The 57,671-nt window shown below is 72.6% G+C and carries 47 protein-coding genes (2 of these 47 only partly in view); 28 read left to right on the top strand and 19 right to left on the bottom strand.

Translation table 11 applies throughout. From position 1 onward, the window contains the following. A protein-coding gene (locus AB0C17_RS23740; RefSeq protein ID WP_357480535.1) for an ABC transporter permease crosses the window boundary here: on the top strand, positions 1-435 show its final stretch. The gene continues 1,698 nt to the left of window position 1, outside the view; only the last 435 of its 2,133 coding nucleotides appear in the window; the start codon falls outside the window, past its left edge; its stop codon occupies positions 433-435. A 91-nt stretch (positions 436-526) separates the two neighbouring features. Next, on the top strand, positions 527-931 hold the full coding sequence (locus tag AB0C17_RS23735) for an Asp23/Gls24 family envelope stress response protein (protein WP_357480532.1): 405 nt from the start codon (positions 527-529) through the stop codon (positions 929-931). Between the two features lie 15 nt (positions 932-946). Here AB0C17_RS23735 and AB0C17_RS23730 read toward each other — a convergent pair whose 3' ends face one another. Next, positions 947-1,363, bottom strand: coding sequence for a winged helix-turn-helix domain-containing protein (locus AB0C17_RS23730; RefSeq protein ID WP_357480529.1), 417 nt, complete (start codon positions 1,361-1,363; stop codon positions 947-949). A 263-nt stretch (positions 1,364-1,626) separates the two neighbouring features. Between AB0C17_RS23730 and AB0C17_RS23725 the strand changes: the two genes are divergently transcribed. The 4 genes from AB0C17_RS23725 to AB0C17_RS23710 all read left to right on the top strand — a co-directional run bounded on the left by AB0C17_RS23725 (position 1,627) and on the right by AB0C17_RS23710 (position 4,724). Continuing rightward, complete coding sequence (locus AB0C17_RS23725; RefSeq protein WP_357480560.1) at positions 1,627-1,953, top strand: DivIVA domain-containing protein; 327 nt, start codon at positions 1,627-1,629, stop codon at positions 1,951-1,953. After that, a complete protein-coding gene (locus AB0C17_RS23720) occupies positions 1,950-2,207 on the top strand; it encodes a hypothetical protein (RefSeq protein WP_030503872.1) in 258 nt (85 codons plus the stop codon). Before AB0C17_RS23725 ends, AB0C17_RS23720 begins: the two co-directional genes overlap by 4 nt. A 116-nt stretch (positions 2,208-2,323) precedes the next feature. Beyond that, on the top strand, positions 2,324-3,076 hold the full coding sequence (locus tag AB0C17_RS23715; protein ID WP_357480525.1) for a FadR/GntR family transcriptional regulator: 753 nt from the start codon (positions 2,324-2,326) through the stop codon (positions 3,074-3,076). A gap of 193 nt (positions 3,077-3,269) precedes the next feature. Next, positions 3,270-4,724: a P1 family peptidase gene (locus AB0C17_RS23710; RefSeq protein ID WP_357389340.1), complete on the top strand. Its 1,455-nt coding sequence runs from the start codon at positions 3,270-3,272 to the stop codon at positions 4,722-4,724. Between the two features lie 912 nt (positions 4,725-5,636). Here AB0C17_RS23710 and AB0C17_RS23705 read toward each other — a convergent pair. Then, positions 5,637-7,157 carry an ABC transporter substrate-binding protein gene (locus AB0C17_RS23705; RefSeq protein ID WP_357389341.1) on the bottom strand — a complete coding sequence of 507 codons (1,521 nt, stop codon included), beginning with the start codon at positions 7,155-7,157 and terminating at the stop codon, positions 5,637-5,639. A gap of 405 nt (positions 7,158-7,562) precedes the next feature. Next, positions 7,563-8,651 (bottom strand): 3-isopropylmalate dehydrogenase, encoded by a 1,089-nt coding sequence (locus tag AB0C17_RS23700; protein WP_357389343.1) that lies wholly within the window; start codon positions 8,649-8,651, stop codon positions 7,563-7,565. 185 nt (positions 8,652-8,836) lie between these two features. On the opposite strand from AB0C17_RS23700, the gene AB0C17_RS23695 reads away from it, so the two are divergent. From AB0C17_RS23695 to AB0C17_RS23660, 8 genes are read left to right on the top strand one after another with little or no spacing between them, the layout of a single operon-like run. Beyond that, positions 8,837-10,363 carry a PLP-dependent aminotransferase family protein gene (locus tag AB0C17_RS23695; protein WP_357389345.1) on the top strand — a complete coding sequence of 509 codons (1,527 nt, stop codon included), beginning with the start codon at positions 8,837-8,839 and terminating at the stop codon, positions 10,361-10,363. A gap of 11 nt (positions 10,364-10,374) precedes the next feature. Then, positions 10,375-11,619: a M20 family metallopeptidase gene (locus tag AB0C17_RS23690; RefSeq protein WP_357389347.1), complete on the top strand. Its 1,245-nt coding sequence runs from the start codon at positions 10,375-10,377 to the stop codon at positions 11,617-11,619. Continuing rightward, entirely contained in the window at positions 11,616-13,058 is a 1,443-nt protein-coding gene (locus AB0C17_RS23685; RefSeq protein WP_357389349.1) for an aldehyde dehydrogenase family protein, read from the top strand. The genes AB0C17_RS23690 and AB0C17_RS23685 overlap by 4 nt, the downstream gene beginning before the upstream one ends. Before the next feature lie 22 nt (positions 13,059-13,080). Next, complete coding sequence (locus AB0C17_RS23680; protein WP_357389351.1) at positions 13,081-14,025, top strand: ABC transporter permease; 945 nt, start codon at positions 13,081-13,083, stop codon at positions 14,023-14,025. Continuing rightward, the gene (locus AB0C17_RS23675) at positions 14,022-14,906 is read left to right on the top strand and encodes an ABC transporter permease (protein WP_357480522.1); all 885 of its coding nucleotides are present in this window, start codon (positions 14,022-14,024) and stop codon (positions 14,904-14,906) included. Before AB0C17_RS23680 ends, AB0C17_RS23675 begins: the two co-directional genes overlap by 4 nt. A 5-nt stretch (positions 14,907-14,911) precedes the next feature. After that, on the top strand, positions 14,912-15,898 hold the full coding sequence (locus AB0C17_RS23670) for an ABC transporter ATP-binding protein (protein WP_357389355.1): 987 nt from the start codon (positions 14,912-14,914) through the stop codon (positions 15,896-15,898). Then, a complete protein-coding gene (locus AB0C17_RS23665) occupies positions 15,895-16,719 on the top strand; it encodes an ATP-binding cassette domain-containing protein (RefSeq protein ID WP_357389357.1) in 825 nt (274 codons plus the stop codon). Before AB0C17_RS23670 ends, AB0C17_RS23665 begins: the two co-directional genes overlap by 4 nt. Continuing rightward, the gene (locus tag AB0C17_RS23660) at positions 16,716-17,471 is read left to right on the top strand and encodes an SDR family oxidoreductase (RefSeq protein WP_357389359.1); all 756 of its coding nucleotides are present in this window, start codon (positions 16,716-16,718) and stop codon (positions 17,469-17,471) included. The genes AB0C17_RS23665 and AB0C17_RS23660 overlap by 4 nt, the downstream gene beginning before the upstream one ends. A gap of 76 nt (positions 17,472-17,547) precedes the next feature. Here the strand turns inward: AB0C17_RS23660 and AB0C17_RS23655 are convergent, their stop codons facing one another. The 5 genes from AB0C17_RS23655 to AB0C17_RS23635 form a co-directional block, all read right to left on the bottom strand. Then, complete coding sequence (locus tag AB0C17_RS23655; RefSeq protein WP_357480519.1) at positions 17,548-18,831, bottom strand: dihydrolipoamide acetyltransferase family protein; 1,284 nt, start codon at positions 18,829-18,831, stop codon at positions 17,548-17,550. Between the two features lie 14 nt (positions 18,832-18,845). After that, complete coding sequence (locus AB0C17_RS23650; RefSeq protein WP_357473596.1) at positions 18,846-19,814, bottom strand: alpha-ketoacid dehydrogenase subunit beta; 969 nt, start codon at positions 19,812-19,814, stop codon at positions 18,846-18,848. A 27-nt stretch (positions 19,815-19,841) separates the two neighbouring features. Then, on the bottom strand, positions 19,842-20,972 hold the full coding sequence (locus AB0C17_RS23645) for a thiamine pyrophosphate-dependent enzyme (RefSeq protein ID WP_357480516.1): 1,131 nt from the start codon (positions 20,970-20,972) through the stop codon (positions 19,842-19,844). A gap of 114 nt (positions 20,973-21,086) precedes the next feature. After that, on the bottom strand, positions 21,087-22,418 hold the full coding sequence (locus AB0C17_RS23640; protein WP_357473590.1) for an aspartate aminotransferase family protein: 1,332 nt from the start codon (positions 22,416-22,418) through the stop codon (positions 21,087-21,089). Positions 22,419-22,439: 21 nt separating this feature from the next. After that, a complete protein-coding gene (locus tag AB0C17_RS23635; protein WP_357480558.1) occupies positions 22,440-23,930 on the bottom strand; it encodes a CoA-acylating methylmalonate-semialdehyde dehydrogenase in 1,491 nt (496 codons plus the stop codon). 149 nt (positions 23,931-24,079) lie between these two features. On the opposite strand from AB0C17_RS23635, the gene AB0C17_RS23630 reads away from it, so the two are divergent. Continuing rightward, complete coding sequence (locus tag AB0C17_RS23630; protein WP_357390816.1) at positions 24,080-25,723, top strand: PucR family transcriptional regulator ligand-binding domain-containing protein; 1,644 nt, start codon at positions 24,080-24,082, stop codon at positions 25,721-25,723. 4 nt (positions 25,724-25,727) lie between these two features. On the opposite strand, the gene AB0C17_RS23625 is transcribed toward AB0C17_RS23630, so the two are convergent. Beyond that, positions 25,728-26,108, bottom strand: coding sequence for a hypothetical protein (locus AB0C17_RS23625; RefSeq protein WP_357390814.1), 381 nt, complete (start codon positions 26,106-26,108; stop codon positions 25,728-25,730). Between the two features lie 317 nt (positions 26,109-26,425). On the opposite strand from AB0C17_RS23625, the gene AB0C17_RS23620 reads away from it, so the two are divergent. From AB0C17_RS23620 to AB0C17_RS23610, 3 genes are all read left to right on the top strand, one after another. After that, positions 26,426-28,114 carry a methylmalonyl-CoA mutase family protein gene (locus AB0C17_RS23620; RefSeq protein ID WP_357390812.1) on the top strand — a complete coding sequence of 563 codons (1,689 nt, stop codon included), beginning with the start codon at positions 26,426-26,428 and terminating at the stop codon, positions 28,112-28,114. A gap of 179 nt (positions 28,115-28,293) precedes the next feature. Beyond that, entirely contained in the window at positions 28,294-29,211 is a 918-nt protein-coding gene (locus AB0C17_RS23615) for a tetratricopeptide repeat protein (protein ID WP_357480513.1), read from the top strand. Positions 29,212-29,269: 58 nt separating this feature from the next. Next, positions 29,270-30,505, top strand: a complete 1,236-nt coding sequence (locus AB0C17_RS23610) for an arginase family protein (RefSeq protein ID WP_357480511.1) — start codon at positions 29,270-29,272, stop codon at positions 30,503-30,505. Positions 30,506-30,592: 87 nt separating this feature from the next. Here the strand turns inward: AB0C17_RS23610 and AB0C17_RS23605 are convergent, their stop codons facing one another. Both AB0C17_RS23605 and AB0C17_RS23600 read right to left on the bottom strand, forming a co-directional pair. After that, positions 30,593-30,976, bottom strand: coding sequence for a hypothetical protein (locus AB0C17_RS23605; protein ID WP_357480508.1), 384 nt, complete (start codon positions 30,974-30,976; stop codon positions 30,593-30,595). A gap of 105 nt (positions 30,977-31,081) precedes the next feature. Continuing rightward, positions 31,082-33,046, bottom strand: a complete 1,965-nt coding sequence (locus tag AB0C17_RS23600; protein ID WP_357473582.1) for a penicillin-binding transpeptidase domain-containing protein — start codon at positions 33,044-33,046, stop codon at positions 31,082-31,084. A gap of 288 nt (positions 33,047-33,334) precedes the next feature. Here AB0C17_RS23600 and AB0C17_RS23595 point away from each other — a divergent pair, with 288 nt between their 5' ends. Beyond that, a complete protein-coding gene (locus AB0C17_RS23595) occupies positions 33,335-38,401 on the top strand; it encodes an NAD-glutamate dehydrogenase (RefSeq protein WP_357480505.1) in 5,067 nt (1,688 codons plus the stop codon). 65 nt (positions 38,402-38,466) lie between these two features. On the opposite strand, the gene AB0C17_RS23590 is transcribed toward AB0C17_RS23595, so the two are convergent. Both AB0C17_RS23590 and AB0C17_RS23585 read right to left on the bottom strand, forming a co-directional pair. Next, the gene (locus AB0C17_RS23590) at positions 38,467-39,267 is read right to left on the bottom strand and encodes a class F sortase (protein WP_357473576.1); all 801 of its coding nucleotides are present in this window, start codon (positions 39,265-39,267) and stop codon (positions 38,467-38,469) included. Between the two features lie 79 nt (positions 39,268-39,346). After that, on the bottom strand, positions 39,347-40,558 hold the full coding sequence (locus AB0C17_RS23585) for a hypothetical protein (RefSeq protein WP_357480502.1): 1,212 nt from the start codon (positions 40,556-40,558) through the stop codon (positions 39,347-39,349). A 564-nt stretch (positions 40,559-41,122) separates the two neighbouring features. On the opposite strand from AB0C17_RS23585, the gene AB0C17_RS23580 reads away from it, so the two are divergent. Continuing rightward, positions 41,123-42,931 (top strand): glycoside hydrolase family 6 protein, encoded by a 1,809-nt coding sequence (locus AB0C17_RS23580; RefSeq protein WP_357480500.1) that lies wholly within the window; start codon positions 41,123-41,125, stop codon positions 42,929-42,931. A gap of 107 nt (positions 42,932-43,038) precedes the next feature. On the opposite strand, the gene AB0C17_RS23575 is transcribed toward AB0C17_RS23580, so the two are convergent. The 5 genes from AB0C17_RS23575 to AB0C17_RS23555 form a co-directional block, all read right to left on the bottom strand. Further along, positions 43,039-43,422 carry a hypothetical protein gene (locus tag AB0C17_RS23575; protein WP_357386148.1) on the bottom strand — a complete coding sequence of 128 codons (384 nt, stop codon included), beginning with the start codon at positions 43,420-43,422 and terminating at the stop codon, positions 43,039-43,041. A gap of 76 nt (positions 43,423-43,498) precedes the next feature. Further along, the gene (locus AB0C17_RS23570) at positions 43,499-43,822 is read right to left on the bottom strand and encodes a hypothetical protein (protein WP_357386150.1); all 324 of its coding nucleotides are present in this window, start codon (positions 43,820-43,822) and stop codon (positions 43,499-43,501) included. Between the two features lie 16 nt (positions 43,823-43,838). Continuing rightward, positions 43,839-45,497: a sodium:solute symporter family protein gene (locus AB0C17_RS23565; protein ID WP_357386152.1), complete on the bottom strand. Its 1,659-nt coding sequence runs from the start codon at positions 45,495-45,497 to the stop codon at positions 43,839-43,841. Between the two features lie 127 nt (positions 45,498-45,624). Continuing rightward, positions 45,625-46,746: a hypothetical protein gene (locus AB0C17_RS23560; protein ID WP_357480497.1), complete on the bottom strand. Its 1,122-nt coding sequence runs from the start codon at positions 46,744-46,746 to the stop codon at positions 45,625-45,627. 12 nt (positions 46,747-46,758) lie between these two features. Continuing rightward, the gene (locus AB0C17_RS23555) at positions 46,759-47,364 is read right to left on the bottom strand and encodes a hypothetical protein (protein WP_357480495.1); all 606 of its coding nucleotides are present in this window, start codon (positions 47,362-47,364) and stop codon (positions 46,759-46,761) included. Positions 47,365-47,669: 305 nt separating this feature from the next. Between AB0C17_RS23555 and AB0C17_RS23550 the strand changes: the two genes are divergently transcribed. The 7 genes from AB0C17_RS23550 to AB0C17_RS23520 all read left to right on the top strand — a co-directional run bounded on the left by AB0C17_RS23550 (position 47,670) and on the right by AB0C17_RS23520 (position 56,169). Next, positions 47,670-50,018 (top strand): nitrate- and nitrite sensing domain-containing protein, encoded by a 2,349-nt coding sequence (locus AB0C17_RS23550; protein ID WP_357473560.1) that lies wholly within the window; start codon positions 47,670-47,672, stop codon positions 50,016-50,018. Further along, positions 50,018-50,440, top strand: a complete 423-nt coding sequence (locus AB0C17_RS23545; RefSeq protein ID WP_354871081.1) for a roadblock/LC7 domain-containing protein — start codon at positions 50,018-50,020, stop codon at positions 50,438-50,440. Before AB0C17_RS23550 ends, AB0C17_RS23545 begins: the two co-directional genes overlap by 1 nt. Continuing rightward, on the top strand, positions 50,430-50,819 hold the full coding sequence (locus tag AB0C17_RS23540; RefSeq protein ID WP_357386162.1) for a DUF742 domain-containing protein: 390 nt from the start codon (positions 50,430-50,432) through the stop codon (positions 50,817-50,819). The genes AB0C17_RS23545 and AB0C17_RS23540 overlap by 11 nt, the downstream gene beginning before the upstream one ends. Further along, entirely contained in the window at positions 50,800-51,402 is a 603-nt protein-coding gene (locus AB0C17_RS23535) for an ATP/GTP-binding protein (RefSeq protein ID WP_357386164.1), read from the top strand. Before AB0C17_RS23540 ends, AB0C17_RS23535 begins: the two co-directional genes overlap by 20 nt. A 105-nt stretch (positions 51,403-51,507) precedes the next feature. Further along, the gene (locus AB0C17_RS23530; RefSeq protein ID WP_357473557.1) at positions 51,508-52,542 is read left to right on the top strand and encodes a lactonase family protein; all 1,035 of its coding nucleotides are present in this window, start codon (positions 51,508-51,510) and stop codon (positions 52,540-52,542) included. A 177-nt stretch (positions 52,543-52,719) separates the two neighbouring features. Beyond that, on the top strand, positions 52,720-54,474 hold the full coding sequence (locus AB0C17_RS23525; RefSeq protein ID WP_357386168.1) for a VWA domain-containing protein: 1,755 nt from the start codon (positions 52,720-52,722) through the stop codon (positions 54,472-54,474). A gap of 213 nt (positions 54,475-54,687) precedes the next feature. Next, on the top strand, positions 54,688-56,169 hold the full coding sequence (locus AB0C17_RS23520; protein WP_357473555.1) for a sugar transferase: 1,482 nt from the start codon (positions 54,688-54,690) through the stop codon (positions 56,167-56,169). 9 nt (positions 56,170-56,178) lie between these two features. Here AB0C17_RS23520 and AB0C17_RS23515 read toward each other — a convergent pair whose 3' ends face one another. Then, the gene (locus AB0C17_RS23515; RefSeq protein ID WP_357480492.1) at positions 56,179-57,309 is read right to left on the bottom strand and encodes a PP2C family protein-serine/threonine phosphatase; all 1,131 of its coding nucleotides are present in this window, start codon (positions 57,307-57,309) and stop codon (positions 56,179-56,181) included. A gap of 95 nt (positions 57,310-57,404) precedes the next feature. Between AB0C17_RS23515 and AB0C17_RS23510 the strand changes: the two genes are divergently transcribed. Next, positions 57,405-57,671, top strand: partial view of a MarR family transcriptional regulator gene (locus AB0C17_RS23510; protein ID WP_357480490.1) — the 5' portion only. It continues 249 nt past the right edge of the window; only the first 267 of its 516 coding nucleotides appear in the window; the start codon lies at positions 57,405-57,407; its stop codon lies off the right edge, out of view.

Genomic DNA, 57,671 nt, shown 5'->3' with positions numbered 1-57,671 from the left:
CTGGAGATGATCGGTTTCGGTGCCCTCACCATCTTCGCCGTGTCGTCGGTGACCGGCGTGTTCACCCGTACCTTCGGCCTCGCCGCGATCGTCCCGATGATGGTGGTGCTGATGATGGCGGGCGTGCCCGCCTCCGGCGGCGGCCTGTCGATCTACATGGTGCCGGAGTTCTTCCGGACGCTCCAGGGCGTCCTGCCGTTGCCCGCAGCCGTGGACACGGCCCGGTCCCTCGCCTACTTCGACGGTATCGGCGTCGGGCGGAACCTCGCCGTCGTGGCGATCTGGGCTGCGGTCGGCCTGCTGCTCAACCTCGGCGTCGACTGGTGGCTCCGGCGCCGGGAGCGGGCGGCCGGCGGAAATCGGCCGCAGCCGGCGCCGGACACCTCCGGCGGGCTGGACGGGATCGGCGAGCTGGAGCCGGCCGGGGCGCGCTGACCCGGGCTCCGTCCACTGCGGAGCGCCCGCGCCTAGTACGCTCGCACCGCCCCACGCCGTCGGCGCGGGGCGGTGCGACGGGTGGGAGAGCATGGCTGACGAGGCGACCCAGGAACTGTCGATCACGCCGGACGCGGTGGCGGGCGGGACCACGCACGTCTCCGACGAGGTGGTGGAGAAGATCGCGGTGGCCGCCACCCGCGGGGTGCCCGGGGTGGCCGAGCTGGGCGGTGACGTGGCCCGGTTCTTCAACGCGGTGCTCGACCGGGTCGGGCTCGACCAGGTCGGCGACGCCCGGCGGGGCTGCACGGCCCACGTCACCAACGGCGCGGCCGTGATCAACCTGGTTCTCGTGATCGAGGCCGGCCACCCGGTCCCGCAGGTGACCGACGAGGTGCGGATCGCTGTCGCGTCCGCCGTCGAGGCGTACGGGCTGCGGGTCGACGAGATCAACATCAAGGTCGACGACGTGTCGATGGGCACGCCCACCGCCTGACGCGCGCCGCCCGGCTCAGTCGTGCGCCGGGCGGGTCAGCTCGACCTCGTCACCCGGCAGCAACTCCACGTCGCCCTCCGGGCCGTGGATCTCGAGCACCGGCACACCCTCGTCCAGCAGCATGTTCCGGCGCTCGGCGCCGGTAGGCATCCGCGCGACGACTCTCGCACCCGCGGCCAGCTCCACCTGCCTGCGCTGCGGCGTCTCCCGGACCCGCGTGCCGAGCGGACGGCTGGTGGTGACGAGCCCTTCCGATCGCAGCAGCGAAATCGCCATCCGGACCGCGTCCCGGCCGATCTGGTGCTCCTGGCTGAGCCGCGACTCGCTGCCGACGCTCGCTCCGGGCGGCAGCGAGCCCGATTCGATCTGCTCCCGGATCAGGTCGGCGAGCTGAACGTAGACCGGCGTGTGCGAGCGCGGATCGATGGTCATGACGTAAGCCTTGTGCCCCGGTAGATCTGATCCATCAAGGCTTTATGGCAATGATGGATTGTAGCCATGTTGGATCCTTGCTACTGTCGGACCGTGTTCGTGCGGTAACCGGCGGACATGACTCCTTCGAGTGCTCAATCTCGACTGCCCCGGTGCCGTACCGCGAAGTGACGCTGCGGTGGCGGGGCGGGCGGGTCCGCCCGCGCGCGGCGGGCGGGTGGCCCCGCCCTTCCAGTCCCTTCGACCACGAGAGGCAGGCGTTCGTGCGGTGGAACCTCCGGTGGCCCGGTCGGCGCGCGCGAGCCGGTCGCGGTACCACCCAGCCGGGCTGCTACCGGGCGGCCAACTACACGCCGTTGCGCCCCTGGCAGGTGCAGGAACGGCGGTTCCGGACGACTCGGCTGGGCCGGCGCGGGCTCGACCCGGCCGAGGTGCACGAGTTCCTCGACCGGGTGGCGCTCGACCTGGCCGACGTCTACCGGGCGCTCGGCGTCAGCCGGGAGGAGACCGCGCGGGTCCGGGACGCGCTGCGGCGCTGGCAGTCCGAGCAGGCGCAGAAGCGGATGAACGCGGGAGCGTACCGTCGATGAGTCCCCGCGAGCGGTTCGTCATCCACCTGCCGGTCGTCGCCGGTGACCTGGCCGGCGCCGTACGCCTGGCCCGGGTCGTCGCCCGCTGGTCGGGCGTGCTCGCCCAGGCCGACCCGGGCGAGACCACCGTCTCGGCCGAGGACGAGCAGGGTGTACGCCATCGGGTCTTCTGCGATCTGCGGATGGGCGACGGCCGGCGCTGCCTGCTGCGGGCCGACCACGACGGCCCGTGCGCCCGCCGGCTGCTCCGGTGACCCGCCGCCCGGCCTGCGCACTCGTCGTGGCGGGCGGGGGCTGACCACCGGGCGGGTCGATGCACCGTACCGTTGTTCCCAGCGGCGCGAGGCCGCCGTGCGTCGGGAGGTTCGCCATGCCGAAGGCTGTCTCGTTCGCTCCAGTGCGGACCGTGCGGGCGTACGAGGGGATCGTCCGGCAGGTCGAGGAGCGGATCGCCGCCGGGGATCTGCAGCCGGGCGACCGGCTGCCGAGCGAGCGTGAGCTGACGACGCAGTTCGACGTCAGCAGGTCCACGGTGCGTGAGGCGCTGCGTGTGCTGGAGAGCAGCGGCCTGGTCCGCTCACGCCCCGGGGACCCCCTGGGGCCGCAGGTGATCGCCTCGACCGCCTCGGCGATGCGCAAGCTGTTCGCCCGGGTCGTGGCCAGCCGGCGGCTCGGCGTGGCGGAGCTGCTCCAGTTCCGCATGATCATCGAGTCGGCGGCCGGTTCGGTGGCGGCCCGGCTGGCCTCACCGTCCGAGTTGGACGAACTGGAGCAGGCGCTGACCGGCATGCGGGACGCGGTGGCCGACGGCTACGAGGCGTTCAGCGCGGCGGACGTCCGCTTCCACGAGCACGTCGCGCGGCTGTCGGGGAACGAGTTGCTCGTGCTCTGCCTCGACGCGGTCCGGAGCATGGTGCTGGACCTCATCTCGACCAAGCTGGCGCAGGCGCCGGACCCGCAGGCCCTGATGGAGCGCACCCTGGCCCACCATCGCCGGGTCGTCGACGCGATGCGGGCGGGCGAGGCGGACGAGGTGGCCCGGCTGACCCGCCAGGAGCTGCACCACTACTACGCCGAGTACGTGCCGGAGGAGCGGCGTTCGATGGTGGACGTATTGCTCTGATACCGCCTGATGTGGCCTGACCTGGGATTACCCGAGTAGGCCATTAGCTGGGCCAGGTCTTCCCCTTAACTGGTCTGACCAGTAGCCTCCCCCACATCGCTCGTCGTGCACCACGGGGGACCACCAGTTGACCAATGCATCGACCGCCCCGAATCGGGGTGGCGGTCGCACCGCTTCGCATAGGAGAAGCTGCATGAAGTCGTCCAGATTCGCTGCGATCGCCGCGGCAGCCCTGGTCGTCCCGGGACTCGCGCTCGTCGCGTCGCCCGCGTCGGCCAACCCCGCCGCCGGCGCCCCGGGCGCCCACAACGCCATCACCGACGTTCCCGGCATCCAGGTCGGCCAGGTGCAGTCCGACACCGCTCCGTACCTGACCGGCACCTCGGTCGTCTACATGCCGCAGATGTCGGTGGCCAGTGTGGACCAGCGCGGTGGCGCCCCCGCCACCAAGGAGACCGACCTGCTCAGCCCGCTCAACTCGAACCCGGGCGTCAACGCGATCCAGCTCGGCGGCAGCAGCATGTACGGGCTGTCGGCCACCAACGGCATCATCCGCTGGCTGGAGGACCGGGGCGAGGGCGTACGCGTCGGCGCCGGCGGCGTGGCCCCGATCGTGCCGGCCGCGGACATCTTCGACCTCGGCCGCGGCGGTGACCCGAAGGCGCGCACCTCCGCCGAGTGGGGTTACCTCGCGGCGCAGGCCACCTCGGACGGTCCGGTCCGCCAGGGCGGCGTCGGTGGCGGCACCGGTGCCCGCGGTGGCGGCCTGCGTGGCGGCGTCGGAACCGCCAGTGTCCACCTCGGCGACGGCATCTACGTCGGCGCGATGGTGATCGTCAACCCGGCCGGCTCCCCGGTCGACCCGGCGGACTGCACCCTGTACGGCGTCAAGTTCGGCATCGGCAACGAGTTCGCCGGGTACAAGGCGCCCAAGAAGCAGGAGTGCAACCCGCCGAGCACCGCCGCCCAGCAGCCGGCCAACACCACGATCGCCGTGGTCGCCACAAACGCTCCGCTGGAGAAGGCCGCCGCGCAGCGCATGTCCGGCAACGCGCACGACGGCATGGCCCGCGCGATCAGCCCGATCCACACCCTGGGCGACGGTGACACCGTCTTCGCCGTCTCCACCGGCAAGGGCGAGGCGCTGCAGATCAACGACCCGGCCGACACCCGTCAGCTGAACGCCATCTTCAACGCCGGTGCCAGCACGCTGGCCCGCGCCATCGCCAAGGCCGTCCTCTCGTCCGAGAGCATCGGCAACACCACCAGCTACTGTGACCGCTACCCCTCGGCCTGCAAGGGCATGAAGCAGCTCAAGCAGTGGCGTACGCAGGGCAACGCCCCCGACGTGACGCCGGAGACCTTCGCTCAGGCCACCCAGGCGCTGCAGCAGACGCCGGTCCCCGCGCCGGCCGCTGCCGACAACGGCAAGGACAAGCCCAAGCCGAAGCCGAAGGCCGCTCCGGCGGGCAACACCACGGAGCAGGAGTCGCAGAACGGCATGGTTCTCGCCTCCGGCAACACCGGTGGCCCCACGCTCTCCACGGGTGTGACCACGGGCCTGCTGGCCGCGGGCATCCTCGGCGTCGGCCTGCTGGGCATGCACCTGCGGGGTCGCCGACGGGCAACCACCGCCCGGCTGAGCTGACACACGCTGTCCCACCCGGCGCCGCGACTGTAGGCGCCTGACGATCGAGGCGGGCTTCGTCCACACGGACGGGGCCCGCCTCGCGTCGTTCCCGGCGCGCCCGCCCGACGGAGACGTCGTCCCCGATTGCGGGTGCGCCTCGTCGACCTTGGAGTTGTGGCACCTCACATACCTCGCTCACGGGGCACTCCGGGCGTCACAACTCCATGATCGACGACGGTGGGGCGCGCTCGGGCGCATAGGGAGCGGCGGCGGGAGTGGGTGCGGGACACCTCGGCCGGCAGGTGGCAGCGCTTCGAGGCCGACGGGCATCGGGACCGCGTCCACCGTTCAGCCGCGGCTTCCCCGCCTGGCGGCGAGTCCCCGGCCCCGTCCTGAGCCGAGGCGGCCGTGTCTGTCCGCGATCTCGGGCGGGCCTCGCGCCGACAGCGGGCTCGCCCGTACGACGGGCTCTGTGCACAGTCATTGGTGCGCGTCGCCTCATTCCAGGCGTGCCTGCCCGACCGCGAATCGCGGGCCTTACTGATTCCGCAGGACGCATCTGCGCGCGATCTCGGGCGAGCTTCGTCGACCTTGGAGTTGTGGCACCTCGTATATCTCGCTTACGGGACACTCCAGGCGCCACAACTCCATGATCGACGGACGCGCGTCAGAGCACGGGTGCGCCGGGGCGTGGGTCACCGGACGAAGTCGTCGATCTTGCACTTTGTGCCCCGGCAAAAGGGGTGAACCTCGCGCGCCGAGGGCCGAAACTGCAAGATCGCCGAGGGCGGAGGGCGGAGGGCGGAGGGCGGAGGGCGGAGGGCGGAGGGCGGAGGGCGGAGGGCGGAGGGCGGGGCGGGTGGGGTGGGAATGCGAGAAGGACCTGGTGGGCTGGGGAGCCCTACCAGGTCCTTCTGTGGGTGGAGCAGGTTACTTCTTCGACACCTTGGTGACGTCGAACGACTGGGTCACCGCGTCCTTCGGGTAACCCTCGACGCCGTCCCGGATCACCGCGAGGTTCGGCAGCAGGAACAGCCAGTCGCTGGCGGCCTCCTGCGAGATGACCTTCGCGGCCTCGGCGAACTTCTTGTCCCGGGTCGCCGCGTCCAGGGCCGTGTCGGCCTCCTGCATGAGCTGGGTGACGGCCGGGTTCTTGTAGCGGTGGTAGTAGCCCGGCTCGCCGTAGCGGACCAGGTCACGCGGCTCGACGTGGGCGATGATCGACAGGTCGTAGTTGGCCTTGCCGAACACCTTGTCGAGCCACTGCGGCATCTCGACGTTGTTCTGGGTCACCTTGATGCCGACCTCGTTCAGCTGCGAGGCGACGAACTGCGCCGACGCGCGGGCGTAACCCGGCGGCGGGACGTCCATGGTCAGGGTGAGCCCGTTCGCGTGGCCGGCCTCGGCCAGCAGCTGCTTGGCCTTGGCGGGGTCGTGCGGGAAGTCGCCGGTGCGGTCCTCGTACCACGGGTCGCTCGGCGGCACCATGCTGCCGATCTTCGTGCCGTACCCGGACCAGACGGTCTTGATGAGCGCGTCGTGGTCGATCGCGTGGCGGATGGCCTGGCGGACGCGGGCGTCGGCCAGCGGGCCCTTGCCGTTGTTCATGGCCAGGACGACCTCACCTGTCGTCTTGCCCTCGACCACCTCGAACTGCTTGTTGCCCTTGAACACCTCGAGCAGCTGCGGCGCCTGGATGTTCGCCACGATGTCGAGCTGACCGGAGAGCATCGCGTTGTTCAGCGCGTTGGCGTCGGTGATGTAGCGGAAGACGGCGGAGGCGACCTTCGCCTTCTCGCCCCAGTAGCCGTCGTGGCGGGCCAGCGTGATGCTGTCGCCGCGGTTCCACTTGTCGAACTTGAACGGGCCGGTGCCGTTCGGCTTCGTGCCGAGGTCGGTGGCGTTCTCCTTGAGCACCACGCCGACGCGGCCGGCGACGTCGAACAGCCAGCTCTGGCTCGGGCGGGACAGCGTGACGTCCACGGTGGTGGCGTCCGGCGCCTCGACGGTCTTCACGACGGTCATCTGCGACTTGAACGGGTTCGTCGAGCCTTCCGCGGTCACCCGCTTGAAGCTCCACACCACGTCCTGCGCGGTGAGCTTCTGACCGTCGTGGAAGGTGACGTTGTCGCGGAGCTTGAACGAGTACTTGGTGCCGTCGTCGGACACCTTCCACTCGCTGGCCAGCAGCGGCTCCACCTCACCGGTGTCCGCGTTCTGGCGCACCAGGCCCTCGTACACGTTGTAGAGCAGGACCTGCGGGATCGCGGCGCCGGCCTCGGCGGTCAGGTCGAGGCTCACCGGCTCCAGGTAGGCGCCGAGGGTGACGGTGCCGTTGCCGGAGCCGCCCCCGGTGGTGGTCTCCGAGTCGTCGCCATCGCTACTGCACGCGGTCAGAGCCAGCGCCGTGGCGAGCAGCACGGCGGGCAGCGTTATCTTCAGCCGATTCATTCGTGTGTCCCATCGCGAAGAACGCCAAGGGCGCTCGTAGCCTGTGAGCCGGGACACTAGGAGCGTGGTACCCGATGCGAAAGGGCCAGTTCAGCGGGGTGGGCAGGTACCAATCGCCGCCCGGGGAGCCAGCGGTGGCCCGGTTTCGGGCGGCCGGGCGGCAACGCGCGCGGGAACACGCGGTGACACCGCCACGAACGGCTCTCAGCAGGTGAGATGCGGTTTTCGGCGGGCACGCCAGGTCCGTCCGTGAGGTCCCCGAACGTTGCCCGCGACGTCGTACGGGAGGTGGCCGTTCGGCGCTGCCCACGTCCCCGTACGCCCGACCCCGTCCAGCCGGGGTGCCAGGCGAAAAAGGTGGCGGCGGGGTCCACCCCGCCGCCACCTCGATCAGCCGATGACGCGCTACGCCGGCAGCGCCTCCGCCTGGTACGCGCCCTCGGCGATGGCGGCGGCGACGGCGTCGCCGAAGTCCTCGGTCGACATGCCCATCTCCGGCCCGCGCATGGCGCCCAGGCGCGGCAGGACCGCCTTCACGCCGTCCTCCAGGCTGCGCGCGGCGTCCGGGTGGCCCAGGTGCTCCAGCATGAGCGCGGCGCTGAGGATCGAGCCGGCGGGATTGGCCCAGCCCCGGCCGGCGATGTCCGGCGCGGAGCCGTGCACCGGCTCGAACATGCTCGGCGCCGACCCGGTCGGGTTGAGGTTGCCGCTGGCCGCCAGGCCGAGACCGCCCTGCACGGCCGCGCCCAGGTCGGTGATGATGTCGCCGAACAGGTTGTCGGTGACCACCACGTCGAACCGCTCCGGCTGGGTGACCAGGTAGAGGCACATCGCGTCGACGTGCACGTAGTCCACCTCGATGTCCGGGTACTCCGCGGCGACCTCCTCGAAGGTCCGCTGCCACAGGTCGCCGGCGTACGTCAGGATGTTCGCCTTGTGCACCAGCGTGACGTGCTTCCGGCGGCCCAGGGCCTGCCGGAAACCGTGCCGGATGAGGCGTTCGACACCCTTGCGGGTGTTCACCGACTCCTGGGTGGCGATCTCGTCCGGCCCGCCCCGGTGGATGAAGCCGCCGGCGCCGACGTAGGCGCCCTCGGTGTTCTCCCGCAGGATCACCAGGTCGCACTGCTCGGGACGCAGCCCGCCGATGGGCGAGGGCACGCCTGGCAGCAGCTTCACCGGCCGCAGGTTGACGTACTGGTCGAATGCGGTCCGCAGGTGGATGACCAGGCCGCGTTCGAGCACGCCGGGTGGCACCGACGGGTCGCCGACGGCGCCGAAGAGAATGGCGTCCGCCTTGGCCAGTTCCTGTTCCACGTCCGGCGGCACGACCTGGCCGGTTATCCGCCAGTAGTCCGCGCCGAGTTCGTAGTCTTCCCACACCAGGTCGAGCCCGAACCGTCGGGCGGCGGCGTCACACGCCTTGACCGCCTGCGCGGTGACCTCCGGTCCGATGCCGTCGCCGGGCACCAGCGCGATTCGCTGGGCGCTCATTAGTCCACCCCTGTCCGCGTGCAGGAGACCGTCACCTGCCATCGCCCGGCCAAGCGTGGCGGGAACGGGCCCTCCGCAACAGGTCCAGGTCTCCGGCTAGGCTAGTACCAGCGGGACGCGGATGGCGTGTGCGAGGCGTGCGACGACGGGACTGGGCGAGACCCCCGCGGGAGTGGGAGGTCGAGGTGGCGGACTTCCTGCTGCCGGTCAACCCGCAGAGCACGGTTCCGCTCTACGAGCAGATCATCACCGGGCTCGAGGACGCGATCCTCGCCGGGCAGTACGACGACGGCCCGCTGCCGAGCACGCGCCGCCTGGCCGAGTCGCTCGGCGTCTCCCGGAACACGGTGCTGACCGCGTACGACCGGCTCATGGAGCAGGGCCTCATCGTGACGGTCCCGCGGCGCGGTCTCTACGTCTCCTCCGACGCGGTGGTGCGGATGCGGGCCGCGCGGCGGACCGCCCGCTCGCCGATGCGGCCGATCGACTGGGAGTCGCGGCTGCCGGAACCGCCCCCCACGCCTGTGCACCGGGATCCGGCCTGGGCGCGGGCGCCGTTCCCGTTCGTGGTCGGCCAGCCCGACCCCAGCATGTTCCCGATCGGCGCGTGGGAACGGGCGCAGCGTGAGGCGCTGCGGCAGGACGGGCTGTCCCGGGTCATCGGGGACGCCGGCCAGGCCGACGACCCGGAGCTGGTGCGTCAGCTCTGCGAGCACGTGCTGCCCGCGCGCGGCATCTCCGCGCACCCCGACCAGGTGATGATCACGCTGGGTTCGACGCACGCGCTGCACCTGCTGGCGAGCGTCCTGGTCCGGCCGGGCAGCGTGGTGCTGGTCGAGGACCCGGGCTACCCCGACGCGCGGACGATCATGCAGATGGCCGGCGCCGACGTGGTGCCCGGCCGGGTCGACGAGGACGGCCTGGTCGTCGAGGACCTGCCGGCCGACCTGCACGGCGCCCAGCTGGTGTACGTCACGCCGAGCCACCAGTATCCGACCGGCGCGACCATGTCGGCGTCCCGGCGGGAGGAGCTGCTGCGCCGGGCCGGCGCGGCGGACGCGGTGGTGATCGAGGACGACTACGACCCGGAGATGACGTTCCGGGGGATGCCCGCGGTGGCGGTGCGGGCGCTGGACGACGAGGACCGCGTCGTCTACCTCGGCAGCTTCAGCAAGCTGCTGGCGCCCGGGCTGCGGCTCGGCTACGTGGTGGCGTCCCCGGCGCTGGTGGACGCCATGCGGGCCCGCTCCCGCTACGTGCTGCGGCACCCGCCCGGCCCGATGCAACGGGCCCTCGCGCAGATGATCGCCAGCCGGGACCTGGCCCGTCACGTACGCCGCGTCCGCGCGCACTACCAGGGGCTGTACGAGGAGATGGTGCGGGCGGTCGAGCGGCACGTGCGCTGGGGCCCGCAGCCGGTGCCGCGTGGCGGGCTGGCCCGGTGGCTGACCGGCCCGCCCGGGCTGGACGCCGGGGAACTCGCCCGCGAGCTGCGCCGGCAGGGTGTCCTGCTCGACCCCGGGGCGCCGTACTGGGCCGCCCGGCCCGCGCCGCGTCACCACCTGCGGCTGGGGTACCAGGTGATGCCGCTGGACCGCATCGACGAGGGGGTGCGGCGGGTCGCCGCGGCCGTAGAAGACCAGGTCCGGCCAGGGCTGGTACCCCCGCCGGCCCGGAAACTGGACGTTCCCCTTCGGGGTCGGAGTTCGTAACCTCCGACGCCATGACGTCGGACACCCATGCCTCACTCCGCGCCGGCCATCTCGTCGACGAGCAAGCCGTCGTGTCGCTCACCCAGGACCTGGTCCGCATCCCCTCGACCTGGGACGCGGAGCGCGGGCGCAGTGAGCAGCCCGTGGCGGAACTCGTCGCGGAGGTCATGCGGGGCTTCGGGTGGCGGCCGGAGGTCACCGAGGTCGTTCCCGGGCGCCCCAACGTCGTCGCGGTGGTGGACGGTGGTCTGCCCGGCCCGACGCTGATGTTCGAGGGGCACACCGACGTCGTCACCGAGGGCTCTGTCGAGGAATGGACGGTCGACCCGTTCGGCGGCGACATCGTCGACGGGCGGCTGTACGGTCGCGGCTCCGCCGACATGAAGGCCGGTGTCGCCGCGATGATCCACGCGACCCGGGCCGTCGAGCTGGCCGGGCCGTTCCCGGGCCGGATCGTGGTGGCGGCCCTGGTGGACGAGGAGGGCCAGATGCTCGGCGCGAAGCACTTCACCACGACCGCGCTGGCCCGCGAGGTGGACGCCGCGATCATCTGTGAGCCGGAGGCGGAGGAGATCTGCGCGGTCGCCAAGGGCGCGGTCCGGCTGCTCGTCACCTGTACCGGCAAGATGGCGCACGGCGCGATGCCGCAGCACGGCCGCAACCCCGTGCCCGCGGTCGCCGAGCTGGTCGCCGCGCTCGGCCGGTTCCAGCAGGAGCTGCAGGCGGACCCGGGTGAGCACGAGCACCTCGGCCCGACGTACCTGACCCCCACGGTCCTGGACGCCGGTTCCGCCGACCAGCTCAACGTCATCCCCGGCCGCGCCGTGCTCGGCGTGGACTGCCGGACCGTACCCGGTGTCGACCACGCCGCCCTGGCCGCGCGGGTCCGCTCCGACGCCGACGCCATCGGCGCCCGGCACGGCGTCACCTTCGCCGTCGAGGTCGTCGACGACAGGCCGTGCGCGGTCACCCCGGAGGACCACCCGATCTCGCTTGCCGTGGCCGGCGCGCACCGCGCCGTCACCGGCGCCGAGCCGGTCTTCGGCGGCGTGCCCGGCGCGACCGACGGCACCATCCTGTGGCGTGACAGCGGCATCCCGAACGTGGTGTACGGCCCGGGCCCGAAGTGGATCGCCCACCAGCCCGACGAGTACGTCGAGGTCGACGACATCGTCCGCAAGACGAAGGTGTACGCCGACGCGGCGCTCGCCTTCCTCACCGGCACCACCGGCGCCCGGGCGGGAGCGGCGTCGTGACCGCGCGGGAGCTGCTGACCGCGCTGCCCGCCGGGCTGCCGATCGGCGCGGACTGGACCACCACCGCGCAGACCGCCCCGGTGCGGTTCCCGTACGACGGCAGCACTGTGATCCAGGCGCCCTGGGGTGACCCCACCGACGCGGAGAAGGCGGTCGAGGCGGCGCTCGGGGTCGCCGCGGAGATGGCCGCCCTGCCCGGCCACCGGCGGCGCGCGATCCTGACGACAGTCGCCGCCGAGGTGCGCGCCCGCGCCGACGACCTCGCCGAGCTGCTGGTCCTGGAGACCGGCAAGCCGCTTGTCGACTGCCGGGTCGAGGTGGCCCGCACGCTCGTCACGCTGGAGACGGCCGCCGAGGAGGTCGGGCACCTGACCGGCGAGACGGTGGCGCTGGACATGCAGCCGTCCGGCGAGGGCATGCTCGGCTTCTGGGTACGCCGCCCGGTCGGTGTCGTCGTCGGCATCACCGGGTTCAACTACCCGCTGCTGCTGGCCGCCCACAAGGTCGCCCCGTCGGTGGCGGCGGGCTGTCCGGTGATCGTCAAGCCGGCGCCGAACACGCCGCTGGCCACCCTGGTGCTCGTCGACCTGTTCCGCCGGGCCGGCTGCCCGGCCGCCGGGGTCCAGCTCGTCACCGGTGGCGTCGAGGTCGGCAAGCTCCTGACCACGCACCCCGGCGTCGCCGCCGTGTCGTTCACCGGCTCGGCGCACGTCGGCCACCAGATCGCCCGCGCCGCGGCCCCGCGCAAGGTGCTGCTGGAACTCGGGTCCAACGCGGCGCTCGTCGTCGGCCGCGACGCCGACCTCGACCGGGCCGCCGAGGCCGTCGTACGCGGCGGGTTCTACGCCTCCGGCCAGGCGTGCATCAGCGTGCAGCGGGTGATCGTCGAGGAGCCGGTCCGCGAGGCGCTGCTGGAACGCCTCCGGCCGCTGCTGGCCACTGTCACCACCGGCGACCCCCGGTCCGCCGACACCCGGGTGTCCGCGCTGGTGGACGAGGCGTCCACCGAGCGGGTCCACTCGTGGGTGGACCGCGCGGTCGCCGCCGGGGCGCGCTGCCTGTCCGGCGGTACGGCGCAGGGCCGGGTGCTGCAACCGACAGTGCTCGTCGACGTCCCCGAGGACGCCGAGTGCTGGGCGGAGGAGATCTTCGGCCCGGTGGTCTGCGTCCGGTCGGTGCCGGACATGGACGCGGCGGTCGAGCTGGTCAACAGGTCGCGTTACGGGCTCCAGGCCGCTGTCTTCACCCGTGACCTGGCGGTCGCCCTCGACGTCGTGCGCCGCCTCGACGTGGGCGGGGTGCTGGTGAACGAGGTGCCCGGCTTCCGCGCCGACAACATGCCGTACGGCGGCGTCAAGGACTCCGGCATCGGCCGGGAGGGACCGCGCTTCGCCATGGAGGAGCTGACCGTGACCAAGATGGTGATGATCAGGCCATGACTCGGAGTGGGAGCACACACGCATGGTGATCTACTTCGTCCGGCGGCTGGCCATCCTCGCGGTCTCGCTGTTCGCCGCGTCCGTCCTCGTCTTCACGATGCTGGCGCTGCTGCCGGGCGACCAGGCGCAGGCGATGCTCGGCGTGAACGCCACGCCGGAGGCGCTGGAGGCGCTGCGGGAGCAGTTCGGGACGAACCGGCCGTTCACCGAGCGGTACCTCGACTGGGCCGGCGGCCTGATCCGCGGTGACTTCGGCGTCTCGCCGCTCAGCGGCGTGTCGGTGGGCTCGGAGATCGCCGACAAGCTCGGCGTCACCGTGCCGCTCATCCTCGCCGGGATGACGCTGGCGCTGCTCATCGCAGTGCCGCTGGGCATCCTGGCGGCGGTGAAGAGCCGCACCGCCATCGGTACGGCGTTGTCGGCGTTCAGCCAGGTCGGCATCGCGGTCCCCTCGTTCTGGCTGGGCATCCTGCTCATCACCGTGTTCGCGGTGAAACTCCAGTGGCTGCCGGCCGGCGGGTTCACCGGCTGGGACGACGTCGGCGACGCCGTCCAGGCCCTGCTGATGCCGGCCCTGGCCCTCGGCGTGGCCCAGGGCGCGATCCTGATGCGCTACGTCCGCTCCGCGGTGGTCGAGGTCATGCAGGAGGACTTCATCCAGACCGCGCGGGCCAAGGGACTCAGCCGCTCGCAGGCGCTGACCCGGCACGCGCTGCGCAACGCCGCCATCCCGGTCATCACCGTCCTCGGCCTGCAACTCGCGACGCTGCTCATCGGCACCGTCGTGATCGAGAACGTCTTCGGCCTGCCCGGCCTCGGCCGGATGCTGTTGCAGGACGTCGGCAACCGCGACCTGCTGAAGGTGCAGGGCACGGTCATGGTGCTCACGGCGGCGGTGCTTCTGATCAACTTCCTGGTCGACGTGGTGTACCACGCGGTCGACCCCAGGCTGAGGAGCAAGGCATGACATCAGTCGCCGACGCCCCACCGGACGCCACCGCCGACGTCGTCGCGCCCGGCCCCGTCAAGCCGCGCCGCCGCTGGAACCTCACGCTGGTGATCGGCGCCGCCCTGGTGGGCCTGGTCGTCCTCACCGCGCTTGTGTCGTTCGTCTGGACGCCGTACGACCCGACCCGGGTCGACCCGGCCAACACCCTGCTGGCCCCGGGCGGCGACTACTGGCTCGGCACCGACCACTTCGGGCGGGACATCGTCAGCCAGCTGCTCGTCGGCGCGCGGACCACCCTGTTCGTCGGTGTCGTCGCCGTCGCGATCGCCGCGGCGATCGGCGTACCGCTGGGTCTGCTCGCCGCCGGCGGTGGGCGCTGGCTCAGCGAACCGGTGATGCGGGGGCTGGACATCGTCTTCGCCTTCCCGGCCATCCTGCTGGCGATCATCCTGGCGGCCGGCTTCGGCGCCTCCACGCTCACCGGCATGATCGCCATCGGCGTCGCCAACGTCCCGGTGTTCGGCCGCCTCACCCGGGCCGGCGCGATGCAGGTGCTGCAGAGCGACTTCGTGCTGGCGGCGCGCAGCTACGGCCGCCGGGGCGTGGTGCTCATGGTGCGGTACGTGCTGCCGAACATCGCGGCCCTGCTCATCGTGCAGGCGTCGGTGTCGTTCGCGCACGCGGTGCTCGCCGAGGCGGCGCTGTCCTACCTCGGGTACGGCACCCCGCCGCCGACCCCCACCTGGGGCCGGATGCTCCAGGAGGCGCAGAACTACTTCGTCGTACAGCCGATGCTCGCGGTCTGGCCCGGTCTGGCCATCGCCCTGTCGGTGCTCGGTTTCAACCTCATGGGCGACGGGCTGCGCGACGCCCTCGACCCGCGGCTGAGAGGACGGTGACCGGGATGAGCGGGCTCGTGGTGGAGGACCTCGTCGTCAGTGTCCACGACATCCAGGCCGTCAAGGGTGTCTCGTTCGAGATCGGGCGGGGCCGCCGGATGGGGCTCATCGGCGAGTCCGGCTGCGGCAAGTCGCTGACCGCGCTCGCGCTGATGGGCCTGCTGCCGCACGGCGTGACGGCGTCCGGACGGGTGCTGCTGAACGGCCGTAACCTGCTCGACCTGTCCGACAAGCAGATGTGCGCGGTCCGTGGCAACGACATCGCCATGGTGTTCCAGGAGCCGATGACGGCGCTGAACCCGCTGATGCGGGTCGGCAACCAGGTCGCCGAGTCGCTGCGGCTGCACAAGGGGATGAGCCGCGGGGCGGCCGCCGCCCGCGCCGTCGAGCTGCTCGACCGGGTCCAGCTGCCCGAACCGGACCGCACCGCGCGCAAGTACCCGCACCAGCTCTCCGGCGGTCAGCGCCAGCGCGTCGTCCTGGCGATCGCGCTGGCCTGCGACCCCGCCGTGCTGATCGCTGACGAGCCCACCACCGCGCTGGACGTCACCGTGCAGGCGGAGATGCTGCGGCTGATGGACACGCTGGTGCGCGAGGAGGGCGCGTCGCTGCTGCTCATCACGCACGACCTGCCCGTCGTCGCCAGCATCTGCCAGGAACTGCTCGTCATGTACGGCGGCTCGATCGTCGAGCACGGCGACGTTGCCACCGTGTTCGACTCGCCCCGGCACCCGTACACGGCGGGCCTGCGGGCGTCGACGGTGCTGGAGAGCACCGACGGCAGCGGCCGGCTGTCGACCATCCCGGGCCGGGTTCCGTCGCTCGGGTCGTTCCCCACCGGGTGCGTGTACCGCAACCGCTGCCCGCGCGCCGACGACGTCTGCCGGACCGTGCCGCTGCTGACCGCGCCGCCCGGCAGCACCCAGCGGGCGGCCTGCCACCACCCGATCGAGAGCGACCAGCCCCTAGGAAGCGGGAAGGCCAGCGCATGACCACCACCCCGTTGCTGGAAGCCGTCGACGTGGTACGCGAGTACCGCGCCCCGCGGCGGTCGCTGCGTACGCCGGGACAGCCGATCCGCGCGCTCGACGGCGTGAGCGTGCAGGTCCACGAGGGCGAGGCGTTCGGCATCGTGGGGGAGAGCGGCTCCGGCAAGTCCACCCTGTCGCGCATCCTCATGGCCCTCGACCAGCCGACCTCCGGCGCCGCGTTCTACCAGGGGCAGCGGATCAGCGGCCTGCCGGAGCGGCGGCTCGGGTTCCTGCGCCGCGACGTGCAGATGGTGTTGCAGGACCCGATGTCGTCGCTGAACCCGCGCATGCGCGTCGCGGACATCGTCGCGGAGCCGATGCGCGCGTTGCGCCTGCCCGGTGACCACCGGGCCCGCGTGGCCGAGCTGATGCACTCGGTGGGCCTGCCCGAGGAGGCGGTGACCCGCTACCCGCACCAGTTCTCCGGCGGCCAGCGCCAGCGCATCGCGATCGCCCGCGCCCTCGCGGCCGGGCCGAAGGTCATCGTGGGTGACGAGCCGGTCAGCGCGCTCGACGTGTCGGTGCGCGCGCAGATCCTCAACCTGCTCACCGACCTGGCCGAGCAGTTCAAGCTGACCCTGATCCTGGTCTCCCACGACCTGTCCGTCGTCCGGTACCTGTGCGACCGGATCGCGGTGATGAACCAGGGCCGGATCGTCGAGACGGGTGACACCGAATCGATCTACTCCGACCCTCAGCACCCCTACACCCAGAGGCTGCTGTCCGCGGTGCCCACCCTGAGCGGCGACCTCCTGGACCGATTCAACAGGAGCAGCACATGAGGTTGGTTGACCGCGTCGCCGTCGTCACCGGAGGCGCCAGCGGCATCGGACTGGCCACAGTCGGCCGGCTCGTCGAGGAGGGCGCGCGCGTCGTCATCGCCGACCTCGACGGCGACCGCGCCGCGAAGGCGGCCGCCGAGTTCGGCTCCGCCGTGACCGGCGTGGCCTGCGACGTCACCCGCGCCGAGGACTGCCGCGCCGCCGTGGAGACCGCCGTCGAGCGGTTCGGCCGGCTCGACCTCATGCACGCCAACGCCGGTACGCCGTTCACCGGCCCGGTCGACGAGGTCGACCAGGCGACGCTGGACCGCGTCATCGACGTCAACCTCAAGGGGGCGTTCTGGACCGCGCAGGCCGCCGTGCCCGCGCTGATCGCCGCCGGTGGCGGCGCGATCGTGTTCACCGCGTCCCTCCAGGCCGTCATCGCCCGTCCCCGGTACGCGCCGTACACCGCAGCCAAGCACGGCGTCATCGGCCTGATGAAGGCACTGGCGCTGGAACTCGCGCCGCATGGCATCCGGGTCAACGCGATCGCCCCGGCGGCGACCGAGACGCCGATGCTCTCGGCGTTCCTCGGGGGCATGGGCGACGTGCCGGACAGCGCCCGGGAGAACTTCCGCGCGTCGATCCCGCTGGGCCGCATGGCGACGCCGCGCGACTCCGCCGACGCGGTGGTGTTCCTCGCCAGCGACGAGGCGCGGATGGTCACCGGCCACACGCTCGTCCTCGACGGCGGCACCACGGCCGGCTGACGCGTACGCGGCCGCTCGTACGACGACGGCGCGTGGACGGACCCGGGTCCGTCCACGCGCCGTTCGTCTGCCGTCCTCAGCGCAGGGCCAGGCCCCACAGCGGATCCTCCAGGAACCGCCCGACGTGGGCGAGCACCCGGCTGCCCAGTTCCCCGTCCACCAGCCGGTGGTCGAACGACAGCGACAACTGCGCGGTCCAGCGGGGGACGACCTGCTCGTCGACCACCCACGGCATCCGGCGCAGCGCACCGAGGCAGAGGATGGCCGCCTCACCGGGGTTGAGGATCGGGGTGCCGGCGTCCACCCCGAACACACCGATGTTGGTGATGGTGACGGTGCCGCCGGCCAGGTCGGCGGGACGGGTGCGGCCCTCCCGCGCCGTGGCCGCCAGCTCGTTCAGGGCGACCGCGAGGTCCCGTACCGGAAGGTTCTGCGCGGCCTTGATGTTCGGCACCAGCAGGCCGCGCGGCGTCGCGGCGGCGATACCCAGGTTGACGTCGGCGAACCGGACGATCTCCTGGTTCTCCTCGTCCCACCGGGCGTTGACGTCCGGGTGCCGGCGGATCGCGTCCAGCAGGGCCAGGGACGCCACGAGCAGCGGGCTGACCTTCACCCCCTGGAACGCCGGGTCCTGCTTCAGCCGGTCCACGAACTCCACGGTGCCGGTCATGTCGACGGTGAGGAACTCGGTGACGTGCGGCGCGGTGAACGCGCTGGCGACCATGGCGGCGGCGGTCGCCTTGCGGACCCCGCGCACGGGCAGGCGCTCGTCCCGGCGGTGTTCGGCCGCCGGTGCCGGGCCGGTGGTGTGGTCGAGCAGGTCCTGGCGGGTGATCCGGCCGTCGGGGCCGCTGCCGCGCACGTCCGCCAGCTCCACACCGAGGTCCCTGGCGAGCTTGCGCAGCGGCGGCTTGGTGAGCACCGGCGGCCGGGACGTGTGCGCCGGGCGGGAGGTGTCGGCCGGCCGGACGGACGGGGTGCGACGTGGCCGGCGCGTCCGGGCCTGCGCGGACACCCCGTAGCCCACGAGCACCGCGGTGCGCTCCGCGGCCGGCTCGTCGGCGGACGTTTCGTCGGCGGGCGGCGCGGCGGCGGGCTCGTCGGCGGCCGGGCCGTCGCCCGCCACCCGGATCGCGATGATCGGCGAGCCGACCTCGACTGTCTGCCCCTCCTCGGCGAAAAGGCGGTCCACCACACCGGCGTACGGGCTGGGCAGCTCGACCACCGCCTTGGCGGTCTCGATGTCCACGATGACGTCGTTGAGGCGTACCGGGTCGCCCGGCGCGACCCGCCAGGTGACGATCTCGGCCTCGGTGAGCCCTTCGCCGACGTCGGGCAGGCGGAACTGCTGAACGGTCACTGCTCCTTCTCCCTTCACGCGGCCAGGACGCGGTCGACGGCGTCGAGGATCCGGTCCAGGTCGGGCAGGTACTCCTCCTCGACCTTCGCGGGCGGGTACGGCAGGTTGAAGCCGCCGACCCGCTCGACCGGCGCCTCCAGCGAGTAGAAGCACCGGCTGGTCACCTGCGCGACGACCTCGGCACCGAACCCGGCGAACGTGGGGGCCTCGTGGACCACCACCGCCCGGCCGGTACGGCGGACCGACTCCTCGATGGTCGCCACGTCCAGCGGGGAGATGGACCGCAGGTCGATCACCTCGATGTCGCGGCCCTCCGGTGCGGCCGCCTCGGCGGCGGCGACGCAGGTGGCGACGGTGCCCCCGTACGTCAGCAGCGTCACGTCGGTGCCCGGCCGCACGGTCCGGGCGCGGTCCAGCGGCAGCGGCGGCCCGGCGGTTGTCACCTCGCCCTTGACCCAGTAGCGGCGCTTCGGTTCGTAGAAGATGACCGGGTCGTCACCGGCGAGGGCCTGGCGGATCATCCAGTGCGCGTCGTCCGGGCTGGCGCAGTAGACGACCCGCAGCCCGGCGGTGTGCGCGAAGTACGCCTCGTTCGACTCGCTGTGGTGCTCCACCGCGCCGATGCCGCCGCCGACCGGGATCCGCACCACCACCGGCAGGGCGGTACGGCCGCCGGTGCGGGCGCGCATCTTGGCGAGCTGGGAGACGATCTGGTTGAACGCCGGGTAGACGAAGCCGTCGAACTGGATCTCGCAGACCGGGCGGTACCCGCGCAGCGCCAAACCGATGGCGGTGCCGATGATCCCGGACTCGGCGAGCGTGGTGTCCACCACCCGGGCTTCACCGAAGTCCTTCTGGAGGCCGTCGGTGACCCGGAAGACGCCGCCGAGCCGGCCGACGTCCTCGCCCATCAGGAGGACCTTGTCGTCGTCCTCCATGGCGCGGCGCAGGCCTGAGTTCAGTGCCTGAGAGAGGGTGAGCATGAAACGTGTTCTCCGATCGGGCGGGCGTCAGTCGAGGAAGGAGGCGCGGTAGGCGACGAACGCGTCGCGCTCCTCCCGCAGCAGCTGGGGCACGTCAGCCAGCACCGTGGCGAAGGCGTCCGCGAGGTCCGGCGCCGCCAGCGCCAGGCACTCCCGGCGGGTACGGTCGGCGATCTCGTCCGCCTCGGCCTGGACCTCGCCGAGGAACGCCTCGTCGCTCCAGCCCTCGGCGCGCATCAGCGCCTCGACCCGGGCCAGCGGATCCCGCGCCCGCCAGGTCTCCAGCTCGTCGTCGGTGCGGTACCGGGTCGGGTCGTCCGACGTGCTGTGCCCGCCCATCCGGTACGTGGTGGCCTCGACGATCGCGGGGCCGTTGCCGGACCGGGCGTGCTCGGTGACCGCGGACGTCACCGCGTACACCGCCAGCACGTCGTTGCCGTCGACCCACTCGCCGCGCAGGCCGAACCCGGCGCCGCGCCGGTGGATCGGCGTACGGGTCTGCGACGACGTGGGAGTGGAGATGGCCCACTGGTTGTTCTGGCAGAAGAACACCATCGGGGCGTCGTTGACGGCGGCGATGTTCATCGCCTCGCTCGCGTCGCCCTCGCTCGCGGCGCCGTCACCGAAGTACGTCACGACCACCGTGTCGCTGCCGTCGCGCTGCACGCCGAGCGCGTACCCGGTGGCGTGCAGCAGCTGAGCGGCCAGGACCAGCGTGTAGATGTGGAACGAGTACGGCTCCGGATCCCAGCCGCTGTGCGCGACACCGCGCCACTGGCGCAGCAGGTCGGCCGGGCCGATGCCGCGCCACAGCGCCGCGGCGTGCTCCCGGTAGCTCGGGAAGACGTAGTCGTCGGCGCGTACCGCCGCGACGGAGCCGACCTGGGCGGCCTCCTGGCCGCGGCACTGCAACCACAGGCCCAGCTCGCCCTGTCGCTGCAACGCGAACGCCTCGTCGTCGAGGCGGCGCGCGAGCCGCATCCCCCGGTACAGGTCACGGGTGAGCCGGCCGAGGGCGTCGTGGTCGGCGTCCACGTCCGGGTGCAGGCGCCCGTCCGGGGTGACGAGCTGGGTCCAGCCCTCGGACGTACGCGGAAGGCCGGTGGTGCCGGCGAAGGGGTTGGTGACCGGTGGGTCGGCGAGATCTACGGTAGTCATTCGTCACCTTCTGGGTGCGGGGTCTCCGCGTCACCGGGGTCGCCGGCCGTCTCGCGGATCTCGGATACGGGACCGCCCGCCGGGGTGGACCCGGCGGGCGGTGTGGGCGTTGCCTCAGACCGTGTGGCGGTCGGCGAGTGTCAGCGCCTCGTCGAGGATCGCCAGGCCCGCCTTGGCCTCCGTCTCCGACACGGTGCACGGCGGCACCACGTGGATCCGGTTGAAGTTCGCGAACGCGACCAGGCCGCCCCGCTTGCACGCGGCCAGCACCTCGTTCATCTCCGGCGACGACGACCCGTACGGCGCCAGCGGCTCCTTCGTCTCGCGGTCGCGCACCAGTTCCAGCGCCCAGAACACGCCGAGCCCGCGTACGTCACCGACGCTCGGGTGCCGGTCGGCGAGGTCGCGCAGCCCCGGGCCCAGCACGTCGGCGCCGATCGTGGCGGCGTTCTCGACGATCCGCTCGTCCCGCATCACGTTGATGGTCGCGACGGCGGCGGCGGTGGCCAGCGGGTGACCGGAGTAGGTCAGGCCGCCCGGGTAGGCGCGGTCGGCGAACGTCTCGGCGACGTGCTCGGCGATCACCACACCGCCGAGCGGGACGTAACCGGAGTTCACGCCCTTGGCGAAGGTGATCAGGTCGGGCGTCACGCCGTAGTGGTCCAGCGCGAACCAGGCGCCGGTACGCCCGAAGCCCGCCATCACCTCGTCGGCGATGTAGAGGATGCCGTGCCTGTCGCACAGTTCCCGTACGCCCGCGAGGAAGCCCGGCGGCGGCGGCATGATGCCGGCCGTGCCCGGCACCGTCTCCAGCACGATCGCGGCGATGGTGGACGGGCCCTCCATCTCCACGACGCGTTCGAGGTGGCGCAGCGCGAGCGTGCACTCCTCCTCCTCGGTGGTGGCGCCGAACTCCGACCGGTACCGGAACGGGCCGAAGAAGTGCACCACCCCGGCGGTGCCGTTGTCGCTGGGCCAGCGGCGCGGGTCGCCGGTGAGGTTCACCGCGGTCTGGGTGCCGCCGTGGTAGCTGCGGTACTGCGACAGCACCTTCGGCCGGCCGGTGTGCAGCCGGGCCATCCGGACGGCGTGTTCGATCGCGTCCGCGCCGCCGTTTGTGAAGAAGACCTTGTCCAGGCCGGCCGGGGTCAGCTCGGTGATCAGCCGGGCCGCCTCGCCGCGGACGTCGTTGGCGTAGGACGGCGCGATCGTGCACAGGCGGGCCGCCTGCTCCTGGATCGCCGCGACCACCACCGGGTGCTGGTGGCCGATGTTGGTGTTGACGAGCTGCGACGAGAAGTCCAGGTAGCGGTTCCCGTCACCGTCCCAGAAGTACGACCCCTCGGCGCGCTCGACCACCATCGGGTCGAGCTGCGACTGGGCGGACCAGGAGTGGAAGACGTGCGCGCGGTCCAGCTCGTAGGTGCGGCGTGCGCTGGTGCTCATCGGCGTTCTCTCTTCCGCTGCTCAGACGTTCTCGGGAAAGCCGAGGTTGATGCCGCCGTGGCTGGGGTCGAGCCACCGGGAGGTGACGACCTTGCCGCGGGTGAAGAAGTGCACGCCCTCGGCGCCGTGGGCGTGCGAGTCGCCGAAGAGGCTGTCCTTCCAGCCGCCGAAGGAGTAGTAGGCCATCGGCACCGGGATCGGCACGTTGACGCCGACCATGCCGACCTCGACCTCGTTCTGGTAGCGGCGGGCCGCGCCGCCGTCGTTCGTGAAGATGGCCGTGCCGTTGCCGTACCGGTTGGCGTTCACCAGGGTGAGCGCCTCGTCGTAGCTGCCGACGCGCACCACCGACAGCACCGGCCCGAAGATCTCGTCGGTGTAGACGCTCATCTCCGGCTGCACCCGGTCCAGCAGGCTCGGTCCGAGCCAGAACCCGGACTCGTCGCCGTCGACCCGCACCTCGCGGCCGTCCACCACCAGCTCGGCGCCGGCCTCGACGCCCGCGTCGAGGTACGACGCGACGCGGTCGCGGTGCTCCCGGGTGACCAGCGGGCCCATGTCGCAGGAGCGCCGCCCGTCACCGACCTTCAGGGTGGCGATGCGCTCGCGGATCCGGGCCACCAGGTCGTCGGCGACGGGCTCGACGACCACCAGGGCGGAGATCGCCATGCACCGCTCGCCGGCCGAGCCGAAACCGGCGTTCACCGCCGCGTCGGCGGCCAGGTCGAGGTCGGCGTCCGGGAGCACCACCATGTGGTTCTTCGCGCCGCCGAGGGCCTGGACGCGCTTGCCGTTGCGGGTGCCGGTCTCGTAGACGTACCGGGCGATCGGCGTGGAGCCGACGAACGACACCGCCTTGACCTCGGGGTGCTCCAGCAGCCGGTCCACCGCCACCTTGTCGCCGTGCACGACGTTGAACACGCCGGCGGGCAGGCCGGCCCGCTCCCAGAGCCGGGCCACGAGCAGCGACGCCGACGGGTCCTTCTCGCTGGGCTTGAGCACGACGGTGTTCCCCGCCGCGATGGCGATGGGCACGAACCACATCGGGACCATCACCGGGAAGTTGAACGGCGAGATGACGGCGCAGACGCCGACCGGCTGGCGGATCGAGTAGACGTCCACGTTCGTGGAGACGCCCTCGGAGTAGCCGCCCTTGAGCAGGTGCGGGATCCCGCACGCGAACTCGACGACCTCCAGCCCGCGGGTGACCTCGCCGAGGGCGTCCGAGACGACCTTGCCGTGCTCGGCCGTGATCAGCTCGGCCAGCTCCTGCTTGTGCTGGTTGACCAGCTCCCGGAACGCGAACAGCACCTGGGTGCGCTTGGTCAGCGACGAGTTCCGCCAGGAGGTGAACGCGGCGGCGGCGGAGGCGACGGCCTGGTCCACCTCGTCGACCGAGGCCAGCGGCACCTCCGTGCGGACCGAGCCCAGCGCCGGATCGTAGACTGGGGCCGTACGCTCGGTGACGCCGGCGAACGGCTTGCCGTCGATCCAGTGGGTCACCCGCTCCAGCGGGACGGGAGCGGGCACGGTGCCGGGTGCTGTCTGGGTCATGCCCGGATCATCTGCGCTTCCCCAGGTCCGGGCAATGGGCACTGTGTCGTTCCCGTACCCGGGATGCGCACATACTGTGCGCCGAGGGGAAGGGAGAAACGCCGCCGATGCCGATGACGGTTCGTGACGTGCTCGAACTGCCGGCGTTGCAGCAGGCCGGGCCGCGTGTCCTGGCCGGCCGGGACCGGCTGGACGCGCCGGTGCGCTGGGTGCACGTCGCCGAGATCCCCGAGATCGCCGACCTGCTGCGCGGCGGTGAGCTGGTGCTGACCACCGGCATCGGCCTGCCCCCCGACGACGACGGGCTGCGCCGCTGGATCGACGGCCTGGCGGCCGTCGGGGTGGCGGGCGTGGTGGTCGAGCTGGGCCGCCGGTTCGGTGGCACCCTACCGGCCGGGCTGGTCGAGCACGCCCGCAGCCGGAACCTGCCCCTCATCGCGTTGCGGCGCGAGATGCGGTTCGTGGCGGTGACCGAGGTCGTCCACTCCGTGATCGTCGAGGAGCAGACCGCCGAACTGCTCGCCAAGGACGAGATCCACCGCATCTTCACCGAGCTGTCGGTGGAGGGCGCCGAGCCCCGGCAGGTGCTCCGCGAGGTCACCCGCCTGTCCCGGCGTCCCGCGGTGCTGGAGAACCTCGCCCACCACGTGCTCGCGTACGAGACCGGCCCGCTGACCGCGGAGGAGTTGCTGGACCGGTGGGAGACCCGCTCGCGCGCGGTCGAGGTCCCGTCCGGCACCGGCTACGAGCCGCGCTCCGGCTGGCTGGTGACGAGCGTCGAGGCGCGCGGCAACAGGTGGGGGCGGCTCGTGCTGCTGTGCGACCAGGAGCCGCCGGCCCGGACCCGGGTGCTGCTGGAGCGGGCCGCGTCCACCATCGCGTTGAACCAGCTCGTCGCCCGGGACTCCTCGTCGGTCGAGCGGCAGGCGCGCAGCAGCCTGCTGCTGAGCATCGTCAACCACTCGGCGCCCACCCGGGACGTGGCGCTGCGGGCGCGCGGGCTCGGTGTCGTCCTGGAACAGCGACCGCTGCTCGGGGTCGTGGTCCGTCGGCGGCGGGCGGCCCCGGCCGGCGGCGCCGACCCGAACGCGCGCCGACGGGAGCTGCTGGACGCGGTGGAGACGGCGGTACGCGAGTGCGGGCTCGCCGCGCTCGCCGGCGACGTGGACGAGGCGGCGGGCGGCACCGGCGTCACCCTCCTCGTCGCCCTCGACGAGACCGGCTCGGACGAGGCCGCGCTGCACGGCCTGTCCACAGCGCTCACCCGGGCCGGTCACCGGGCCGGCTCGGACGTGGTGGTCGCCGCCGGATCGGTGGTCCGCACGCTCGACCTGGCCCGGCGCTCACTGGTCGAGGCGGCGCAGGTGGCCGACGCGACGGTGCACACCGCCGAGCCCCGCGCGTTCTACCGGCTGCACGACGTCCGCCTCCGGGGCCTGCTGTACCTGCTGCGCGACGACGTGCGCCTGCAGACGTTCGTCGAGCGCGAGCTGGGCCCGCTGCTCTCCTACGACCAGCGGCACGGCACGAACCACGTCGCGCTGCTGGAGACGTACCTGGTGGAGGGGCGCAACAAGCGGCGCGCGGCGGACGCGATGTCGCTGTCGCGGTCGGCGCTCTACCAGCGGCTGGAGCTGATCGAGCGGGTGCTCGGCGTCGACCTGGACTCGAGCGAGCGGCGCCTGTCGCTGCACGTGGCGCTCACCGCCCGCGACGTCATGCGCGCCGCCGGTCCGGAGCCCGCCGGCTGACCCGTCACCTGTGGGTGCCGCGGCCCGACCGCAGTCGCCGTACGCTCTCGCGGCTCGGCGCGCTGTGCACGCTGACGCTGACGACCGGTACGGCGTTCGCGACGCTCTTGCGCACCGTCTCCATCGGCGCCGTGCCGGGGGAGCACTCCACGATCATCACCGCGGACCGGTCGGGGCACTGCACGTACTGGACGTGCGAGACGGCGACCCGGCGCGAGTGCAGCACGGACAGCACCTTGAGCAGCCCGGTCGTGGAGTGCCCCACGCCGAGGTGGATCACCATCGTGCTCGGCGAGCCGTGCTCACCGGCCGGATCGGCGTGCGGGCGGCCGGGGGCGGGCCGGGGATGGCCGACGGTTGCGGGGGTGGATGCGGACACGCTCACGGGGGCCTCACTAGGACGAGCCGACAGGATGGCTTGGCCGGCGACGCACGCGGAGGCGTACGCCGCCTAGGTAATCAGCCGGGTCGCGATTCGATTGCCCACGGCGGGAGTGTGGCACGGGAACCCGCTCGCGGGGAGGCTGCGCCGGGCAGCCGTCCGCCACGTGAGACAGCGCCCTGACCTGCGGATCGACGGCCATGCGTCGGGATGGCGGGCGGCCCGCCGGGTTACCGGCCGGTACGCGAGCCCTTAAGGATCGTTCAGGATCTCGCTCTACACTCGGAAGCGGGACGACGACTTGAGAAGGAGCTCCGCGCATGGACGCTGACGAGATCGCCGCCGGTCGGGCCCGCTGGCAGGCCCGCTACGACGCCGCCCGCAAGCGCGACGCGGACTTCACCACGCTGTCCGGAATGCCGGTCGAGCCGGTGTACGGCCCGCCGGAGGACGCCGCGTACCCCGGGTTCGAGCGGATCGGCTGGCCGGGCGAGTTCCCGTACACCAGGGGTCTGTACCCGACCGGCTACCGCGGGCGGACCTGGACCATCAGGCAGTTCGCCGGCTTCGGCAACGCCCGGCAGACGAACGAGCGCTACAAGATGATCCTCGGCGCGGGCGGCGGCGGTCTCTCCGTCGCCTTCGACATGCCGACGCTGATGGGCCGCGACTCGGACGACCCGCAGTCGCTCGGCGAGGTCGGCCACTGTGGTGTCGCAGTGGACTCGGCGGCCGACATGGAGGTGCTGTTCGACGGGATCGACCTGGCCGGCGTGACCACCTCGATGACCATCTCCGGCCCGGCCGTGCCGGTCTTCTGCATGTACCTGGTCGCCGCCGAACGGCAGGGCGCCGACCTGTCCACGCTGGACGGAACGCTCCAGACCGACATTTTCAAGGAGTACATCGCGCAGAAGGAGTGGCTGTTCGACCCCGAGCCGCACCTGCGCCTCATCGGCGACCTGATGGAGTACTGCGCGCGGGAGATCCCCCGGTACAAGCCGCTGTCCGTCTCCGGCTACCACATCCGCGAGGCCGGCTCGACCGCCGCGCAGGAGCTGGCGTACACGCTCGCCGACGGGTTCGGCTACGTCGAGCTGGGCCTGTCGCGCGGGCTGGACGTGAACACGTTCGCCCCCGGCCTGAGCTTCTTCTTCGACTCCCACGTGGACTTCTTCGAGGAGATCGCCAAGTTCCGCGCCGCCCGCCGGATCTGGGCCCGCTGGCTGCGTGACGTGTACGGCGCGACCAGCGAGAAGGCCCAGTGGCTGCGGTTCCACACGCAGACCGCCGGGGTGTCGCTGACCGCCCAGCAGCCGGTCAACAACGTGGTACGCACCGCCGTGGAGGCGCTGGCCGCGGTGCTCGGCGGCACCAACTCGCTGCACACGAACGCCCTCGACGAGACGCTCGCCCTGCCCACCGACGAGTCGGCCGAGATCGCCCTGCGGACCCAGCAGGTGCTGATGGAGGAGACCGGGGTGACGAACGTGGCCGACCCGCTCGGCGGCTCCTGGTACGTCGAGGCGCTCACCGACCGGATCGAGGCCGAGGCGGAGGAGATCTTCGCCCGGATCAGGCAGCTCGGCGGCGAGGGCCCGCACACCATCGGCCCGATGACCTCCGGCATCCTGCGCGGCATCGAGGACGGCTGGTTCACCGGCCACATCGCCGAGTCGGCGTTCGTCTACCAGCAGGCGCTGGAGAAGGGCGACAAGAAGATCGTCGGCGTCAACTGCCACACCGGCACGGTGGCCAAGGACCTGGAGATCCTGCGCATCTCGCACGAGGTGGAGCTGGAGCAGCGCCGGGTGCTGACCGAGCGCAAGTCGGCCCGCGACGACGCCGCCGTCACCGCCGCCGTCGCGCGGATGGTCGAGGTCTCCCGGACCGGCGAGAACATGATCCCCGCCATGCTCGACGCGGTTCGCGCCGAGGCCACCCTCGGCGAGATCTGCGACGCCCTCCGCGCCGAGTGGGGCGTCTACCGAGAGCCCGCCCGCTTCTGACCCCCGCCCCGCAAGGAAGGGCCCCTTGTTAACACCCGCTGTTAACAAGGGGCCCTTCCTCTACCGGAGGCGTTAACAGGGGGCCCTTCCTTGCGAACGGGCTGAGCTGGGGGAGAGTGGTGACTGTCGCCGTCGCGGCTGGTCGGAGATCCGTGGCGTACGTGCGAGACTAGACAACCATGAGCGACCCACGGATCACCTCGTCGATCTTCACCCGCGGCGCGGTCGACCTCAGCGCGCTGCGCACCCCCGCACCGGCCGACACCTCCTCCGCCACACCGTCCCAGGGCGCTGGGCCGACCGGGCTGCCGGGCAGCCCCGCCGGCTCCGCCGCCGTGATCGACGTGACCGAGGCGAACATCCAGTCCGAGGTGCTCGAACGCTCGCTCACCACACCGGTAGTGGTCTTCTTCGGTGCCGCCGGCTACCCGGAGAGCGACCAGTTCGCCCCGGTGCTGGAGCGGCTCGCCGCCGAGGGCGGCGGCACATGGCTGCTGGCCCGGGTCGACGTGCAGCAGCAGCCGCGGCTCGCGCAGATGTTCCAGCTCCAGACGCTGCCCACCACGTACGCCATCGTCGGCGGCCGCCCGATCGACGCCTTCCCCGGCCCGGTGCCGGAGTCGCAGTTGCGACAGTGGCTCCAGGCCGTGCTCAAGGCCGGTGGCGTCACCGTGGCCGAGCCGGAGGACCCGCGCCTCGACGCCGCCGACGACGCGCTGATGAGCGGCGACCTCGACGCCGCCGAGGCGGCGTACCGGAAGATCCTGGCCGAGTCGCCCGCGGACGCGGCGGCGGAGGCGGGCCTGGCGCAGGTCGGGCTGGCCCGCCGGGTGGCCGGTGCGGACCCGCAGGGCGCGCTGGACGCCGCTGCCGCCGCCCCCGACGACGTGGACGCCCAACTGCTCGCCGCCGACATCGAGGTGCTCAGCGGCCTCGCCGACCAGGCGTACAAGCGGCTGGTCGGCCTGGTCCGGCGCACCGCCGGGGACGACCGGGACCGGGCACGCCAGCACCTGCTCGGCCTGTTCACCATCGCCGGCCCGGACGATCCCGCCGTGGCCTCCGCCCGACGCGCCCTGGCCAGCGCGCTGTTCTGAGTCAACCCGCGCGGGCCGGCGCACCGCCGGCCCGCCCGACCGCCGAGGACGGGAGCCCATGATGCGCCGGATCGCCGTCCTCGACGCGCCGACGAACCTCGGGCTGCGCCCGCCCACCGCCAGCTCCGTGCCCGGCTGCGCCAAGGCGCCGGGCGCGCTGCGCGACCACGGCCTGCTCGCCCGGCTGCGGGCCCGCGACGCCGGCTGCCTCACCCCGCCGCGGTACGACCCGGGCGACTGGCGACCCGGCGACGGCGTCTGCCACGCGCCGGAGATCTCCGCGTACTCGGTGGCGCTCGCCGACCGGATCGGCGCGATCATCGACCGGGGCGAGTTCCCGCTTGTGCTCGGCGGCGACTGCTCGGTGCTGCTCGGCTCGGCGTTGGCCATGCACCGCCTCGGCGAGGCGGTAGGCGGGCGGATCGGGCTGGTCTTCGTCGACGGCCACTCCGACTTCCGGCACCCGGGCAACGCCTCCTACGTCGGCGCGGCGGCGGGGGAGGACCTGGCCCTGGTCACCGGCCGGGGGCAGCCCGACCTGGCCGCCATCGAGGGCCGGCGGCCGTACTTCCGGGACATCGACGTGGTGGTGCTCGGCATCCGCGCGCAGGACGAGTACCGCCTCGACCTCCAGGCCGCCGGCATCACCACCCGGCCGGTGCCCGCGCTGCGCGCCGAGGGCGCCGCCCGTACCGCCCAGTGGGCGCACGAGCAGCTCGTCGACTGCGCCGGCTACTGGGTGCACATCGACGTGGACGTGCTCGACCCGGCGGTGATGCCCGCGGTGGACGCCCCCGACCCGGGCGGCATCGCCTTCGCCGAGCTGGAGATCCTGCTCGCCGGGCTGGTCGACACCCCGCACTGCCTCGGTGTCGAGCTGACCGTCTTCGATCCCGACTACGACCCGGACGGCGCGTACGCGGCCGAGATCGTGAACACGGTGGTGGCCGGGCTCGCCCCGGTCGTCGCGCCCGGTGCGGTGCCGCCCCGGCTGCTGCCGGCCGCGCCTGTCGCACCGGCGCCCCGCACCGCCGGCAACCACCGCGCGCAGCGGGCGGCGGTGACGGTGCCGGTGCCCGCCGTGGCAACGGACCCGATCGGCCCGCCGGCCGCGCCCGCCGGGCTCGACGAGTACGCGCCGGCCGACGCCGAGGAGCCGCCGTCGTGGCCCGACGCGGCGGATCGGCTACCGCCCTCCGGCCCGGGGCTGCTCCGCCGCGTGGCGGTGCCCGAGGTGGACGTCCCGCCGGCCGAGGAGACGTCGCCGGCACCCGCCGAGCACGACCGGGCGTGATCCCCGCTTCCCGGGAAGTGACGCCGCGACGTCATACCCGCCGTGAGGACCACCGGCCGTCGGCGAAGGGCACGTCGGCCGTGTCGATCACGGTTCGGTAGGAGCAGTGGGCGCCGTCGGTGCGGGCGACGGGGATCGGGGCGCGGGCGGTGCGGCTCCCCCGGAGCCCGGCTCGGCGGAGGTCGCGGCCAGCACCTCCAGCACGGCGCGGGTGAGCAGCGTGGCCAACGCCAGGAGCACGCAGATGGTCACGCCCGCACGCAGCACGGGGCCGTGCGGCAGCACCTCGGCCAGCGCCAGCACGGCCAGTGCCGTCCCGGTCACGATGACCGTCACGATGAACAGGGAGTACGCGCGCACGCGGGGCCGGGTCCAGAACAGGACGCCGCCCGGATCGTCGCGCCGCAGCCGGCGGTTCTGCCCGCGCAGGCGCTCCAGGAAGCGGGACTCCCAGATCAGCGCGAGGAGCACAACGGGAGCACCTGGGCGGCTGTCGCGTAAAGGTCAGAAGACACCGAGACCCTCCCCACTGCGCGGTTCGACATCGACGAGGATCGCACGACCTGGTGAACGGGGTCAGCCGGCCAGGCCGCGCAGGAACTTCTCGGCGATCGGCGCCGCCACCTTCGAGCCCGCCCCGCCCTGCTCGACGAAGACGGCGAAGGCCACGTCGCCCTGCCAACCGACGAACCAGGCGTGCGTGTGCGCCGGGTTGTTGTCGTACTCCGCGGTGCCGGTCTTGCCGTGCACCGGCTCGCCCGGCACGTCCGCCAGGGCGCTGCCGCTACCCGAAGTGACGACCCCGCGCATCATCGACTTCAGCGCCGCCACCGACTCCGGCTTGAGCGCCTCGCCGGACGGCGCGGGCTTGGCCGGCGCCGGGTCGAGCAGAAGTTTGGGCTGCTCGAACTTCCCCCGGGTCACGGCCGCGGTGGCGCTGGCCATCGCCAGCGGGCTCACCAGCGTGGTGCCCTGGCCGATCGCGGCGGCGGCCTGCTCGGGCGCCGGACCGTTGGCGGAGATCTTGCCGGTGAACGCCTCGGTGCCGAGATCCCACGCGGCCTCCAGGCCGAGCGTACGGCCGGCCTGGGCCAGCCCGTCCGGGCCGAGCTTCGGCGCCAGCGCGACGAAGGCGGTGTTGCACGACTTGGCGAAGTCCGTGGCGAAAGGCACCCGGCCCAGCTCGAAGCCGTCCGAGTTCTTGAAGTTGCGGCCCTCGACAGTCGCCGTCTTCGGGCAGTCCACGACCGTCTGCGGGGTCACCGCGCCCCGGTCGAGCAGGCCGAGCGCGCTGACCATCTTGAACGTCGAGCCGGGTGGCACCTGGGCGGTGAAGGCGAGATTGTCGCCCGCCGCGCCCGGGCCGTTCGCGGCGGCCAGCACCGCGCCGTCGCTGATCCGCACGGCGACCAGGGCGGACCGGCGGGTCTGCCCGCGCAACGCGGCGTCGGCCGCGTTCTGGGTGGCCGCGTCGATGGTGGTCCGCACCGGCTGCCCGGGCTTCGGGTCGCTGCGGAACAGCTCCGTGCCGGTCGGCTCCACCTTGCCGTCCGGCGTGGTCCGCTCGGTGATCACGGTGACGCCGGGGACGCCCCGCAGCCGTTCGTCGTACCGGCCCTGGAGACCGCCGTGGCCGACCAGGTCGCCGCGCGCGTACTTGTCGGGGTGGGCTTGGAGGTCGTCGGCGGTGGCCTGGTCGACCGAGCCGAGCAGCGCCCGGGCGAACTCGCGGGTCGGCGCCAGCATGAGCTGCTCGGCGGCGAACCGGGTGCCGGGCAGGTCGTAGACGCGCGGCTTGATCTGCCGGTACGCCTCGTCGCGCAACGTCACCACCTCGACGCGCGCGTCCGGCTTCGCCTCCTTGAGGCGCTTGGGCAGGTCGCCCAGGTCGACCGGCGGCGTGAGCGCGGGCCGGATCGCCTTGAACGCGGCGTCCAGCTTCCGGATCATGCCCGGGACGTCGTCGATCTCGCCGGGGACGAGCTGCACGCGGACCACCGGGCGCGGCGCGACGATCGGCCGGCCGGACGCGTCCAGCACACCCGCCCGCTGCGCCGGCTCCCGCCGCAGCGCGATCCGGTCACCGCTCTCCAGCTTCTCGTGCACCACCGACGGCTCCCAGATCACCTGCCACCGGTCGTCGTCGCCGCGCTTGAGGCGTACCGGGTTCTCGTAGTCCCAGCGGCCGCCGCCCGGCAGCGCCCAGCTCACCTTGACCCGGGCGGTGGCGATGTCCCCCTGGGTGGTGATCTCGCCGGTGCGCGCCAGCTCCGGCGGGCCGGACGAGAGCGCGCCGGCGAGCGCCTGGATCTGCTTCGTCACCTCGGCTGCGGGCAGCCGCCCGCCGGTCGGCTCGACGAAGCCGACCGCGTGCAGGTCGCCGGAGCGCCAGCCGCCGAGGAACTCCTCGACGGCCGCGTCCGGGCCGTCGTCCCCGGAGCATCCGGTGAGCGCGCCGGCCGTGACCAGGACGGCGGCCAGCGTCGCGAGGAGGCGGTGACGGGTGTGACGGCGGGGGCGGACGGGGTACGACAACGGCATGAAGCAGTCCCTCCGGTGCGTAACTGCCCTGCACGCTAGTACGGCCCGCCGCTCGCCACCGCCCCGCCACGGCCTCCGGCAGCGCGACAAGCAGCGTGTGGCAGTGTGATGAACATCGCCAGTCGGGGTACTCCGCGAACGGCCGACCACAGACCCGCAACGGGTGAAAGGACGAAGTCCCGATCCGGACGTCCGGTCGATGATCCACCGCGGGGGGTACCACGCGGTAGGGCCTAGGCTGGGCGGCAGAGTGACCCACAACGCGGTGGGTCGAGGGGAGTGGCACCGATGGACCGGCGTCCGGCGATCAAACCGGGACCCGACCTCCGGCAGGCTGACACCGGCCGGGACGACGACGACAGCTTCGATTCGGCGACCGACGGAGACGGTTTCAGCCGTCTCGACACAGGCGTGACCGGGATGACCGGTTCCAGCATCGACACCCTTTACGACCTGGGCCTGCCCGCGCAGGCACTGGCCGGAGAGTCGGAGGACGCCGAGCTGGACGAGCCCGTTCCCAACGCGGAACGGCTGGTCGCCCAGGCGGTCGCGCTGGCCGGCGACGACCACGACGCGGCCACACTCGTGGACCGCTTCTGGCGGTTCGCGCCGGACGAGGAGCTGATCGGCTTCACCGCCGAGGAGATGCTCGAGGCGGCCCGGGCCCACCGGGACCTGGCCCAGCAGCGGGTACCGGGCGAGCTGAAGCTGCGCATCCACGAGCCGGACGCCGAGCAGCACCACACGGTCGTCGAGATCGTCACCGACGACATGCCGTTCCTGGTCGACTCGGTGACCGCCCTGCTGAACTCCCGCCACCTGGACGTGCACCTGCTGGTGCACCCGCTGGTCGTGGTGCGGCGCGAGCCGCTGGGCCGGCTCACCGAGGTCTCGGCCGACGTGGAACCGGACGACGCGATCGCCGGTGACCTGGTCGAGAGCTGGATGCGGATCGAGATCGACCCGGTCCGCGACGCGGCCGAGCGGGAGACGCTGCGCCGCGAGTTGCAGCGGGTGCTCACCGACGTGCGCGAGGCGGTCGAGGACTGGCCGAAGATGCGGCAGCGGGCCCTGGCGCTCGCCGACGAGCTGGCCGCCGCCCGGACGTCGGACAACCGCCCGCCGGTGCCGGAGAAGGACATCACGGACTCGGTGGAGCTGCTGCGCTGGCTGGCGCACGACCACTTCACGTTCCTCGGCTACCGGGAATACCGCCTCGTCCACACCGACGGCGCGCGCACCGGGCAGGCCCTGGAGGCGGTGCTCGGCACCGGACTGGGCATCCTGCGCTCCGACTCGCCGGAGGCCCGGTCGCTGAACTCGATGACGCCCGAGGCGCACGAGAAGGTGCTGGAGAAGCGCCTGCTCATCATCACCAAGGCCAACTCGCGTGCCACAGTGCACCGTTCGGCTTACCTCGACTACATCGGCTTCAAGATCTTCAACGAGGCCGGCGAGGTGGTCGGGGAACGGCGCTTCCTGGGGCTGTTCTCCACCGCGGCGTACCGGACCAGCGTGCAGGAGCTGCCGGTGGTCCGGCGCAAGGTCGCCGAGGTGCTGGACCGCTCCGGCCTGAGCCTGCGCAGCCACTCCGGCAAGGACCTGTTGCAGATCCTGGAGACCTACCCGCGCGACGAGCTGTTCCAGATCAAGACCGACGACCTCTACCACGCGGTGATCGGCGTGCTGCGGATGGCGGGCCGCCGGCAACTGCGGGTGTTCCTGCGCCGCGACGCGTACGGGCGGTTCATCTCCTGCCTGATCTACCTGCCGCGGGACCGGTTCACCACGCAGAACCGGCTGCGCATGCAGGACATCCTGCTGCGCGAGCTGAACGGCGTGGGCGTCGACTACACCACCCGGGTGACCGAGTCGATGCTGGCCCGGGTGCACTTCATCGTGCGTACCGACCCGAACAACCCGCCCGGTGAGATCGACGCCGACCTGCTCGCCGAGGAGCTGGCCGACGCCACCCGGCTCTGGGACGACGACTACCGGCTGGTGCTGGAACGCAAGCTCGGCGACGAGCAGGCCAAGCATCTGTTCACCAGGTACGCCGACGCGTTCCCGGAGGGCTACAAGGACGGGCACACGCCGTACGAGGCGATGAAGGACCTGGCGAAGCTGGAGCTGCTGGAGGAGCCCGGCCAGCTGGAGATGCACCTGTTCCGCAAGCAGGCGCCGCCGCGCCCGTACGCGGGCCGCGCCGCCGACGCCGACGAGGCGATGGACGTGCGGTTCAAGGTCTACCGGTACGGCGAGCCGATGATGCTCTCCGCGGTGCTGCCGGTGCTGCACTCGCTCGGCGTGAAGGTGGTCGACGAGCACCCGTACGAGGTGGAGCGCGTCGACGGCCGGATCTGGCTCTACGACTTCGGTCTGGAGCTGCCCGAGCGGCACCAGGACCTGGCCGAGGTGCGTCCGCACGTGGAGAACGCCTTCGCCGCCGCCTGGCGGGGCGAGGCCGAGGTGGACGGCTTCAACGAGCTGGTGCTGCGCGCCGGGCTCACCTGGCGGCAGGTCGTCGTGCTGCGCGCGTACGCGAAGTACCTGCGCCAGGCCGGCACCGTGTTCTCCCAGGAGTACATGGAGCAGACGTTCATCGCGTACCCGCGCATCGCCGACCTGCTGGTGAAGCTGTTCGAGACCCGGTTCGCCCCGGGCGCGACCACGCTCGACGAGCGCCGGCAGCGCAGCGGCGAGCTGGTCGACGCGATCGGCGAGTCGCTGGACGAGGTGGCCAGCCTCGACCAGGACCGCATCCTGCGGGCCTACCTGACGCTGATCCAGGCCACCCTGCGCACCAGCTTCTACCAGAAGCCGGTGCGCGGGCGGCCCAAGGCGTACGTGGCGTTCAAGCTGGACCCGCAGGCCATCCCGGATCTTCCGGCGCCGCGACCCAAGTTCGAGATCTTCGTGTACTCGCCCCGCTTCGAGGGCGTGCACCTGCGCTACGGGCCGGTGGCCCGCGGCGGCCTGCGCTGGTCCGACCGGCGCGAGGACTTCCGGACCGAGGTGCTCGGCCTGGTCAAGGCGCAGATGGTGAAGAACGCGGTGATCGTGCCGGTCGGCGCCAAGGGCGGCTTCGTGCTCAAGCAGAAGCCGGGCGACCGGGACGAGGCGGTGACCTGCTACAAGGAGTTCATCTCCGCGCTGCTCGACGTCACCGACAACATCGTCAGCGGCGACATCGTGCCGCCCGAGGACGTGGTCCGGCACGACGGCGACGACCCGTACCTGGTGGTGGCCGCCGACAAGGGCACCGCGACGTTCTCCGACATCGCCAACGAGATCTCCGAGGCGCACAACTTCTGGCTGGGTGACGCGTTCGCCTCCGGCGGCTCGGCCGGCTACGACCACAAGAAGATGGGCATCACCGCCCGGGGCGCCTGGGAGTCGGTGAAGCGGCACTTCCGGGAGCTGGGGCACGACACCCAGACGCAGGACTTCACAGTGGTCGGCGTCGGCGACATGTCCGGCGACGTGTTCGGCAACGGGATGCTGTTGTCGAAGCACATCCGGCTGGTGGCCGCGTTCGACCACCGGCACATCTTCCTGGACCCGGATCCGGACTCGGCCCGGTCCTGGGAGGAACGCAAGCGGCTGTTCGACATGCCGCGCTCGTCGTGGGAGGACTACGACCGCGAGCTGATCTCCGAAGGCGGGGGCGTCCACTCGCGTACGGCGAAGTCGGTGCCGATCTCGCCGCAGGTCCGCGCGGTGCTCGGCCTCGACGAGGACGTCACGCAGCTCAGCCCGCAGGAGCTGATGAAGGCGATCCTCACCGCGCCGGTCGACCTGTTCTGGAACGGTGGCATCGGCACCTACGTCAAGGCGTCCAGCCAGACCAGCGCCGACGTGGGGGACAAGTCCAACGACGCCATCCGGGTGGACGGCAAGAGCCTGCGCTGCCGGGTGGTCGGCGAGGGCGGCAACCTGGGCTTCACCCAGCAGGGCCGGATCGAGTACGCGGCGACCGGCGGCCGCATCTACACCGACTTCATCGACAACGCGGCCGGTGTGGACTGTTCCGACCACGAGGTCAACATCAAGATCCTGCTCAACACGGCGGTGGCCGACGACGAGCTGGACCGGCCGGAACGCGACGAGCTGCTGGCCCAGATGACCGACGAGGTCGCCGAGCTGGTGCTGCGGGACAACTACGACCAGGCACGGGCGCTCAACAACGCCCAGGCCCAGGCCGCCTCGCTGCTCCCGGTGCACCGGCGGATGATCAACGACCTGGAGCGGTCCGGCGCGCTCGACCGGGCGCTGGAGGCGCTGCCGTCGGACGAGGAACTGGCGGTCCGCACCGAGAGCGGCCTGACCGCGCCGGAGTTCGCGGTGCTGCTCGCGTACGTCAAGATCGTGCTGGAGCGCGAAATCGTCGGCGAGGGCCTGGCGGACGAGGAGTGGACGACCGACATCCTGGTCAACTACTTCCCGACCCCGCTGCGGCAGCGCTTCGCCGAACGGATGGGCCGGCACCGGCTGCGCCGGGACATCGTCACCACGGTCCTGGTGAACGAGGCGATCAACCGGGGCGGCATCTCGTTCGTCTTCCGGGTGGTCGAGGAGACGGCCGCGTCCGCGGCGGACGTGCTCCGGGCGTACGTGGTGGTCCGCGAGGTGTTCGGGCTGCGTGACCTGTGGGACGCGGTCGAGGCGCTGGACAACAAGGTCTCGCCCGAGTTGCAGACCGCCGTCTACCTGGACACCCGGCGGCTGCTCGACCGCGCGGTGCGCTGGCTGGTCACCAACCGGCGGTCGCCGATCGACGTGCCGGCGGAGGTCGCCCGGCTGCGCGACGGCGTGGCCCGGCTCCTGCCGGACCTGGAGCACCGGTTCTGGGGCACCGAGCGGGAGGCCATCGCGGAGCACATCGAGTCGCTCGTCGAGCGCGGGCTGCCGCGTGACCTGGCCGAGCAGGCGACCCGCCTGATGTACAGCTTCGGCCTGCTGGACATCGTCGAGACGGCGCAGGCGACCGGGCGGGACGTGGACGAGGTGGCCGCGGTCTACTTCGTGCTCTCCGACCGGTTCCGGGTGGACGCGCTGCTGTCGAAGATCTCCCTGCTGCCGCGCGAGGACAGGTGGCAGACGCTGGCCCGGATGGCGCTGCGCTACGACCTGTACGCCGCGCTGGCCGCACTCACCGCCGAGGTGCTCGGGTCCACGCCCGAGGACGTGCCGCCGGTGGAGCGGGTGCAGGAGTGGGAGCAGGCGAACGCCACCTCGATCCACCGGGCGCACCGGGCGATGGGGGAGTTCGACGAGTCCCGCGCCGACCTGTCCGCGCTGTCGGTGCTGCTGCGCCAGATCCGTACCCTGGTCCGGACCTCGGCGGCGGCCTGACCGTTGACGCGCGCGTGACCCGGTGGTCGGTTCGCCGACCACCGGGCCACCCGCCGTTCCCGGCCTCAGCCGGTCATCGTGGCGTAGACGACGATGTTGTTCAGGTAGCTGCCGGCCGTCTTGTCGAACACCCCGCCGCAGGTCACCACGCGCAGGGCGGGCGCGGCCGACGGACCGTAGACCTGCGCGGCGGGAAAGGCGGTCTTCGGGTACGACCCGACCGCGTGCACGGTGAACGTGGCGGTCGAGCCGTCCTGCCGGCCGACCACTATGGTGTCGCCGGCCACCAGCGCGCCGAGGTTGAAGAACACCGCCGGGCCGAGCTGGGCGGAGTCGACGTGACCCACGATCACCGCGTTGCCGGCCTCGCCGGGGCTGGCGCCGGGGGAGTACCAGCCGGCCTTCATGGCCTGGTCCAGCGGGGGCACCTGGACCGTGCCGTCCGGGTTCGTGCCGAGCGACATGATCGGGGCCCGTACCCCGATGCGGGGGATCGAGATGCTGACCGGCGCCGACCGGGGCAGCGGAGCCGGGCCGGTGGCGCGGGTCGCCGCCGGAGCGCCCGCCACGGCCGGCGGGGTGCTCGCGCCCGGGGTGCCGGCGGCGCCTGGGTTCGGGGTGCCGGGTCCGATGGTGGGCGGGCCTGGTGTCGCCTGGCCGGCGCCTCCCGTGGTCGGTTGCCCGCTGTCGGGTACCGGCCGGCCGGTGACGTCCGGTGCCGGTTCCCCAGCGATGTCCGGATCGGCGTAGGTGCCCGGATCGTCGGACGGGCCGGTGGTGACCGGGCCCGCCCGCGCGATCGGCTGTGGCGGGGTGGGCGGTGGGTCGGTCCGGACGGACGCGCCGACCAGACCGGCCCCGGCCATGGCGAGCAGGACGACGACGGCCGTGCCGGCGGCACGCCACGGACTTCCGTGACGGCCGCCGGCCCGGGTCGTCGTCCGGTCAGACCGAGCCACCGGCCCGCCGCCGGCGCAGCAGCACCAGGCCGCCCAGCGCCGCGGCGCCGATCATGCCCGCGCCACCGGTGGCGAGGTTGCGGTCCACGCCGGTGGTCGTCATGCCACCGTCGCCGCCGTCGACCCCACCGCGCGGCAGGACCACCAGCTCGCCCTCACCGCAGGAGCCGCGCAGCTCGTACCGGCCCGGCCGGGCGTCGTGCGAGACGGTGGCCTCGCCGTAGTAGACGAAGTCCTTCCCGTGCTCCCAGCCCGCGTCGTCCTTGCCGTAGTCGCCGCCCTTGCCGTCCTTCTCACCCGGCCAGCCGCCGTGCTCGTCCTTGCCGTAGCTGTCCTTGTCGTCCTGCCAGGCGCCTCCGCTCGCCTGCCAGTCGTCCTTGCCGTCCGACCAGGCGCCGTGCTCGTCCTTGCCGTCCTTGCCGTCCTTGCCGTCCTTGCCGTGCTCGTCCCTGCCGTCCGGACGGCCGCCACGCTGGTCCTTGGCGTCCTTGGAGTCCTTGCCGTGCTGGTCCTTGCCGTCGGGGCCGTGCTCGTCCCTGGTCCAGTCGGGCGCGCCCCCCTTCTCCTTGTCCCAGCCCGGCTCGGCGTCCTGGCCGTACTCGTCGTGCCCCTGCCAGGCGCCGGTGTCGGCAGCCATACCGGCACCGGCGCCGCCCGGCTGCGGCTGTCCTCCGGGCTGGCCACCCGGCTGCGGCTGGTCCGCCGGAGGCTGCGGCATGCCGTTCCCCGGCCCGCCCGGCCCGTTGCCGCCCGGCCCGCCCGGCCCGCCCGGTCCGCCAGGGCCGTTGCCGCCGGGACCATGGCCGTCTTCGCCCGGCTCGCCCTTCCCGTCGGGGCCCTTGCCGTGGTCGTCCTTGCCGTCCGGGCCCTGGTCGGCGTCCCAGCCCCAGCCCTGGCCGCCGCCCCAGTCGCCGCCGTCGACCCAGTCGCCGTGCTCGCCGTCCCGGGCCGGGTGCAGGTCGACCTTGCCGGTCACCTCCGACCAGACGGTGGCGTGCTTCTGCGGCTCGGAGCAGATCGCGAGCAGTTCGACGGTGTCCCCGGCCTTCACCACGTGCGGCTTGGCGATGACCTTGCCCTCGTCATGTCCGCCCGCGTAGGCCATTCCCGGGGTGAACGCGAGAAGGCCCGCTCCGCCGAGAGCGGCGCCCGCGATCACCTTCCCGAGCATCTTCTTAGCCATGACCAGCGTCTCCATCCCTGTTCGTCCTGAGCCCGACGTCAGTCGAGCTAAGGCTGACGTTAGACCATTTCACGACTTATCCGGGAAAGATTCGCTTTTAGGGATTTGCCAGTGATGCGTCCCGTGCGCGTGCTGCCCGACCTGTACGCGCGAGTGGACGCCATGGGTGTCTCCGGGCTGTTTTGGCACCCGTGGCGCTCCACCCGGGCACAGGGCTGCGGGTGGTGGCGGCGGAACGAGGGCCGGACGTCGGGCCGAGGGCGCGCCGGGCGGCGGTAGGGTGGGCGGTGGCGTATCGAGGCATTGCCATGGAAGCGCTCCCATGCAAGAATCGCTGCACGCGGTTCGGGGAGCCACACCGCGAGCTCAGACGTCGAGGGCAGCCGGCACCACCGGCCGACGTCCGTCTCCATCGGCCGGTCCTGCGGACCGGTCGGCACCACCACCCCCAACGCCCGTCCGGGTCGGGCGTCCCCCGAAGTAACCCGTGGCGCGCACGGTCGTTCCCGCAGGGCGACCGCAGCCGCCATTTGCGCCGGGCCGTACGCGGATCCGGTCTCGCCCAAGGAGATCAGTGGCATGAATCTGTGGAGAAGGCTGTCCGGCCGGAACCGGACGCTTGCGCTCACCAGCGCCGGCGTCCTGGTAGCCGGTGGACTGGTGACCCTCCCGGTCACCGCGGCGCAGGCCGCCACCCAGTGCAGCGTGACCTACACGACCAGCGACTGGCCCGGTGGATTCACCGGCAACGTGACCATCAAGAACATCGGTGACGCGCTCAGCTCGTGGAGCCTCGGCTTCACCTTCCCGAACAGCTCGCAGCGGGTGGTGAACGGCTGGTCTGCGAGGTGGTCCCAGAGCGGGCAGAACGTCACCGCGCAGAACGAGTCGTACAACGGGTCGCTCGCCAGCGGCGCCAGCACCACCATCGGCTTCAACGGCTCCTGGAGCGGCAGCAACCCCAAGCCGACCCAGTTCACGCTCAACGGCACTGTGTGCAACGGCGGCACGCCGTCCACCAGCACCCCGCCGACGAGCACGCCGCCGACCAGCACGCCGCCCACGAGCACGCCGCCGACGTCGACCCCGCCGACCTCGACGCCGCCGACGACCACCCCGCCGCCCGGGCAGCGGGTCGACAACCCGTACGCCGGTGTGAAGGGGTACGTGAACCCCGAGTGGAAGGCCAAGGCCGAGTCGGTGTCCGGCGGCAACCGGGTGTCGAACAACCCGACCGCGGTCTGGCTCGACCGGATCGCCGCCATCAACGGCACGCCGGACAGCAGCTCCAACGGCGCGATGGGCGTCCGTCAGCACCTGGACGCCGCGCTCGCCCAGGGCGCCGGCTACATCCAGTTCGTCATCTACAACCTGCCCGGCCGTGACTGCTCGGCGCTCGCCTCCAACGGCGAGCTGGGCCCGGACGAGCTGCCCCGCTACAAGGCCGAGTACATCGACCCGATCGCCGCGATCCAGAGCGACGCGAAGTACCGGAACCTGCGCATCGTCAACATCATCGAGATCGACTCGCTGCCCAACCTGGTGACCAACACCTCGGGCAACGCGGGCGGCACGGTCATGTGTGACACGGTCAAGGCCAACGGCGCGTACGTGAACGGTGTCGGCTACGCCCTGGCGAAGCTGGGCGCGATCGGCAACGTCTACAACTACATCGACGCCGCCCACCACGGCTGGATCGGCTGGGACAGCAACTTCGGCCCGGTCGCCGACCAGCTCAAGGCCGCCGCCGTGGCGTCCGGCAGCACCGTCGCCAACGTGCAGGGCTTCATCGTCAACACGGCGAACTACTCCGCGCTGAAGGAGCCGTACGTCAAGGTCACCGACTCGGTGAACGGCCAGACCGTACGGCAGTCCAAGTGGATCGACTGGAACCAGTACGTCGACGAGCTGTCGTTCGCCCAGGCGTTCCGGCAGAAGCTGGTCTCGGTCGGCTTCGACAGCAACATCGGCATGCTGATCGACACCTCCCGCAACGGTTGGGGCGGCGCCGCCCGGCCGACCGGCCCCGGCCCGTCGACCAGCATCGACGCGTACGTCGACGGCGGCCGGGTCGACCGCCGCTTCCACACCGGCAACTGGTGCAACCAGGCCGGCGCGGGTCTCGGCGAGCGGCCGAAGGCCAACCCGGAGCCCGGCATCGACGCCTACGTCTGGGTGAAGCCCCCGGGTGAGTCGGACGGCTCCAGCAAGGAGATCCCGAACAACGAGGGCAAGGGCTTCGACCGGATGTGCGACCCGACCTACACCGGTAACGCCCGCAACGGCAACAACATGTCCGGCGCCCTGCCGGACGCGCCGATCTCCGGCGCGTGGTTCGCGGCCCAGTTCCAGCAGCTCATGCAGAACGCGTACCCGCCGCTCTCCTGAGCCGCGGTGAGGGCCACCCGCGGCGGCGGGAGTGAGGCACCGCCGCGCGGGTTCCCCGGGCCCCTGGTCGACGCCCACGTCGGCCAGGGGCCCTCGGCCGTCCCGGGTCAGGGCACGGTGCGCTCGATCGCCGCCCGGCCCAGTTCGGCCAGGTCGCGGCGGGCCCGCTCCAGGTTCTCCGGCGTCACGTCCTGACCCCGGGCCCGCACCAGGTCCTCCGGATCCCAGGGCTGTTCGGCGCCGGTGCGGATGCCGTCCGGGGCGGCGCCGGTGCCGGTGCCGGTCGCGCCGGTCCCGGCCGCGTACGGGTCACCGATGAGGTTCGGCGAGCCGGTGTCGGGTACCGCGCCGTCGGGCTCGGTGAACACGGGGTTGTCCGGGTCGGTGCCGCCGCTGCGCAACTGGGGCACCGTGCTGTCGTCGTCCACCGCCGCGGCCACCTCGGGGGTCTCCTCCAGCGGCCGCTCGCCACCGCGGTCACGATCGGTCATGCTGCTGCCCTCCTGTCCCTTCCGCCTGATCCCCGTGGCGTACCCGGTGCGGGCCGCGCCATGCGGGCGGCGGGGGTCAGGACTCGTCGCGGTGCGGCTCCGGCGTCTCGGTGGGGCTCAGCCGCTGCCACAGCAGCATCAGCAGGCCGAACACGAGCATCGCCGCGCCGGCCCAGAGGTTGATCCGTAGACCCTGCGCCTTCTCGATCTCGGCGGAGGTGTCGAACAGCCCCATCAGCCCGACGATCAGCCCGTACACCACGAACAGGCCGCCGATCACGCGGCGGATGTCGAACAGCCGGGCCGCGGCCGAGCGCGCCTCCCGCGCGTCCTCGGTCTCGTCGACCAGCGGGTCGTGCGCCTCGCCGCCCTGGTAGTGGCGGTCCGCGTCGTCTGCCATGGCGTGCGTCCCCTCCTTAGAAGACCGGGATGTAGAACAGGGCGGCGAGGATCACGGCGACGACGCCGAGCAGCACCGGGGAGCGGTACCAGGCGGCGTCGCCGGCCAGCGAGTCGTCGGCGAGCGTGGTGTCGCTGAGGCCGTACACGAGCCCGGTCAGCTCCTGGTCGGCCTTCGGCCGGGTCAGCGGCGTGACGATCGCGGCCACCACCGCGACGGTGGCGAAGGCCAGGCCCGCGCCCCAGAAGCTCTCCTCCAGGTCGGAGTTGAAGCTGATCACGCCGCCCTTGTAGAGCAGGTACGTGGCGGTGGCGACGACGGTGCCGGACAGCAGCGACCAGAAGCCGGCCAGCGGCGTCATCCGCCGCCAGAACATGCCGATGATGAACGTGCCGAACAGCGGGGCGTTGAAGACCGAGAACAGCGCCTGGATGTAGTTCATGATGTTGCTGAACCCGGCCGCGATGAAGGCGGTGCCGATGCCGATCACGACCGCGCCGACGGTGGCGAGGCGGCCCACCTTCACGTAGTGCTCGTCCGGCTCGTCCCGCCGGAAGTACGCCTGCCAGATGTCGTACGTGAAGACGGTGTTGAACCCGCTGACGTTCGCCGCCATGCCGGCCATGAACGACGCCACCAGGCCGGTGACCGCGATGCCGAGCACGCCGTTGGGCAGCAGGTCGCGCATGAGCAGCGGGATCGCGTTGTTGTAGACCAGGTCGCCCTCGTCGGCACCCAGCCCCTTGACAGTGACCAGGGCGATCAGGCCGGGGATCACGGTGACGGCCGGGATGAGCAGCTTCGGGTACGCGGCGATGATCGGCGTACGCCGGGCGGCGCTCATGTTGCGGGCGGACAGGGCGCGCTGCACCTCGGCGAAGTTGGTGGTCCAGTAGCCGAAGGAGAGCACGAAGCCGAGGCCGAACACGATGCCCAGCCAGTGCGCGCCGAGCGGGTTGGCGGTGCTGCCGGTGCCCTCCCAGGCGTGCAGCCCGGCCTCGCCGAGCCGGGAGTCGCGGACCGCGTCCATCAGGCCGCTGACGCCGCCGACCTTGACCAGGCCGATCACCGTGATCGGCACCAGGCCGGCGACGATCACGAAGAACTGGAGCACCTCGTTGTAGATCGCGCCGGAGAGCCCGCCGATGGTGATGTACGCCAGCACGATCACCGCGCCGACGATGATCGCGAACCAGAGCGGCCAGCCGAGCAGCGCCTGCATGATCAGGGCCAGCGCGTAGAGGTTGACGCCCGCGATGAGCACCTGTGCGACCGCGAAGCTGATCGCGTTGAGCAGGTGGGTGGGGCGGTTGAAGCGCAGCCGCAGGTACTCGGGGACGCTGCGGACCTTCGAGCCGTAGTAGAACGGCATCATCACGATGCCGAGGAAGACCATCGCCGGCACGGCGCCGATCCAGTAGTAGTGCACTGTCATGATGCCGTACTGGGCGCCGTTGGCGGCCATGCCGATGATCTCCAGCGCGCCCAGGTTCGCCGAGACGAACGCCAGCCCGGTGACCCAGGCGGGCAGCGAGCGGCCGGAGAGGAAGAAGTCCACGCTGGTGCGGATCGCGCGCCGGGCGGCGAAACCGACGCCGAGCACCGTGACGAAATAGAGCGCCAGGATCAGGTAGTCCAGCGCGTTCATGTTCAACCGCAGGCCGCCGCCGCCCATGCCCGTGCTCCCCTCGTGCGCACCGCTGCCCGCACGTACCCCGATTGCGAGGTTTCATACCTGCTGTTCGGTCCGGACATGCGCGAAGCCCCGGCCGGGTCACCGGCCGGGGCTTCGTGGTGATGGGTCAGCGGCCCAGCACGCGGTCCAGGAAGTCGCGGTAGCCACGCACGGCCATCCGGAGCTGCTCGGTGTCCGTGGAGCCGGACTCCTGCCAGGTGCCGAGCCGGGTGCGCTGCTCACGCAGGGCCGTGGAGAGCGCCTCGATCGCCTCCTCGACGAGTGACTCCGCCTCGCCGACCGCCGCGCGCGGGTCGTCCACGAAGCGCAGTTGCACGTCGCGCCAGCGGTCCCGGAAGCCCTGGGCGGCCTCCGGGGCGAACAGCGTCGCCGCGTCGGCCGGTACCGCGCCGGGCGTGGGCCGCTCCGCGCCGCCCAGGGCCGTGCCGGCGGCGCCGGCCGCCGCCGCGCCCGTCGCCGCGGTGGTGGTGTCCATCCGGTCGTGCTGCCGGTCGGCGTCGCCGGATCCGGCGGGCACGGGCTCGGCGTCCGGGTCGACCAGGCCCGGCTCGGCGCTGCCGTACCCGACCGCGCCGTCGGCGACCGCGTCGTCCCGGACGACGCCGTCCACCGTGCGGTCGTCCCGGACCGCGTGGGCCCCGGTGCGGTCGTCCCGGCCGTCGCCGTCCACGTCGTGGTCGGTTGCGCCGGAGTGCTCGGCGTCCCAGCGGTCGCGGTCGTGCAGGCGGTCCCCGGCGGTCGGGTCGGCCCGCTCGTCGTCCAGCGGGTCGGTCTGACCGGGTGCGCCGTCGCCCGGCGCTGCCGTGTCCTCGTCGCGCGCGTCGCGCTCGTCCTGCGGACGACCGCCGGCCAGGGCCGAGGCGGCGACCGCGTCGCCCACGGTCGCCGCGCCGAACGCCGTCGGCAGCGGCGCCGGGTCGGCGTACGGGGCGCGACCGTCGTCGGTCCGGTCGGCCGCGTCGCGCAGCTCCCCGGCGTCGTAGGCGCGGGTCTCGTCGACCTCGGCGTCGCGCCGCTCGTCGACGTCCGTGTCGCTCCGCTCGGTGGCGACCGCCGGGTCGTCGAAGGTGCCCCGGTCGTCCAGCGCGTCCTCGGGCACGTCGGCCCGGTCGGTGTCGCGGCGGTCGGCGTCGGCGTGGGCGTGCTCGCCCGGCTGCGGGACCGGCACCGGTGCGGACCGGACGGCCTCGGGGTGGTCCTGCGTGACCTGCTGTTCCTCCTGGCGCATGGGGCGGCCTCCTCAGCGGCTCGGGACGTCGTGGTCGTGGTCGTGGTCGGGGTGGCGCTGCTCCGGCTGCTGCGTGGAGGTGGGCACCGGGTCCTCGCCGAGCAGGTCGGCGAAGAGGGCCCGGTAGTGCACCAGCGCCTGCCGGAGGTCCTCGGTGCCGGCCTCACCGCGCTCGTTGCGCTGCCGGATCTCGTGGGCGTCGCGGTAGTGGGTGAGGGTGCGGGCGTGCTCGACGGAGAGGTGGGCGATCTGGTCCGAGAAGTCCCCGGTGGGGTATCCGCGCTCGGCGATCAGACGGCTGACCAGCTCGTCGGCCTCGCCGACGGTCTCCGCGGGGGAGTCGACGAAGCGCACCTGGAGTTCCTCCCAGGCGGCGGCGTAACGGGCCCGGGACTCCGGGCTCAGTGGGGTCAGCTCCAGCTCGGCGTGCCGGCGCTCCCGTTCCCGCAGCTCGCGCTCGGCGGCGCTGCGGCTGTCCTGCTCGGCGACGGCCCGGTCGTACTCGGGGCCGAAGCGCTCCCGGAGCGCCCGGCGGCGGCTGGCGACCACGGCGACCGCGACGAGCGCGGCGATGACGGCGACGACGATGACTATGACGACTACCTGGGTGGACGACATGGCTCCTCCTTCGCACGCTGGTATTCCCTCGTGCGGGTGATCGCCAATCCCGTTGTGCGGCACTTTCCGCCCCGGGCCGGAAAAAGGTGCGGTGTCGCGACCGCCCGTCCGGTGCCGGGCCGGTGTCCGACTGCGCCCGTCGTGCCCGTCTCGGACCGTAGTGAGAGCCGAGACGGCCGGTAGTGCATCCGCCCCGGATTACGTATCCTGCCCAAGGCGTCCGGGCCGGGGCCCGGCGTCGTGGCCGGCGAACGTGACGGCCGCTGCCGGCGCCACCGAGCGACACCTTCCCGGGCGAGGTCTGATTGAACACCCGTGACTGGCCGATCCGCGCCAAGCTGACCGCGCTGGTCATCGGCCCGGTGACCGGGCTGCTGGCCTTGTGGATCTTCGCCACCACGCTCACCTTCGGGCCCGCGCTCGACCTGCTCTCCGCGCGTACCCTCCTCTACGACCTGGGCCGTCCGGGCGAGACCGTGGTGGCGGAGCTGCAACGGGAACGGCGGCTGTCGGTGGTCCAGCTCGCCGGTGACAGCGCCCTCCCCGAGCTGGTCGAACAGCGGGTACGCACCGACGACGCGATCGTCGAGCTGCGCCGCAAGGTCGACGGCGAGGACCTGCGCGACGTCGCCGACGCCCAGCTCGACAACCGGCTCGACCACCTGGTCTCGGCGCTCGACGCGCTGCCCGCGGGGCGCTCGTTCATCGACGACCGGACGGTGGACCGGGCCGGCGCCGTCGGCCTCTACAGCGGGATGATCGGCTCGGCGTTCCAGGCGTTCGGCGCGATGGCGGCGCTGCCCGACGCGCAGCTCAACCGGGAGGCCACGGCGCTCACCTCGCTGGGCCGTTCCCGGGAGCTGCTCGGACAGGCCGACGCGCTGCTGGCCGGCGCCGTCACCGCCGGACGGTACGGCGACGGCGAGCACGAGCAACTGGTGCGTACGATCGAGAACCAGCGCTTCCTGGCCGAGATCGCGGTGGCCGAGCTGCCGTCCGGGGAGCGGGCCGCGTACCAGCGGATGATCGAGGGCGCCGGGTTCGGCAGGCTGCGCGCGCTCCAGGACAGCCTGATCCGCTCGCCGGCGCTGCCCGCCCGGTTCGACATGCGGGCGTGGGACACCAGTCACGCCGAGGTGTGGCAGAGCCTGCGCGACTTCGAGCTAAGTGGCGCGGACGGGCTCGCCGAACGCTCGGTGCCGATGGCCACCCGGATCCTCGTCCAGCTCGCCCTCGCCGGGGTGCTGGGCCTGATCGCGATCGTGGTGTGCGTGCTGGTGGCGTGGCGGGTCGGCCGGTCGCTGGCACAGCGGCTGACCGGCGTACGCGCCGCCGCGACCGAGGTGGCCGAACGCCGGCTGCCCGACGTCGTGGCGCGGCTGCGCCGGGGCGAGGAGGTCGACGTGGCCCGGGAGGCGCCCGAGCTGGACCACGGCGGCGACGAGATCGGCCAGGTGGCACGCGCGTTCAACGAGGTGCGCCGGACCGCTGTCCGCGCCGCCGTCGACGAGGTGACGCTGCGCCGCGGCTTCAACGAGGTGATCCTCAACCTCGCCCGGCGCAGCCAGGGACTGGTGCACCGGCAGCTGGCGCTGCTGGACCGGCTGGAACGGCGTACCGAGGACCCGGACGAGCTGGCCGGGCTGTTCCAGGTCGACCACCTGGCGACGCGGCTGCGGCGGCACGCCGAGGACCTGGTCATCCTGGCCGGGGCCGCGCCCGGACGAGGCTGGCGGCGGCCGGTCGCCGCTGTCGACGTGATGCGCGGCGCGATCTCCGAGGTCGAGGCGTACGACCGGGTCGACGTGGGTGAGGTGGCGACGGCCGGGGTGCTGGGCCGGGCCGTCGGCGACGTGATCCACCTGCTCGCCGAGCTGATCGAGAACGCCACCGCGTTCTCCCCGCCCGGCACCCGGGTGGACGTCACCGGCCGGAGCGTCCCGGGCGGCTACACCATCGAGATCACCGACCGGGGACTGGGCATGTCCGCCCCGGCCCTGGCCGAGGCCAACCGCAAGCTGGCCGAGCCGCCGGAGTTCGACCCGTCCGGCAGCGCCCGGCTGGGGCTGTTCGTGGTGGCACGCCTGGCCGCCAGGCACGGCGTACGGGTGGAGCTGCGGCCGTCCCGCCCGGCCGGGATCGTCGCCGCGGTGTTCGTACCGTCGGCACTGATCACCGACGAGCCGCCGGTGGGCGCGGACGCCTCCGCCGGGCCGGAACGGCGGCGCCTGGCCAAGGTGACCCGGCTGACCACTGTGCCCCGGCCGGGCCGTCCGGGCCGTTCCGGCCGGGACCGGTCGGAGAGCACAGTGGTGTCGTTGCAGTCGGCGCGCGCCTCGACGGTGGAGCCACCCGCCGACGACGACGGCCTGCCCCGCCGGATCCGGCGGCGCGGCGCGACGGCGCGGCCCCGCGCCGCGGTCGCCGACACCCCGGCCCACCGCACCCCGGAGGAGGCCCGCCGGGCCATGTCCGCGTTGCAGGCCGGCACCGCGCGCGGACGCCGGGACGGCTCGCGCGGCGCCGGGACCAGCCCGGCCACCCCCAGCACCGAGACGCGCGACACCGGTACGCCGTCCACCACCGTGGGGCCGCCTGTGGAGCCCGCCCCGCCGGCGCCGGACCAACGAACCGCGACTGAGAGGGACGCCTAGTGGTGCACACGACGCGGCAGAACGCCGATCTCGACTGGCTGCTCGACGACCTGGTGGAGCGTGTCCCCGCCGCCCGCCAGGCGGTGGTGCTCTCGGCGGACGGGCTCCTGCTCGGCGCCTCCACCGACCAGGACCGCACCGACGCGGAACACCTGTGCGCGCTGGCGTCCGGCTTCTCCGGCCTGGCCAAGGGCGCCACCCGGCACCTGGGCGGCGGCGCGGTCCGTCAGACAGTGGTGGAGATGGAGTCGGCCTACCTGTTCGTGACCGCCGCCGGGCAGGGTGCCTGCCTGGCGGTGGCCAGCGACGCCGACGCCGACATCGGCCTGGTGGCGTACGAGATGGCGATGCTCGTCATCCGGGTCGGGGAGAACCTGGCCGCGCCGAGCCGGGCGGCGGGGGAGCGGGCCGATGCGCGCTGAGTCGCCCGGGCCGCAGCACGAGTGGCTGGACTCCGACGCCGGCCCGGTGGTGCGCCCGTACACGCTCACCGGGGGGCGTGTGCGCCCGCCGGTCGACGGCTTCGACCTGTTGGCGTTCGTGCTCGCCACCCCCGGCGCGGACCCGGCCGGGCGGCCCGGTCTCCAGCCGGAGCACCGCCGCCTGACCGAGCTGGCCCGGCGGCCGAAGGCCGTGGCCGACCTCGCCGCCGACCTGGACCTCGCCGTGGGTGTGGTCCGGGTGCTGCTCGGCGACCTTCTCGCCCAGGGGCTCGTCGCGGTGCACCGGCCACCGGCCACCGCGTACCTGCCCGACGACAACATCCTCAAGGCGGTGGTCAGTGGACTCCGTGCGCTTTGACCGGGAGCCGGAGGCGCCGCGAGTGCCGCTGGCTTTGAAGATCCTCATCGCCGGTGGCTTCGGCGCCGGTAAGACGACGCTGGTGAGCGCGTTGAGTGAGGTCCGGCCGTTGCAGACCGAGGAGGTCCTGACCGGGGCGGGGCTCGGCACCGACGACGTGTCCGGGGTCGAGCAGAAGTCGACCACGACCGTGGCGATGGACTTCGGCCGGATCACCATCAACGACGACCTCCAGGTCTATCTGTTCGGCACCCCGGGGCAGGACCGGTTCTGGTTCCTCTGGGACGAGCTGGCGTTCGGCGCGCTCGGCGCGGTGGTGCTCGCCGACACCCGTCGGCTGGCCGACTGCTTCCCCTCGATCGACTACTTCGAGCAGCGGGGCATCCCGTTCGTGGTGGGCGTCAACTGCTTCGAGGGTTCCCGCCGGTTCGGGCTGGAGGCGGTCCGCGACGCCCTGGACCTGGACCCGGACGTCCCGCTGGTGCTCTGCGACGCCCGGGACCGGCAGTCCGGCAAGCTGGTGCTGATCTCGCTTGTCGAGCACGTGGCGCGGCAGCGCGGCGAGCCGGTGCCGGTGGGCTGAGCGGCCCGCCGCGAATCCCGCCGGCGGTCACGGGACTGATCGGCCGCCGGAACGGGAAGCCTCTGGTTGGATCTGCGGAGACAGGACCGACGGAAGGTGGGAGCGGTGACCGGGCAGGACGAGATCGTCCACATCGGCGGCTACACGGCGCAGACGGGCGGGCGGGCCGAGGGCGTCGTGGCGGCCCGGCGGGACCGGGCGACCGGGGAACTGACCCCGCTGGGTGTCGTGGCGGTCACCCCGTCGCCGTCGTTCCTGGTGCGGCATCCGGCGCTCCCGGTGCTGTACGGGTGCAACGAGCTGCCGGACGGGCTGGTGAGCGCGTTCCGGGTGGCCCCGGACGGCGACCTCACGCCGCTGGGCGTACGCGAGACGGGTGGCGCGGAGCCGTGCCACCTGGCGGTCGCCCCGGACGGGCGGCACCTGTTCGTGGCGAACTACGGCGGCGGCAGCGTCGCGGTGTTCGGCCTGGACGCCGACGGCGTGCCCGGGGAGCGCACCGATCTGGTCCGGCACTCCGGCCACGGCGCCGACCCGCAGCGGCAGGAGCAGGCGCACTGCCACATGGTCTCGCCGGATCCGGCCGGCGACGGCCTGCTCGCCGTCGACCTGGGCACCGACTCCGTCTACCGGTACGACCTCGACGCCGCCACCGGCCGGCTGGCCGAGCGGGAGCCCCGGGTGCGGACGGCGCCCGGCACCGGGCCCCGGCACCTGGCCCGGCACCCGGACGGGCGGCGCTGCTGGCTGGTCGGTGAGCTGGACGCCACTGTCACCGCGTACGAGCTGACGCCGGACGGGCCGCGGCAGCGCACCCGGGTCGACGCCAGCGGCCGGACCGGGCACGTGCAGCCCTCCGAGGTGGCCGTCGGGCCGGGCGGGCGTTTCCTCTACGTGGGCAACCGAGGTGTGGGCACCGTCGCGGTCTTCGCGCTCGACGGCGCCGCGCCGGAGCTGGTGGCCGAGGTGGACACCGGCGGCGAGTGGCCCCGGCACTTCGCGTTCGCCGGGGAGCACCTGTACGTGGCCGACGAGCGGGCCGACATGATCAGGATCTTCCGGGTCGATCCGGACGGCGGGGTGCCCGAGCCGGTGGGGGAGCCGGTGCCGGTGGCCAGCCCGACATGCGTCCTGCCGTGACCGGACGGTCACGCACAGGTGGTCCGAAGTGGATTGACTTCACCTTAAATGACTGACCAGTAACTTAACGTATGAGTTAGCTGATCAACTGTTTCTGCTGCGTAACTTTCGTCCGAACGGTTGTGGTGGTAACCCCACGAGGTACGCAAGATGGTCACCGTGTCTGGCCGCCATCGCATGCGTTCTCACCTCCGCGGAGCAGGTGCCGCCGCCGTGGCGGCCGCCCTGGTCGCCGTCGTAGCCGGCTCCTGGTTCGGCTACCAGCAGCTGGCCGGCCCGAACTGTTCGGGCCGGATCGAGCTGTCGGTGGCGACCGCCCCGGAGATCGCCCCCGCGGTGCGTGCCGCCGCCGACCAGTGGGTCTCCGACGGCGCGGCGGTGGGCGGCACCTGCATCGCGGTGAACGTCTCCTCCGCCGAGTCGGTCGAGGTGGCCGCCGCCGTGGCGAGCAAGCACGGCGCCACGCTCGCCGGTGTCGGGCAGGCCAGCGGCACCGCCGTCACCCCTGACGTCTGGGTGCCGGACTCCTCGACCTGGCTGGTGCGGCTCAAGAGTGGCGGGGCCAGCGCGTTCGCGCCGATGAACGGCGCCTCGATCGCGCGCAGCCCGGTCGTGGTGGCGCTGCCCGAGCCGGTGGCCTCGCGCATAGGGTGGCCGGACAAGCAGCTCCGCTGGTCCGACCTGCTGACCCAGGTCACCGCCAGCAAGCCGCTGCGCGCCGGGATCGTCGAGCCGACCCAGGACGCGGCCGGCCTGTCCGGTCTGCTGTCGCTGACCGCGGCGGCCAGCTCCACCGGCGAGTCCGGCTCGCCGAAGGCGCAGGAGGCGATGGTCGGCGCGCTGCGGGCGCTGGCCACCAACCGTTCCTCGCTGCGGCAGGACCTCCTCGCACGGTTCCCGCGCTCGTCGGACCCGACGGCGATCGCCAACGCCCTCGGCGCGGCGGCGCTGTCCGAGGAGGACGTGATCGCCTACAACAGCACCAAGCCGCCGATCCGGCTGGCCGCGCTGTACCTGGAGCCGCCGCCGATCTCGCTGGACTACCCGTTCGCGGTGCTGCCCGGCATCGAGCCGACCAAGGCGTCCGCCGCCAAGGTGCTGTTCGAGGTGCTGCGTACCCCGGGGTTCAAGGACCGGCTGGCCTCCCAGGCGCTGCGCGCGCCGGACGGCAACTGGGGGCGGGGTTTCCAGGCGCCGACCGGCGCGCCGAGCCCGGCCAACGGCGGCGCGCGCCAGGTGCCGCCGTCGGGTCAGGGCGGCGCGGCCGACCTCGACCCCGGCGCCATCTCGACCGCCACCACGACCTGGTCGGTGGCCACCCAGTCGGGCCGGATGCTCTGCGTCATCGACGTCTCCGGTTCGATGAAGAAGCCGGTCGCGACCGCGAACGGCGCCAGCCGGGAGCAGGTCACGGTGGCCGCCGCGAGCCAGGGACTCGGCTTGTTCGACGACTCCTGGTCGATCGGCCTCTGGACGTTCTCCACCAACCTGGAGGGCTCGCAGGACTGGAGCGAGCTGGTCGGGATAAAGCCGTTGTCCAGCAACCGGGGGGCGTTGCAGCGTGGCCTGGCCTCGATCAAGCCCTCCAACGGCAACACCGGCCTGTACGACACCATGCTCGCGGCGTACAAGAAGGTGCAGCAGGACTGGGAGCCGGGCAAGGTCAACTCGATCGTGCTGTTCACCGACGGCAAGAACGAGGACGACAACGGCATCTCGCAGAAGGCGCTGCTGGACCAGTTGACCAAGCTGCAGGACGACGAGCAGCCGGTGCAGGTCATCATCATCGGCATCGGCACCGAGGTGAACCGGGCCGAGCTGGAGTCGATCACCAAGGTCACCGGCGGCGGCGCCTTCGTCACCACCGACCCCAGCAAGATCGGCGAGATCTTCCTCCGCGCGATCGCGCTCCGCCCGCCCGCCCCCCGCTGACCTGAAGCTCAGCGCTAGTCTTCCGCCGTACCGGATTTCCGGTACGGCGGAAGACTTCCCGGTCAAGACCCGGGATGAGAACTGACGGTAATGCGTCCGAATCAATCGGTAACCATAATTGTCCAGGCATGATGACCGGGTGCCTCGACCGCGCGGGCTCCACATCGGAGCCGGGCGGGGACGAGGCGGTCCTGAGCGAAGTGGGGAGGGCCGGTGACCTCGGCGACGCTGTTGACCCCTGCCACGTCGTCGCGACCCGGTGGTGAACGCCCGGGCAAGACGACGCGGGCTGCGGAGCGGGCCTACATCCGGGTCCTGGTGGTGCTGGACACCGCCGTGCTCGCCGTGGCCATCCTGGTGGGCTACCTGGCCCGGTTCGGCGACGAGGAGCCGACCGGGTCCGAGATCCCGTACGTGGTGGTCGCCCCGGTGCTCCTGCTGGTGTGGCTCGTCTCGCTCAAGGCGATGCGGTGCTACGACGACCAGGTGCTCGGCTACGGCGCCGACGAGTACCGCCGGGTCAGCGCGGCCAGCATGCGACTCGCCGGCGGCATCGCCATCGCCGGCTACATCGCCGACGTCGGCGTCTCCCGGGGCTTCCTGGCCATCTCCTTCGCGGTCGGCACGGTCGGCCTGGAGGTGGCCCGGTTCGCGGCCCGCAAGCGGCTGCACCGGGCCCGCGACCGGGGCGCCGGCTGGTCCCGCAAGGTGCTCGTGGTGGGCGACACCGCGCACGTGCTGGAGCTGGTGCACACGCTGCGCCGGGAACCGTACGCCGGCTACCAGGTGGTCGGCGCGTGCATCCCGGACGCGCTGCTCGCCCCGGTGCCGCAGCGGCTGGGCGACGTGCCGGTGGTCGGCAGCTTCCGGGGCATCCCGGAGGCGGCCACCGCGATCGGCGCCGACACCGTCGCGGTCACCGCCTCCGGCGAGCTGACCGCGACCCGGCTGCGCCGCCTGGGCTGGCAACTGGAGGGCACCGGCGTCGACCTGGTGGTGGCGCCGGCGCTCACCGACGTGGCCGGTCCCCGCATCCACACCCGTCCGGTCGCCGGCCTGCCGCTGATCCACGTCGAGGCGCCGGAGTTCCGCGGCACCCGCAAGCTCGTCAAGGGCTTCGTCGACCGGTCGATCTCGCTGATCGCCCTGCTCATCCTGGCGCCGCTGCTGGTGGTGATAGCGCTCGCCATCAAGATCGACAGCCGTGGCCCGGTGCTGTTCCGCCAGACCCGCGTCGGCCAGGGCGGCGAGGAGTTCGGCGTCTTCAAGTTCCGCACCATGGTGGTGAACGCCGACGCCCTGCTCGCCGAGCTGGCCGCGCGCAACGAGACCGACGGCCTGATGTTCAAGATGCGCGACGACCCGCGCGTCACCCGGGTCGGCCGGCTGCTACGCAAGTGGTCGCTGGACGAGCTGCCCCAGCTCGCAAACGTGCTGCTCGGCCAGATGAGCCTTGTCGGTCCGCGCCCGCCGCTGCCCTCCGAGGTGGCCCGCTACGACGGTGACGTGGCACGCCGGCTGCTGGTCAAGCCCGGCATGACCGGCCTCTGGCAGGTCAGCGGCCGGTCGGACCTGAGCTGGGAGGACGGCATCCGGCTCGACCTGTACTACGTGGAGAACTGGTCGCTGGCCGCCGACCTGACCATCCTCTGGAAGACGTTCGGCGCGGTGCTCAACAGCCGCGGCGCGTACTGAGAGGGCGGGTCAGGGCTGCGGCCCCAGCCAGTCCAGGCAGACCACCACCGCGTCGTCCACCAGGTCACCGGCGACGAAGGCCCGCAGGTCGCCGATCAGCGACCGGACCGCGTCCAGCGGCTCCATCGGCCCGGTCCGGCGCAGGAACCGGTCCAGCGCCGCCTCGCCGTAGCGCGCCTGCTCCGTGGTGGCGTCGATGACGCCGTCACTGACCACGAAGAGGCGGTCACCGCGCTCCAGCCGGAAGCGCTGCGGTCGGTAGTCGGTGCCCTCGAACATGCCGAGCGGGAACTGCTTGTCCAGCTCCTGCTCGGTCACCTCGCCGGCCCGCAGGCGCAGCAGCCGGGGCGAACCGGCGTCGACCACAGTCATCTCGCCGGTGGCCAGGTCCAGCTCCACCAGGAGCACGGAGACGTGCTGTTCGCCCCGGTGCTGGGCGTAGATGGCCTGGTCGGCCAGCGCGGCCTGGTCGGCCAGGTCCAGCCCGGCCCGGCGCGCGTTGCGCAACGCGTACGTGGCCAGCGAGGCGAGCAGTGCGGCGGCCACCCCCTCGCCGTAGCCGTTCAGCACCGCCAGCCAGAGCCGGTGACCGTCGTCGGACCAGTCGAAGCTGTCCCCGCGCACCGCGTACGCCGGCTCCAACTGCCCGGCCAGGCTGAACGACGGCCGGATCCGGCTGCGCCCGGGCAGCAGCTCCCACTGCATCTCGGCGGCCAGTGTCAGACGCCGGCTGCGCCGGGCCGTGCGGTAGATGTCGGTCGTCGCCATGACCGCGCTCAGCTCGTGGCCGAGCACCGTGGCGATGGTGCCCAGCTCCCGGCGCGCGTGCGGGTCGGCGGGCACCGGCGACACCTGGAGCACGCCCCGGCGTTCGCCGCGCATGCCCACCGGGAACCAGCCGACGCCGTCGGCGAACACCGGCTCCTGGTGGTCGAAGGCCCGCCAGGCCGGGTGACCCGGCCCGGTGAGCGACGGTCCGTCGTCCAGCGGCAGCAGCTCGGCGAGCCGGTAGTCGACTTGGTAGAGCGCGGTGCGGGTGACGCCGTACGTACGCGCCAGCTCGGCGGCGAGGCGGTCCACGATGAGATCCGTCGGTGCCTCGGTCAGGGCCCGGCGCGCGTGGCCCTCCGCTCCGCTCATCTTTGCTCCTTTGCACAGGTCGCCGGGCAGGTCCGGGGAGTAGTCTCGGGCCCACCATGACCGAAGAGCGCGGTCCCCGGGGACCTGAAACGAGTATGTCCGCCGCCTTGGACGAGGCGGCAGGCACCTTGCTCGCCGTCTGGGAGGCGGCCCGGGAACGCACCACCAGCCGGCTGTCGAGTGCCCAACTACGCGCGATCATGGTCGTCGAGCAGTATGACGGCATCAACCTCCGCCGGCTCGCCACGCTCACCGACATGTTGCTCTCCTCCGCCAGCCGGCTGTGCGACCGGCTGGTCGCGGCCGGGATGCTGGAACGCGAGCCGGGCCGCTACGACCGGCGGGAGATCTCCCTGCACCTC

This window comes from Micromonospora sp. NPDC048887 (assembly GCF_040649715.1).
Classification (GTDB): Bacteria; Actinomycetota; Actinomycetes; order Mycobacteriales; family Micromonosporaceae; genus Micromonospora.
This window is presented reverse-complemented; position numbering and strand designations above follow the sequence as displayed.

Excerpts from the sequence above, each read along its gene's own strand:
- AB0C17_RS23600 (WP_357473582.1), bottom strand. The coding sequence starts at position 33,046 with ATGCCGTTGTCGTACCCCGTCCGCCCCCGCCGTCACACCCGTCACCGC.
- AB0C17_RS23705 (WP_357389341.1), bottom strand. The coding sequence starts at position 7,157 with ATGAATCGGCTGAAGATAACGCTGCCCGCCGTGCTGCTCGCCACGGCG.
- AB0C17_RS23660 (WP_357389359.1), top strand. The coding sequence starts at position 16,716 with ATGAGGTTGGTTGACCGCGTCGCCGTCGTCACCGGAGGCGCCAGCGGC.
- AB0C17_RS23525 (WP_357386168.1), top strand. The coding sequence starts at position 52,720 with ATGCGTTCTCACCTCCGCGGAGCAGGTGCCGCCGCCGTGGCGGCCGCC.
- AB0C17_RS23715 (WP_357480525.1), top strand. The coding sequence starts at position 2,324 with ATGCCGAAGGCTGTCTCGTTCGCTCCAGTGCGGACCGTGCGGGCGTAC.
- AB0C17_RS23610 (WP_357480511.1), top strand. The coding sequence starts at position 29,270 with ATGATGCGCCGGATCGCCGTCCTCGACGCGCCGACGAACCTCGGGCTG.
- AB0C17_RS23710 (WP_357389340.1), top strand. The coding sequence starts at position 3,270 with ATGAAGTCGTCCAGATTCGCTGCGATCGCCGCGGCAGCCCTGGTCGTC.
- AB0C17_RS23615 (WP_357480513.1), top strand. The coding sequence starts at position 28,294 with ATGAGCGACCCACGGATCACCTCGTCGATCTTCACCCGCGGCGCGGTC.
- AB0C17_RS23735 (WP_357480532.1), top strand. The coding sequence starts at position 527 with ATGGCTGACGAGGCGACCCAGGAACTGTCGATCACGCCGGACGCGGTG.
- AB0C17_RS23575 (WP_357386148.1), bottom strand. The coding sequence starts at position 43,422 with ATGACCGATCGTGACCGCGGTGGCGAGCGGCCGCTGGAGGAGACCCCC.
- AB0C17_RS23680 (WP_357389351.1), top strand. The coding sequence starts at position 13,081 with ATGGTGATCTACTTCGTCCGGCGGCTGGCCATCCTCGCGGTCTCGCTG.
- AB0C17_RS23640 (WP_357473590.1), bottom strand. The coding sequence starts at position 22,418 with ATGAGCACCAGCGCACGCCGCACCTACGAGCTGGACCGCGCGCACGTC.
- AB0C17_RS23730 (WP_357480529.1), bottom strand. The coding sequence starts at position 1,363 with ATGACCATCGATCCGCGCTCGCACACGCCGGTCTACGTTCAGCTCGCC.
- AB0C17_RS23620 (WP_357390812.1), top strand. The coding sequence starts at position 26,426 with ATGGACGCTGACGAGATCGCCGCCGGTCGGGCCCGCTGGCAGGCCCGC.
- AB0C17_RS23670 (WP_357389355.1), top strand. The coding sequence starts at position 14,912 with ATGAGCGGGCTCGTGGTGGAGGACCTCGTCGTCAGTGTCCACGACATC.
- AB0C17_RS23565 (WP_357386152.1), bottom strand. The coding sequence starts at position 45,497 with ATGGGCGGCGGCGGCCTGCGGTTGAACATGAACGCGCTGGACTACCTG.
- AB0C17_RS23720 (WP_030503872.1), top strand. The coding sequence starts at position 1,950 with ATGAGTCCCCGCGAGCGGTTCGTCATCCACCTGCCGGTCGTCGCCGGT.
- AB0C17_RS23585 (WP_357480502.1), bottom strand. The coding sequence starts at position 40,558 with ATGGAGACGCTGGTCATGGCTAAGAAGATGCTCGGGAAGGTGATCGCG.
- AB0C17_RS23540 (WP_357386162.1), top strand. The coding sequence starts at position 50,430 with ATGCGCGCTGAGTCGCCCGGGCCGCAGCACGAGTGGCTGGACTCCGAC.
- AB0C17_RS23675 (WP_357480522.1), top strand. The coding sequence starts at position 14,022 with ATGACATCAGTCGCCGACGCCCCACCGGACGCCACCGCCGACGTCGTC.
- AB0C17_RS23580 (WP_357480500.1), top strand. The coding sequence starts at position 41,123 with ATGAATCTGTGGAGAAGGCTGTCCGGCCGGAACCGGACGCTTGCGCTC.
- AB0C17_RS23665 (WP_357389357.1), top strand. The coding sequence starts at position 15,895 with ATGACCACCACCCCGTTGCTGGAAGCCGTCGACGTGGTACGCGAGTAC.
- AB0C17_RS23595 (WP_357480505.1), top strand. The coding sequence starts at position 33,335 with ATGGACCGGCGTCCGGCGATCAAACCGGGACCCGACCTCCGGCAGGCT.
- AB0C17_RS23630 (WP_357390816.1), top strand. The coding sequence starts at position 24,080 with ATGCCGATGACGGTTCGTGACGTGCTCGAACTGCCGGCGTTGCAGCAG.
- AB0C17_RS23515 (WP_357480492.1), bottom strand. The coding sequence starts at position 57,309 with ATGAGCGGAGCGGAGGGCCACGCGCGCCGGGCCCTGACCGAGGCACCG.
- AB0C17_RS23570 (WP_357386150.1), bottom strand. The coding sequence starts at position 43,822 with ATGGCAGACGACGCGGACCGCCACTACCAGGGCGGCGAGGCGCACGAC.
- AB0C17_RS23590 (WP_357473576.1), bottom strand. The coding sequence starts at position 39,267 with ATGGCCGGGGCCGGTCTGGTCGGCGCGTCCGTCCGGACCGACCCACCG.
- AB0C17_RS23560 (WP_357480497.1), bottom strand. The coding sequence starts at position 46,746 with ATGCGCCAGGAGGAACAGCAGGTCACGCAGGACCACCCCGAGGCCGTC.
- AB0C17_RS23700 (WP_357389343.1), bottom strand. The coding sequence starts at position 8,651 with ATGAGCGCCCAGCGAATCGCGCTGGTGCCCGGCGACGGCATCGGACCG.
- AB0C17_RS23690 (WP_357389347.1), top strand. The coding sequence starts at position 10,375 with ATGACGTCGGACACCCATGCCTCACTCCGCGCCGGCCATCTCGTCGAC.
- AB0C17_RS23645 (WP_357480516.1), bottom strand. The coding sequence starts at position 20,972 with ATGACTACCGTAGATCTCGCCGACCCACCGGTCACCAACCCCTTCGCC.
- AB0C17_RS23650 (WP_357473596.1), bottom strand. The coding sequence starts at position 19,814 with ATGCTCACCCTCTCTCAGGCACTGAACTCAGGCCTGCGCCGCGCCATG.
- AB0C17_RS23555 (WP_357480495.1), bottom strand. The coding sequence starts at position 47,364 with ATGTCGTCCACCCAGGTAGTCGTCATAGTCATCGTCGTCGCCGTCATC.